This window comes from Synechococcus sp. MU1642 (assembly GCF_020514115.1).
Lineage (GTDB): Bacteria > Cyanobacteriota > Cyanobacteriia > PCC-6307 > Cyanobiaceae > Parasynechococcus.
Genome location: NZ_VTKZ01000001.1, coordinates 165,412 through 219,479, shown reverse-complemented (window position 1 = coordinate 219,479; position 54,068 = coordinate 165,412). Strand labels below are relative to the sequence as shown.

At 59.5% G+C, this 54,068-nt stretch carries 66 protein-coding genes and 2 tRNA genes (2 of these 68 only partly in view); 29 read left to right on the top strand and 39 right to left on the bottom strand.

From position 1 onward, the window contains the following. From FZZ85_RS01285 to FZZ85_RS01270, 4 genes are all read right to left on the bottom strand, one after another. Positions 1-939 carry the 5' portion of a DEAD/DEAH box helicase gene (locus tag FZZ85_RS01285; protein ID WP_226411427.1) on the bottom strand. 849 nt of this gene lie to the left of the window's left edge, so only the first 939 of its 1,788 coding nucleotides appear in the window; the start codon lies at positions 937-939; the stop codon falls past the left edge of the window. Positions 940-1,043: 104 nt separating this feature from the next. Further along, positions 1,044-1,385, bottom strand: a complete 342-nt coding sequence (locus tag FZZ85_RS01280) for a phosphomannose isomerase type II C-terminal cupin domain (RefSeq protein WP_226411425.1) — start codon at positions 1,383-1,385, stop codon at positions 1,044-1,046. A gap of 13 nt (positions 1,386-1,398) precedes the next feature. Beyond that, a complete protein-coding gene (locus FZZ85_RS01275; protein WP_226411423.1) occupies positions 1,399-2,979 on the bottom strand; it encodes an AAA family ATPase in 1,581 nt (526 codons plus the stop codon). After that, positions 2,976-6,584, bottom strand: a complete 3,609-nt coding sequence (locus tag FZZ85_RS01270) for a UvrD-helicase domain-containing protein (protein WP_226411421.1) — start codon at positions 6,582-6,584, stop codon at positions 2,976-2,978. The genes FZZ85_RS01275 and FZZ85_RS01270 overlap by 4 nt, the downstream gene beginning before the upstream one ends. A gap of 80 nt (positions 6,585-6,664) precedes the next feature. Between FZZ85_RS01270 and FZZ85_RS01265 the strand changes: the two genes are divergently transcribed. After that, the gene (locus tag FZZ85_RS01265) at positions 6,665-7,000 is read left to right on the top strand and encodes a hypothetical protein (RefSeq protein WP_226411419.1); all 336 of its coding nucleotides are present in this window, start codon (positions 6,665-6,667) and stop codon (positions 6,998-7,000) included. On the opposite strand, the gene FZZ85_RS01260 is transcribed toward FZZ85_RS01265, so the two are convergent. Genes FZZ85_RS01260 through FZZ85_RS01240 form a run of 5 tightly spaced genes read right to left on the bottom strand, consistent with a single transcriptional unit; the run spans position 6,997 to position 12,325 of the window. Next, entirely contained in the window at positions 6,997-10,242 is a 3,246-nt protein-coding gene (locus FZZ85_RS01260; protein WP_226411417.1) for an exodeoxyribonuclease V subunit gamma, read from the bottom strand. The two genes, FZZ85_RS01265 and FZZ85_RS01260, sit on opposite strands and share 4 nt — an antisense overlap. Beyond that, positions 10,236-10,877 carry a metallophosphoesterase gene (locus FZZ85_RS01255; protein ID WP_226411415.1) on the bottom strand — a complete coding sequence of 214 codons (642 nt, stop codon included), beginning with the start codon at positions 10,875-10,877 and terminating at the stop codon, positions 10,236-10,238. The genes FZZ85_RS01260 and FZZ85_RS01255 overlap by 7 nt, the downstream gene beginning before the upstream one ends. 46 nt (positions 10,878-10,923) lie before the next feature. Further along, entirely contained in the window at positions 10,924-11,259 is a 336-nt protein-coding gene (locus tag FZZ85_RS01250) for a hypothetical protein (protein ID WP_226411413.1), read from the bottom strand. After that, positions 11,259-11,579: an MgPME-cyclase complex family protein gene (locus tag FZZ85_RS01245; protein WP_226411411.1), complete on the bottom strand. Its 321-nt coding sequence runs from the start codon at positions 11,577-11,579 to the stop codon at positions 11,259-11,261. Before FZZ85_RS01245 ends, FZZ85_RS01250 begins: the two co-directional genes overlap by 1 nt. After that, the gene (locus FZZ85_RS01240) at positions 11,576-12,325 is read right to left on the bottom strand and encodes a pyridoxine 5'-phosphate synthase (RefSeq protein WP_226411409.1); all 750 of its coding nucleotides are present in this window, start codon (positions 12,323-12,325) and stop codon (positions 11,576-11,578) included. Before FZZ85_RS01240 ends, FZZ85_RS01245 begins: the two co-directional genes overlap by 4 nt. 80 nt (positions 12,326-12,405) lie before the next feature. Here FZZ85_RS01240 and FZZ85_RS01235 point away from each other — a divergent pair, with 80 nt between their 5' ends. The 4 genes from FZZ85_RS01235 to grxD are packed head-to-tail and all read left to right on the top strand — an operon-like array spanning position 12,406 to position 14,304. Then, positions 12,406-13,107 carry a lysophospholipid acyltransferase family protein gene (locus FZZ85_RS01235; protein ID WP_370631095.1) on the top strand — a complete coding sequence of 234 codons (702 nt, stop codon included), beginning with the start codon at positions 12,406-12,408 and terminating at the stop codon, positions 13,105-13,107. Positions 13,108-13,135: 28 nt separating this feature from the next. Then, positions 13,136-13,663, top strand: coding sequence for a hypothetical protein (locus FZZ85_RS01230; RefSeq protein WP_226411405.1), 528 nt, complete (start codon positions 13,136-13,138; stop codon positions 13,661-13,663). Between the two features lie 48 nt (positions 13,664-13,711). Further along, the gene (locus FZZ85_RS01225) at positions 13,712-13,960 is read left to right on the top strand and encodes a BolA family protein (protein WP_114987834.1); all 249 of its coding nucleotides are present in this window, start codon (positions 13,712-13,714) and stop codon (positions 13,958-13,960) included. Between the two features lie 20 nt (positions 13,961-13,980). Continuing rightward, entirely contained in the window at positions 13,981-14,304 is a 324-nt protein-coding gene (gene grxD / locus FZZ85_RS01220) for a Grx4 family monothiol glutaredoxin (RefSeq protein ID WP_226411403.1), read from the top strand. Between the two features lies 1 nt (position 14,305). Here grxD and FZZ85_RS01215 read toward each other — a convergent pair whose 3' ends face one another. Continuing rightward, entirely contained in the window at positions 14,306-14,578 is a 273-nt protein-coding gene (locus tag FZZ85_RS01215; RefSeq protein ID WP_226411401.1) for a DUF6761 family protein, read from the bottom strand. 74 nt (positions 14,579-14,652) lie between these two features. On the opposite strand from FZZ85_RS01215, the gene FZZ85_RS01210 reads away from it, so the two are divergent. Further along, entirely contained in the window at positions 14,653-15,420 is a 768-nt protein-coding gene (locus FZZ85_RS01210; protein WP_226411399.1) for a response regulator transcription factor, read from the top strand. Between the two features lie 961 nt (positions 15,421-16,381). Here the strand turns inward: FZZ85_RS01210 and FZZ85_RS01205 are convergent. The 7 genes from FZZ85_RS01205 to FZZ85_RS01175 all read right to left on the bottom strand — a co-directional run bounded on the left by FZZ85_RS01205 (position 16,382) and on the right by FZZ85_RS01175 (position 22,035). Next, on the bottom strand, positions 16,382-16,936 hold the full coding sequence (locus FZZ85_RS01205) for a hypothetical protein (protein WP_226411397.1): 555 nt from the start codon (positions 16,934-16,936) through the stop codon (positions 16,382-16,384). Then, positions 16,933-17,217 carry a hypothetical protein gene (locus FZZ85_RS01200; protein ID WP_226411395.1) on the bottom strand — a complete coding sequence of 95 codons (285 nt, stop codon included), beginning with the start codon at positions 17,215-17,217 and terminating at the stop codon, positions 16,933-16,935. Before FZZ85_RS01200 ends, FZZ85_RS01205 begins: the two co-directional genes overlap by 4 nt. A gap of 35 nt (positions 17,218-17,252) precedes the next feature. Continuing rightward, positions 17,253-18,809: a carotenoid isomerase gene (gene crtH / locus FZZ85_RS01195; RefSeq protein WP_226411393.1), complete on the bottom strand. Its 1,557-nt coding sequence runs from the start codon at positions 18,807-18,809 to the stop codon at positions 17,253-17,255. Positions 18,810-19,048: 239 nt separating this feature from the next. Beyond that, positions 19,049-19,798, bottom strand: coding sequence for a cation transporter (locus tag FZZ85_RS01190; RefSeq protein ID WP_370631093.1), 750 nt, complete (start codon positions 19,796-19,798; stop codon positions 19,049-19,051). Then, a complete protein-coding gene (gene trmFO, locus FZZ85_RS01185; protein WP_226411391.1) occupies positions 19,795-21,165 on the bottom strand; it encodes an FADH(2)-oxidizing methylenetetrahydrofolate--tRNA-(uracil(54)-C(5))-methyltransferase TrmFO in 1,371 nt (456 codons plus the stop codon). The genes FZZ85_RS01190 and trmFO overlap by 4 nt, the downstream gene beginning before the upstream one ends. 47 nt (positions 21,166-21,212) lie before the next feature. Next, entirely contained in the window at positions 21,213-21,335 is a 123-nt protein-coding gene (locus FZZ85_RS01180; protein WP_025362202.1) for a photosystem II protein Y, read from the bottom strand. 193 nt (positions 21,336-21,528) lie between these two features. Continuing rightward, entirely contained in the window at positions 21,529-22,035 is a 507-nt protein-coding gene (locus FZZ85_RS01175) for a gamma carbonic anhydrase family protein (RefSeq protein ID WP_370631092.1), read from the bottom strand. Positions 22,036-22,119: 84 nt separating this feature from the next. On the opposite strand from FZZ85_RS01175, the gene FZZ85_RS01170 reads away from it, so the two are divergent. The 3 genes from FZZ85_RS01170 (at position 22,120) to FZZ85_RS01160 (ending at position 23,641) form a co-directional block, all read left to right on the top strand. Then, positions 22,120-22,191, top strand: a tRNA-Lys gene (locus FZZ85_RS01170). Positions 22,192-22,402: 211 nt separating this feature from the next. Beyond that, a complete protein-coding gene (locus FZZ85_RS01165) occupies positions 22,403-23,554 on the top strand; it encodes an NAD(P)-binding protein (RefSeq protein WP_226411387.1) in 1,152 nt (383 codons plus the stop codon). Between the two features lie 13 nt (positions 23,555-23,567). Continuing rightward, positions 23,568-23,641, top strand: a tRNA-Pro gene (locus FZZ85_RS01160). 59 nt (positions 23,642-23,700) lie between these two features. Here the strand turns inward: FZZ85_RS01160 and FZZ85_RS01155 are convergent. The 6 genes from FZZ85_RS01155 to FZZ85_RS01130 all read right to left on the bottom strand — a co-directional run bounded on the left by FZZ85_RS01155 (position 23,701) and on the right by FZZ85_RS01130 (position 28,153). Next, complete coding sequence (locus FZZ85_RS01155; protein WP_226411385.1) at positions 23,701-23,874, bottom strand: hypothetical protein; 174 nt, start codon at positions 23,872-23,874, stop codon at positions 23,701-23,703. Positions 23,875-24,282: 408 nt separating this feature from the next. After that, positions 24,283-24,531 carry a hypothetical protein gene (locus tag FZZ85_RS01150; protein WP_226411383.1) on the bottom strand — a complete coding sequence of 83 codons (249 nt, stop codon included), beginning with the start codon at positions 24,529-24,531 and terminating at the stop codon, positions 24,283-24,285. A gap of 945 nt (positions 24,532-25,476) precedes the next feature. After that, positions 25,477-26,310 (bottom strand): PfkB family carbohydrate kinase, encoded by an 834-nt coding sequence (locus FZZ85_RS01145; RefSeq protein ID WP_370631109.1) that lies wholly within the window; start codon positions 26,308-26,310, stop codon positions 25,477-25,479. Positions 26,311-26,419: 109 nt separating this feature from the next. Beyond that, positions 26,420-26,659: a hypothetical protein gene (locus tag FZZ85_RS01140; protein ID WP_226411379.1), complete on the bottom strand. Its 240-nt coding sequence runs from the start codon at positions 26,657-26,659 to the stop codon at positions 26,420-26,422. Between the two features lie 940 nt (positions 26,660-27,599). Next, positions 27,600-27,824, bottom strand: a complete 225-nt coding sequence (locus FZZ85_RS01135; RefSeq protein WP_226399271.1) for a hypothetical protein — start codon at positions 27,822-27,824, stop codon at positions 27,600-27,602. 77 nt (positions 27,825-27,901) lie between these two features. Next, complete coding sequence (locus FZZ85_RS01130) at positions 27,902-28,153, bottom strand: DUF1651 domain-containing protein (protein WP_226411951.1); 252 nt, start codon at positions 28,151-28,153, stop codon at positions 27,902-27,904. Between the two features lie 79 nt (positions 28,154-28,232). Between FZZ85_RS01130 and FZZ85_RS01125 the strand changes: the two genes are divergently transcribed. Beyond that, positions 28,233-28,388, top strand: coding sequence for a hypothetical protein (locus tag FZZ85_RS01125; RefSeq protein WP_226411358.1), 156 nt, complete (start codon positions 28,233-28,235; stop codon positions 28,386-28,388). Positions 28,389-29,137: 749 nt separating this feature from the next. Here FZZ85_RS01125 and FZZ85_RS01120 read toward each other — a convergent pair. Next, positions 29,138-29,305 carry a hypothetical protein gene (locus FZZ85_RS01120; protein ID WP_226411356.1) on the bottom strand — a complete coding sequence of 56 codons (168 nt, stop codon included), beginning with the start codon at positions 29,303-29,305 and terminating at the stop codon, positions 29,138-29,140. Between the two features lie 173 nt (positions 29,306-29,478). Between FZZ85_RS01120 and FZZ85_RS01115 the strand changes: the two genes are divergently transcribed. Beyond that, the gene (locus FZZ85_RS01115) at positions 29,479-29,640 is read left to right on the top strand and encodes a hypothetical protein (protein ID WP_226411354.1); all 162 of its coding nucleotides are present in this window, start codon (positions 29,479-29,481) and stop codon (positions 29,638-29,640) included. A gap of 124 nt (positions 29,641-29,764) precedes the next feature. Here the strand turns inward: FZZ85_RS01115 and FZZ85_RS01110 are convergent, their stop codons facing one another. Next, a complete protein-coding gene (locus tag FZZ85_RS01110) occupies positions 29,765-29,980 on the bottom strand; it encodes a hypothetical protein (protein WP_226411949.1) in 216 nt (71 codons plus the stop codon). 123 nt (positions 29,981-30,103) lie between these two features. Between FZZ85_RS01110 and FZZ85_RS11995 the strand changes: the two genes are divergently transcribed. Continuing rightward, positions 30,104-30,229 (top strand): hypothetical protein, encoded by a 126-nt coding sequence (locus tag FZZ85_RS11995; RefSeq protein ID WP_255615894.1) that lies wholly within the window; start codon positions 30,104-30,106, stop codon positions 30,227-30,229. Positions 30,230-31,141: 912 nt separating this feature from the next. Here the strand turns inward: FZZ85_RS11995 and FZZ85_RS01105 are convergent. Continuing rightward, positions 31,142-31,288 (bottom strand): hypothetical protein, encoded by a 147-nt coding sequence (locus FZZ85_RS01105; RefSeq protein WP_226411352.1) that lies wholly within the window; start codon positions 31,286-31,288, stop codon positions 31,142-31,144. Between the two features lie 487 nt (positions 31,289-31,775). Here FZZ85_RS01105 and FZZ85_RS01100 point away from each other — a divergent pair, with 487 nt between their 5' ends. Next, positions 31,776-32,135 carry a hypothetical protein gene (locus FZZ85_RS01100; protein WP_226411350.1) on the top strand — a complete coding sequence of 120 codons (360 nt, stop codon included), beginning with the start codon at positions 31,776-31,778 and terminating at the stop codon, positions 32,133-32,135. Between the two features lie 1,228 nt (positions 32,136-33,363). Here the strand turns inward: FZZ85_RS01100 and FZZ85_RS01095 are convergent. After that, complete coding sequence (locus tag FZZ85_RS01095; protein ID WP_226411348.1) at positions 33,364-33,594, bottom strand: hypothetical protein; 231 nt, start codon at positions 33,592-33,594, stop codon at positions 33,364-33,366. Positions 33,595-33,738: 144 nt separating this feature from the next. Between FZZ85_RS01095 and FZZ85_RS01090 the strand changes: the two genes are divergently transcribed. Then, a complete protein-coding gene (locus FZZ85_RS01090; RefSeq protein ID WP_226411346.1) occupies positions 33,739-33,936 on the top strand; it encodes a chlorophyll a/b-binding protein in 198 nt (65 codons plus the stop codon). Positions 33,937-34,468: 532 nt separating this feature from the next. Here FZZ85_RS01090 and FZZ85_RS01085 read toward each other — a convergent pair. Beyond that, positions 34,469-34,588: a DUF427 domain-containing protein gene (locus tag FZZ85_RS01085; protein WP_370631091.1), complete on the bottom strand. Its 120-nt coding sequence runs from the start codon at positions 34,586-34,588 to the stop codon at positions 34,469-34,471. Positions 34,589-35,397: 809 nt separating this feature from the next. Here FZZ85_RS01085 and FZZ85_RS01080 point away from each other — a divergent pair. From FZZ85_RS01080 to FZZ85_RS01065, 4 genes are all read left to right on the top strand, one after another. Next, positions 35,398-35,733 (top strand): hypothetical protein, encoded by a 336-nt coding sequence (locus tag FZZ85_RS01080; RefSeq protein ID WP_226411344.1) that lies wholly within the window; start codon positions 35,398-35,400, stop codon positions 35,731-35,733. 205 nt (positions 35,734-35,938) lie between these two features. Next, positions 35,939-36,190 (top strand): hypothetical protein, encoded by a 252-nt coding sequence (locus tag FZZ85_RS01075; protein WP_226411342.1) that lies wholly within the window; start codon positions 35,939-35,941, stop codon positions 36,188-36,190. Positions 36,191-36,230: 40 nt separating this feature from the next. Continuing rightward, a complete protein-coding gene (locus tag FZZ85_RS01070) occupies positions 36,231-37,148 on the top strand; it encodes a histone deacetylase (RefSeq protein ID WP_226411340.1) in 918 nt (305 codons plus the stop codon). Next, positions 37,145-37,723: a pyridoxamine 5'-phosphate oxidase family protein gene (locus FZZ85_RS01065; protein WP_226411338.1), complete on the top strand. Its 579-nt coding sequence runs from the start codon at positions 37,145-37,147 to the stop codon at positions 37,721-37,723. The genes FZZ85_RS01070 and FZZ85_RS01065 overlap by 4 nt, the downstream gene beginning before the upstream one ends. Here FZZ85_RS01065 and FZZ85_RS01060 read toward each other — a convergent pair whose 3' ends face one another. The 3 genes from FZZ85_RS01060 to FZZ85_RS01050 all read right to left on the bottom strand — a co-directional run bounded on the left by FZZ85_RS01060 (position 37,724) and on the right by FZZ85_RS01050 (position 40,050). Further along, on the bottom strand, positions 37,724-38,059 hold the full coding sequence (locus tag FZZ85_RS01060) for a hypothetical protein (RefSeq protein ID WP_226411336.1): 336 nt from the start codon (positions 38,057-38,059) through the stop codon (positions 37,724-37,726). Between the two features lie 55 nt (positions 38,060-38,114). After that, positions 38,115-39,116, bottom strand: coding sequence for a hypothetical protein (locus FZZ85_RS01055; protein WP_226411334.1), 1,002 nt, complete (start codon positions 39,114-39,116; stop codon positions 38,115-38,117). A gap of 406 nt (positions 39,117-39,522) precedes the next feature. Then, positions 39,523-40,050: a L,D-transpeptidase gene (locus FZZ85_RS01050; RefSeq protein ID WP_370631090.1), complete on the bottom strand. Its 528-nt coding sequence runs from the start codon at positions 40,048-40,050 to the stop codon at positions 39,523-39,525. A 40-nt stretch (positions 40,051-40,090) separates the two neighbouring features. On the opposite strand from FZZ85_RS01050, the gene FZZ85_RS01045 reads away from it, so the two are divergent. Next, on the top strand, positions 40,091-40,804 hold the full coding sequence (locus tag FZZ85_RS01045) for a putative 2OG-Fe(II) oxygenase (protein WP_226411332.1): 714 nt from the start codon (positions 40,091-40,093) through the stop codon (positions 40,802-40,804). A gap of 42 nt (positions 40,805-40,846) precedes the next feature. Next, positions 40,847-41,098, top strand: a complete 252-nt coding sequence (locus tag FZZ85_RS01040) for a hypothetical protein (protein WP_226411330.1) — start codon at positions 40,847-40,849, stop codon at positions 41,096-41,098. A gap of 36 nt (positions 41,099-41,134) precedes the next feature. Here FZZ85_RS01040 and FZZ85_RS01035 read toward each other — a convergent pair whose 3' ends face one another. Together FZZ85_RS01035 and FZZ85_RS01030 are read right to left on the bottom strand one after the other, a co-directional pair. Beyond that, on the bottom strand, positions 41,135-41,368 hold the full coding sequence (locus FZZ85_RS01035; protein ID WP_226411328.1) for a TIGR02450 family Trp-rich protein: 234 nt from the start codon (positions 41,366-41,368) through the stop codon (positions 41,135-41,137). Continuing rightward, entirely contained in the window at positions 41,368-41,634 is a 267-nt protein-coding gene (locus tag FZZ85_RS01030; RefSeq protein ID WP_226411326.1) for a DUF3764 family protein, read from the bottom strand. The genes FZZ85_RS01035 and FZZ85_RS01030 overlap by 1 nt, the downstream gene beginning before the upstream one ends. Before the next feature lie 146 nt (positions 41,635-41,780). Here FZZ85_RS01030 and FZZ85_RS01025 point away from each other — a divergent pair, with 146 nt between their 5' ends. Continuing rightward, a complete protein-coding gene (locus FZZ85_RS01025) occupies positions 41,781-42,236 on the top strand; it encodes a Fur family transcriptional regulator (protein ID WP_006851655.1) in 456 nt (151 codons plus the stop codon). Positions 42,237-42,254: 18 nt separating this feature from the next. On the opposite strand, the gene FZZ85_RS01020 is transcribed toward FZZ85_RS01025, so the two are convergent. From FZZ85_RS01020 to stpA, 5 genes are all read right to left on the bottom strand, one after another. Further along, the gene (locus tag FZZ85_RS01020) at positions 42,255-42,452 is read right to left on the bottom strand and encodes a hypothetical protein (RefSeq protein ID WP_226411324.1); all 198 of its coding nucleotides are present in this window, start codon (positions 42,450-42,452) and stop codon (positions 42,255-42,257) included. Between the two features lie 105 nt (positions 42,453-42,557). After that, the gene (locus FZZ85_RS01015; RefSeq protein ID WP_226399236.1) at positions 42,558-42,953 is read right to left on the bottom strand and encodes a hypothetical protein; all 396 of its coding nucleotides are present in this window, start codon (positions 42,951-42,953) and stop codon (positions 42,558-42,560) included. 3 nt (positions 42,954-42,956) lie between these two features. Further along, positions 42,957-43,118 (bottom strand): DUF3721 domain-containing protein, encoded by a 162-nt coding sequence (locus tag FZZ85_RS01010; protein WP_226411322.1) that lies wholly within the window; start codon positions 43,116-43,118, stop codon positions 42,957-42,959. 102 nt (positions 43,119-43,220) lie between these two features. Continuing rightward, positions 43,221-44,174, bottom strand: a complete 954-nt coding sequence (gene arsS, locus FZZ85_RS01005; RefSeq protein WP_226411943.1) for an arsenosugar biosynthesis radical SAM (seleno)protein ArsS — start codon at positions 44,172-44,174, stop codon at positions 43,221-43,223. Between the two features lie 75 nt (positions 44,175-44,249). Further along, on the bottom strand, positions 44,250-45,458 hold the full coding sequence (stpA, locus tag FZZ85_RS01000) for a glucosylglycerol 3-phosphatase (RefSeq protein ID WP_226411320.1): 1,209 nt from the start codon (positions 45,456-45,458) through the stop codon (positions 44,250-44,252). A 178-nt stretch (positions 45,459-45,636) separates the two neighbouring features. Here stpA and FZZ85_RS00995 point away from each other — a divergent pair, with 178 nt between their 5' ends. After that, positions 45,637-46,941 carry a Rieske 2Fe-2S domain-containing protein gene (locus FZZ85_RS00995; RefSeq protein WP_226411317.1) on the top strand — a complete coding sequence of 435 codons (1,305 nt, stop codon included), beginning with the start codon at positions 45,637-45,639 and terminating at the stop codon, positions 46,939-46,941. Here FZZ85_RS00995 and FZZ85_RS00990 read toward each other — a convergent pair whose 3' ends face one another. Beyond that, positions 46,942-47,358: a hypothetical protein gene (locus FZZ85_RS00990; protein ID WP_226411315.1), complete on the bottom strand. Its 417-nt coding sequence runs from the start codon at positions 47,356-47,358 to the stop codon at positions 46,942-46,944. 281 nt (positions 47,359-47,639) lie between these two features. Here FZZ85_RS00990 and FZZ85_RS00985 point away from each other — a divergent pair, with 281 nt between their 5' ends. The 7 genes from FZZ85_RS00985 to FZZ85_RS00955 form a co-directional block, all read left to right on the top strand. Beyond that, complete coding sequence (locus FZZ85_RS00985; RefSeq protein WP_226411313.1) at positions 47,640-48,203, top strand: glutathione S-transferase family protein; 564 nt, start codon at positions 47,640-47,642, stop codon at positions 48,201-48,203. Positions 48,204-48,420: 217 nt separating this feature from the next. Beyond that, positions 48,421-49,935, top strand: a complete 1,515-nt coding sequence (locus FZZ85_RS00980; RefSeq protein ID WP_226411310.1) for a hypothetical protein — start codon at positions 48,421-48,423, stop codon at positions 49,933-49,935. A gap of 70 nt (positions 49,936-50,005) precedes the next feature. Continuing rightward, positions 50,006-51,136, top strand: a complete 1,131-nt coding sequence (locus tag FZZ85_RS00975; protein WP_226411308.1) for a phosphotransferase enzyme family protein — start codon at positions 50,006-50,008, stop codon at positions 51,134-51,136. A gap of 1 nt (position 51,137) precedes the next feature. After that, positions 51,138-51,713 (top strand): DOMON-like domain-containing protein, encoded by a 576-nt coding sequence (locus FZZ85_RS00970; protein ID WP_226411306.1) that lies wholly within the window; start codon positions 51,138-51,140, stop codon positions 51,711-51,713. A gap of 38 nt (positions 51,714-51,751) precedes the next feature. Then, on the top strand, positions 51,752-52,726 hold the full coding sequence (locus FZZ85_RS00965) for a transglycosylase SLT domain-containing protein (RefSeq protein WP_226411304.1): 975 nt from the start codon (positions 51,752-51,754) through the stop codon (positions 52,724-52,726). 43 nt (positions 52,727-52,769) lie between these two features. Next, on the top strand, positions 52,770-53,441 hold the full coding sequence (locus FZZ85_RS00960; protein ID WP_226411302.1) for a hypothetical protein: 672 nt from the start codon (positions 52,770-52,772) through the stop codon (positions 53,439-53,441). A gap of 29 nt (positions 53,442-53,470) precedes the next feature. Continuing rightward, on the top strand, positions 53,471-54,068 hold the 5' portion of the coding sequence (locus FZZ85_RS00955) for an O-acetylhomoserine aminocarboxypropyltransferase/cysteine synthase family protein (RefSeq protein WP_226411299.1). Its footprint extends 728 nt past the window's final position; the window shows 598 of its 1,326 coding nt (coding positions 1-598); it begins with the start codon at positions 53,471-53,473; the stop codon falls past the right edge of the window.

The window sequence follows — 54,068 nt, the reverse complement described above, 5'->3', positions numbered from 1 at the left end:
ATTGAGCACCGCCACCTGATGGCCGCCGGCCTCAAGGGTTTCAGCCACGGTCAAGGTGATCGCCTTGGTGCGGGCAAAGATGATCACACCCTCACCACCACAGGCGTCGAGAACCCGTTGCAGGGCTTCGAGCTTGTGCGGCATCGGCACCGTGATCGAACGCTGGCGGATCCGCTTGCCTTCCTGATCCTTGGTGCGAATCGTGACCTCAGCAGGGTCCTTGAGATAACGCTTGGACAGGCGACGGATCTCGGGGGGCATCGTCGCGGAGAACAGCACCACCTGGCGCTGCTCAGGCAATTGATCGAGGATCCACTCCACATCGTCGATGAAGCCCATGCGGAGCATTTCATCCGCTTCATCGAGCACCAGGCTGCGCAGACCGCTTGTGTCGAGCGTGCCCTGACGCATGTGGTCCATGACCCGACCCGGGGTGCCCACCACCACATCAACCCCGCGCCTGAGAGCACTGATCTGGGAGCGGAAATCCGTGCCGCCATAGACCGCCAGCACCTTCAAATGGGGATGGCCGGCGGAATAAGCCTTGAACGACTCAGCCACCTGCATCGCCAGCTCCCGTGTGGGGGCGAGCACCAAGGCCTGGGGTGTTTTCTGGCCACTCTCAAGACGCTCGAGCAACGGCAACGCAAATGCTGCTGTTTTGCCGGTACCGGTCTGGGCCTGACCCACCAGATCGCGGCCGAGCATCAGCTCGGGGAATGCGGCCTTCTGGATGGGGGACGGATCGGTATACCCCTTGTCCGCCAAGGTGCGGAGCAAAGCCTCACTGAAACCAAAACCGGCAAAACCGGATTCCGGCTCAGCCGATTTAATCGTGGTAGTGAACACCTCAGCATTGGAATTGGATTCCGGGAGCGCGGATGCAGAAAGATCCACAGCGCAGGCGGAATCGTCGCGCTGCTGTTGCTGTTCAGTCATGGAAGGTGGCTTCGCCTGATTGATCTCTGAAATCAGGCTCACAACCTCCCTGCAACTAAAGAGTTGCGCTCTGGTTGTGTTGCCTACGCTTCAAAGGTTGGATTTCAATTTATCACCCGGCCGTAATCATCCTGCAGACGTTCGATGTCGTCTTCCCGCAGATCAACACCGTGCTGAACTTCGAGAATCAACAGATCTGAGTCGTCTGCACGGGCGCGATGCACAGCGCCGCAGGGGATGGAGAGCATGACGCCCTGGCTTGCGGCATGCCATGTCTCACCGCAGAGCAGAGCCCCCAAACCTGACACCACGGTCCAACTTTCGCTGCGATGACGATGCCGCTGCAGGGACAACTGCTGCCCGGCACAAACCAACAGACGTTTCACCAAATAGTTGTCCCCCTGGGTCAACGTTTCGTACCAGCCCCAGGGACGCTCAACCCGCATCAGTTCACCCGCGTCAGATCAGCGTCACCAGGTCAAGGCTGGCACGTGCTCGCGTGATCGCTGTGTAAAGCAAACGGCGTTGATGTTCAGCAGCCGGGCCATCTTCGAGGGGATCTGACCAGAGCAGGATCACCCGATCCGCCTCACTGCCCTGGGCCCGATGGATGGTGAGCGCAACCGCCGGCTCCAGACGCCGCAAACGAGCTGAATGCAAACGGCGCACCTGCAGCTGGCCTTCCGGATCCACAACCTGGAACAACAGGCGTCGTTCAGAGCCTGCCCCGATCACCACCCCGAGGTCGCCATTGGCCAAGCCGAGTTCCGGTTGATTGCTGCCGCAGATCACCGGCAAGCCGATCGGCCAACGCTCGACCTTGCCGGCTGCGTTGGCCCCCAGCAGCGTGCGGTGCACATCATCAAGACTCCACGGCCCCCGGCGGCGTGGACAGAGCAAAAGGTCCTGCTCGAGCAGCGCGAACAAGGGCCGGGACTCCGCCATCAGCTCCTGCTCTTTACAGCAGTTGAGATCAACCGTCAGCGCCTGCAGCTGCTGAAGGCGCTGGATCCAGCGCTGCCGCACCAAGGCCGGAAAACGACTCAGGGGACTGGGGTGCACCTGAAGGTTGGCCTGCTCGGGCAAAGCAGCCAAATCCGCTGCAAAGGTCTTCAGATCCCCCTGGCGCAGCTGTTGCGCCACCTGCGCCAGGGCTCCGCGGTTGCGGTAGGTGTGTTCGAGATGTACGGCGCCGGCACCGAAACGGCCGCGCACGTCAGGCTGCTGAAGCCGATGCCAGACCGCTCCGCTTCCCACCGGCGGCAGCTGGGCTGGATCACCCACCAACAGCAGCCGACAACCGCTGGGCAACGCCTCCAGTAAAGCCTGGGTCAGGGCCAGATCCAGCATCGACATCTCGTCAATCACCAGCAGATCCAGCTCCAAGGGACGCTGGCGGTGCCTACCGAAGCCACGGCTGCCGGCCTCCAACCAGCGATGAAGGGTGCTGCAGGGCAATGGAGCCCGCTGCGACAGCACCGCATCCCCCAGGCGCCTGGCCGCCTTGCCCGTGGGGGCCGCCAAACCGATGCGCAGGCCGGGATGGCGGGCTTCCGCCCGGGCCAGAATCTCCACCACCGTGCTGGTTTTGCCCGTGCCCGGACCACCGCTGAGCAGAACAACAGAGGCCTGATCCAGGGCACGCACGGCGGCGCACTGTTCAGGGTTGAGACGATCCGACAGCTCGAGATCGGCAGCCTTGTCGGGCTTTGGAACAGGGGCGTGGGCCCGCTTCACCAGCTCGGCCACCACCTGCTCCATGGCCTGCAACCAGCGGCGCCAGCCCAGCCGATCACCCTGAAGCAGCAGGGGGGAAGCCTCCCCCTCCAGCCAGCCACTGGCTTGGGCAACGGCAAGCCGTTCCGGCGTCAGCTTCACCGTCAACTCCCCCTGCTCCAAGGCCAGCACCATGTCCCGGCTGAGCTTCTCCAATGCGGGGCCATCCGCCTGGGGCGGAATCCGTCGCTGCAGGGCGGCATGGAGGCCGGCCGCGAAGCTGGAGGGCCAAGTGCTGGTTCCCGGGGGCAGCAGCTCCGTCACGCCGGCACCTCCCCCAGGGCTCGATCCAGCGCTGCGATGCGATTGAGCGGCACGGGTTCGACGATGCGCCCAGGTCCGACAGCATCCTCTGAAGAAGAAGCCACCGATCCGGGCATCCCCCGCAGGAAGCAGTAGACGTAGCCCCCCAGATGCTGCTCCGGGTTGTAATCCGGCATCCGCCAACGCAGATGGCGATGCAAAGCCACCAGGTAGAGGTGGGCCTGCAGGGGGTAATGGTGGTGCAGCATCTGCTCCTCCATCGCCTCCTGGGAGTAGTGATGAGGACCGCACAGTCCCGGCTCAGCACCGGTGCGTCGTTCACCGATCCAATTGCTCTTCCAGTCGAGAACCCACCAGCGCTTCTGCTGGGGGTCCTGGAACACCAGATCGATTGAACCGGTGAGAAAACCGCGGCTGTTGATCGAGAGCGACGCCAGCGCCGGGATGTAGGAGCGGCCAAAACGAGCCTGGGCATCACAGCCGAAGGCAGCCACCAGATCAGCCGTGCGTACGTGCTGAACCGCCAGATCAAAACTGAGTTCAGACAGGCGCTGGTGCGGCCCCAGCCGATCCAGCGACAAAGCACCCAGCGGTCCCCCCAGGGGCGTCTGCAACACCTGCTCCAAACCGATCAACACATCTTTCTGAAGATCGGGATCAAGCCCAGCCCGCCGCAACTCTGCGGTGATCAGATCGAGCCGTTGGAGGGGCTCAGAGGCCTCAGCCGCAGAGAAGGGGAACTGTTCAAGAATCCGGTGCAGACAGTCCCCGGGCCCGGCCCCGCGTGGGAAGGCCGCCAGCGGCCCCGTCTCAGACCATGCCGGTTCTGCCCCGGCCAAGATCGATTCCTCGGCGCCGGGATCGCGATCGCGACCTTGCTCATGGAGATGAACGTGGTCGGATGAGGCAATCCAGGCCGAGTAGCTGGCCCGGCCCCAACTCCGGTCGATGCGCTTGGGAACCGAACCAAGGGCCAATGGCTCCACCACCAGCGGAGGCCGCCAACGCTTGCCGCTGGGCAGGCTCTCCACCAGGCCATCGATGCTTATCGGAACCTTTCGCGATGCCAGGGCATCGCTCAGCCGCTCATCGGTGAGGCTGTCGATCGCAGCCCCAGCGGCCTCAGCACCAAACAACCAGGCAGGCAAGGGTGAATCCTCCTGGCCGTTGGCCCTGGCCCAAATCAGGATCAACTGGGATTGGGCTCGGGTCACCGCGACATAGGCCAGCCGCTCGGCCTCGGCCGCAGCCTCCTGCTGCGCCTGTTGCGCCGCCTGCCAGCCCTCCCCCCAGTGAACATCCACCAGCACCAGGCACTCCCCGGAGCGGGGGTCACGCCAGAGCGGACCGGACACCGCTGGGGGGGACTGCCAGAGATAGGGACAGATCACCACCGGATATTCCAGACCCTTGCTGCGGTGAACGGTGACCACGGCGATGGCACTATCGGCCTGATCGCTGTGGGGCTGGCGGGCCTCTGGCACCGGCTGGCTGGGGTGCAACCGCTCCCGCCGCAACCAATCAGCCGCAGTGGCCACATCAAATCCCTGGCGGTGCATCACCTCCTGCACTAGCCGCGCCGCCTGCTGCAGATCCCCCAGCATCCGACCCCGTTCCGACAGCCCCGCCATCTGTTCACCCTTCAGCAGATCGGCCAGGGCCCCGAGCAGTCCCAGCCGCGGCATCACATCAGCCAAACCGCGCAGCTGCAGAGCCAACTTATCCAGCATGGCCGGCTCCAGGGCATCAGGCGCGATGTTCATCAGTCCCGAGCAGGCCAGCAAACGCAGGCGAGCGTCATCACCCGGTTCCGCCAGGGCATCCAGGAACCACTGCAACAGCAACGCGGCTTCACTGTCGAGCACATCCCCCTGGGTTACTAGGCGGGTGGGGAGCCCGCAGACCCCCAGGGCTCGGCGCAGGTCTTCCGCCTGTTGATGGCGACTCACCAGCACACAGAGATCTGCTGGGGTGAGATCCTCCCGTTGCTGCAGTTGCTCCAGCACCATCTCGGCGAGCCGCTGGGGCAACTCTTCCTCAAGGGCACTTCGGCTGGAGGTCGCCTCGGTGGACAGCATCAGCAGTTGCAATGCCGGGGCGTCCTGGGGTGGGGTGGCGGAGCTGCGGGGCTGCACCGCGGGCACCGTCAGTTCGGATCGGGGGAGACCGGGAGCCATCAAGCGGTTCAACCCTTCCATCAACGGTGCCGTTGTGCGGAAGTTTTCAAGCAGGTGATCGATCCGCTCCACCTGATCCCGCGCTGCCATGTAAGTGGCCAGATCACCACCACGGAAGCGGTAGATCGCCTGCTTGGGATCCCCGACCATCAGCAGCAGGTGGCGTTCACCACCACCAAAGGCGCGCTGCAACAGGCGCCACTGCACGGGGTCTGTGTCCTGAAACTCATCCACCATCACAGCCCTGTAGCGCTGTTGCAGGGGGGCAAGCCACTCAACAGCGCCATCGCCGGGGTCCATGGCGGCCAACAAGCCGCCAAAGGTGATCACACCGCGGCGGCGACGGCGGCGGTCCAGCTCCCGCAAGCCCCGTTCCAGCAGGTACTGCCAAGTGCGCTCGATCGGTGCATCCCAGAGCGCCGCAACAGCGGCCTGCAAAGCCGGCATCACCAGGCTGGGGTCGGTCTCACCGCACTTGCGGGCGACCTTGCACCAACTGCCGGGGTGGAAGTACTCCTTCAGCGGCTTCTCATGGGTGGCAATCTCCAGCAGCGAAGGCACTGCGGTCTGCCCATTCAGCCACTGGTTGATCTGCGCGCAACGATCGCTTTTGGGCTTGGCTGAGTAAGGGGTGGTGGGTGCACAGCCCTGGGCTTTCCACTGCTCGGCTGCCTGACGGAACCCGGCATCCAGGGCGACATGATCCCGCTGCCAAAGCGGCATGAAGTCGTCCCAGAGCTGCGCCAGCCAGTGCTCCAGCTGTGGGGCGAGGGACTGGTCCAGATCGATCGCTCTATCACCGGCCCGGAACCGCGGCTGCTGTTCGCCATCGAGTTGCGCCAGCCCTCTGCGCAGGGTCTGGGGCGAGAGGCCGCGTTGACGCAACGCCTTGAACTGATCCGGTGGCAGGGTATGCAGCTCCTGTTGCCAGAGGTCCTGCACCACCTCGGATTGGAGCGCGGTGGCGTCGGTATCCAGCTGAGGCTCCATCGCCGCAGCGTTGCTGAGCGCCAGACGGCGAAGACTGCGGCGGCAAAAGCCGTGGATGGTGGTGATGTCGGCCCGGTCCAACTGCTCAAGGGCCACCAGCAAGCGCCGAATCCACCGCTGACGCGCCTCCCCTGGCTCGGAACCCGCCAGCCACTCCGCCAGGACGGGGTCCGGGGCAACAGCCTTAATACCCTGCTCCAGCTGTTCGAGTCCCTGCAACGCCTGTTGCAGCCGCTGGCCAATGCGGGAGCGCAGCTCTTCGGCCGCTGCATCCGTGAAGGTCACCACCAACAAGGCCTCAAGGGCGTGGTCGTCCTCCGTGATCAGCCGCAGGCAGAGATGCGCCAGGGCAAAGGTTTTGCCGGTGCCAGCGCTGGCCTCAAGCAGGCGGACCCCAGGAGAGAGGGGATAAGTGTTGGCATCGAAGCGCTGGGCCATAGATGGAGTCTGGTTAACTAAGCCCTTGAAACAGTGTTAACTTCTATGAAGCAGCTAGTAATAGTTGCGGAATGGTCTGGGTGCAGTCACACCCCAGAACAGAAGACGACCTGAGCGAGGACCTGAAGAACCCTCGCTTTTTTTATGGGCTTGTGAACGGATGCAACCCAACCCTTGAGAGAACAGGGGCTAGCGGTGTTGCCGTGCCATCAGGCCAGCACGTTGTTGGAAGCCACCTGCCTGTTGTGTCCCACGAACGTCGTCAAAAATTGGCCCAGCTGCTGGTGCGCAAGGCTGCCGCAGTTGAAAGCATCAACCAAGAACATCGGGCCTACTTCTTTCGCCGTCAGGTAGGCGAACCCGCGGTGATTTCCAACGAACGCATGCGCGAAATGCTCGACGAGCTGTTCGATTAACGCAGCTGCGCCAGAAGTGGGCCGTACAGCAGCTGACACGCCTCCTGGAATCCGGCCTGATCCATCAGTTGCTCTGCAGCGATCTCCGTACCGAAGCAGAGCTGCATCACTGGGGTTGCCCCTTCGTCCTGCCAGGTCTTGCGGAAGTCCTGCTTCCCCGTCCCCGGTTTGCGCCGGTCTTTGACCACCATCTGCCAGCCGCTCTTCGGGGGGACCGGCCAGCAGCGCTCCAGCCCCTGTTGCGCCAGCCGCACCAGCTGCTGCAGCTGGTCTTCGGCTTCAACCGTCGGCAAGGCCGTCCAGCGCAAGTGCACCTCGGCGCCGGCCACCCGGGTGCTGCGCGCCACCACCGCTGAACCGGCGCCAGGAGCCAATCCCTCGGCACACAGCAACAGGTGCTGTAACCAGCCGCGCATCACCGCCGCGGCCGTGAGCATGCCGGGCTGCACTACCACTTGGGTGTCACCGGCGTAGAGCAGGGGCATCGGCAGACCGGCGAGCACAGGCACCTCCCGCCTGCAGGGACCGAGCGATGCCAGCTGCCGTTGCAGGGCCTGCCAACGCTGCTGCAGTTCCTCCTGCTCAAGGTCCGCACCAGCCCCCGCCGGCAGCACACCCTGGCCCGCCAGCGACGCCTTCCAATCAGGTGCCGCTCCAAGAATGAATTGCTCCTCAAGCTCGTGGTTGAGCAGCAGATAGCGCTGCAGCCCCACCAACTCGAGCGTCTCGAGATCCTCCACCGCCTCAATGCCTTCCCCAGGCCGCAACCCCCGCGCCTGCAACCAGGCCTTCTGAGGCTGCTGCATCCAGGCCAGCAACGCTTCAGGACTCAGCGCTAGATCGTCTCCATCACGTCCCTCGACCTCGTCATCGATCATGTCCTGCTGCCAGAGCGATGCCAAGGCCAGCCCCTGGGCGTCCTGAGCCGATACCGGAGCACGATCCAGGCAGCGCCGGGCCTCCAGCTGGCGCCGATCACAGCTAAGCGGCGCCTTAGGCCGGAAATTCTCACGGGAGAGAGGGTTGGCCGCCGGCGTGATCAACAACCCCTCCGTGGAAGCGCCGGCCCATTGCAACTGCTCCTGCAGCACGGCAAGCCACTGTTCCACCGGCACAGCAGATGGTTGGGGCTCTCCGGTGCGCTCAAGCCGCCCGCACCAGCTGATCAGCAGATGACGGCGTGCCGACATCAAGGCCTCCAGCAGCACATAGCGGTCCTGATCGCTGCTGCAGGGATCCCCCAGGCGCCGTTGCTGCTCGAGCAGATGAAAGCCAGGACGGCGGCTTGGGCGCGGGAAGTCGGCGCTGTCGAGGCCCATCAAGACCACCACCTTGTGGGGAATCGCCCGCATTGGCTCAAGGGCACTGATGGTGAGTGCTCCACTGCGGTGCCCGAAGCGGCCGCTGTCCACCGACAAGGCCTCCTGCAGCACCTCCAAGGCCACGGCAGCGTCGAGATCCAGAGGGCAGTCATGGGCCCGCAGCCGCCACTCCTCCAGCGCCGCCGCCCAGCTCTGCGATTCATCGGCCCAGGCCCCGCCCCCAGCAAACAGCTCGTGCAACAGAGACTGCAGCACCTTCACCCAGCCATGGCACGGCCGTGGCTGTCGCAGGCGATCAAGCGTGCGGGCCAGACGATCCAGCAGCGTCCACCAACGCACCAGACGTTCAGGGTCCAGCTCCTGCTGGAACGGTGCCGCCCCTGCCGGAGCCAGGCCCGGCTCCACCGGCAGCACCAGCCCCAGCAGCCAACGGTCGAGACACCAACGAAGGCTGTGCACCTCGTCCCCGCCCCGCTCAATGGCATCCAACCCCCAGCGAAAGCCACTGCTTTGCAGCGTTTGGGTGATCAGCACTGCCTCCTCAGCCGTCAGTCCCTGCTGGCCCTGCAGAGCCGGGTTGGCCAGCAGACGTTCCAGCCCCGTGGCGGTGAAGCGTGTAGCAGCCAGCTCCAGCAGCGTGAACATCGCCATCGACAATCCGGGACTGCTCTGCTGACTGCGGTCGGTTAGACGCCAGGGCAAATCAACACCGATGGCCGCCGTGTCGTTGAACACGGAGCTGAGCAACGGTGCATAGCGCTCAATCTGCGGCGTCATCACCAGCACATCGCGTGGCGCGAGATCGGGATCAGCCGCCAGCCACTGAAGGATGCGATCACGAACCAGTTGCACCTCCCTCCAAGGCCCCGGTGCCGCCTGAAACAGCAGCGACTGATCGTCTGAGGAACGATTCAGCTCAGAGATGCTCTCTGCATCCACCAGCTGCTGCTGAAGCTGATCGAGCAGGGTGGGCTGGCGCTCTTCCGCCGCGGCGATCTGCAGTGAGCCTGCAAATAGATCACCCTCACGTCGCTCCCCCAGCTGCGCTTCACCGGAGCCCTCCAGCAACTGCTGAAATTCGGCGCCCATCCGCCCAAGAACAGCCTCCAAACGCGGCGCCTCCGCCAACCAGCCCCCATCGGGCGGGACCAGCCAGTCATCTCCGAGCGAAGCACGCCGACTGCCACAGCGCTGCCACAGATCCGGACACGGGGTGAGCAGGTAGATCTCCACCTCCAGCAGGCCGGACAAAGCCTGAATCAGATCCACCTGCACCGGCGCAAGAGCACTGATGCCGAACAGCCGCAGTCGATCTGGCAGCAGGGCCGGATCAACGTCTCCCCCCCGGAGACGATCGACGGCCTCACGCACCTGCAGACCAAAGGGAGCCCGCGGCAGCCGTTGGGCCAGCAGTCGCCAGAGCACGGGCTGCCAATCGTCATCAGGCCGCGGCCGTTTCCACTGGTCCAGTTGATCGGGGCGGTATAGGGCGTAATCGTCCATGGCATCGGCGATGGCGCGGGCCAGCTGCCAGCGGTCCCGCGTCAACCCCGAGGCGGTTCCTTCACGCTGGGTAAGCCAGACCTGCAGCGGCTGGGCGACGGGCTGCTCCAACAGCTCCGGCAGCAGCTCGAGCACAGCCCAAACCAGCTGGCCCGCCCGCCATGGATCGTCCTCCTGCGCGGGGAGATGCAGCACCTGGCGCACCAGCTGCCGCAGGCGACTGCCCGGGAAGGGGAACCGCACCAGGGAACTGATGCCATTGACCGTGGCCAGCTGTTCCCCCAACCATCGGCTGGTGGGCCAGGTGTTGACCATCACCTCCACCATCTCCAGGGGCCCCGGCTGCTGCTCGATCAACTGACGGGAGAGCAAGCGAGCCAGAAATTCAGCCCTGTTGCTTCGGTAAACCGTCAGCAAGGGCCAACTCCAGCCAGCACGGCGTCAGTTGCAGCTCCTTCAACCTGAACGACCGCATCCGTTTCCGGGCAGTAGGCCGACAAACAACCGCCATAGACCGCACCGGTGTCGATCAGAACGATCGCTCCGAGGCGCTCAACCTGAGGACGGGGCGTGTGGCCCACAACAACCAGGCCAAAACGACCGTCATAGGCCTCCCAGAAGTGATCACGAATGGAGAGATCCGGTTGGCCCGCCGCGTCGAACCCGGCATGGGTCGCGCACCAACCCTCACCGCGATAAACGAGCGGAAGCTGTTGCAGTCGCGGCAACCATTGGCGAGCGTTGCTATTGCCCAACTGGGCATAGGTGGCGTGCTGACTCAAGCCGTCCTGGGATTCAAGAGCCTCAATGAGTTCTTGCTCATGGTTCCCGCGCAGCCAGGTAGCACGGCCTGCCTGGATCAGATCCCAGACCAGATTCATCGTTGCGGGAATAGCCACACCACGGTTGATCACATCCCCGCAGAAGACCAGATGGTCGTTAGGCGGCAGGCTGGCGAGCAGATGGCATAAAGGCTGATAGCAGCCATGCACATCTCCAATCACCCAGTGACGGTGTCTGCGCAGGTTCAAACCAACAACCTGGAGATGCATCAATTCTGATGCTCAGCCAGGCACCGCTAAGAATCCGGAATGCAGATCAGAACAAACCGAGAAAGCGTTTGCGTTCCTTGGGTTGGCTCGGGTCTGGCTTGGGCTTTTCGGGGGTTTCGCGGCGATAGCGGGCCTTGGCATCACCGACAGTGACCAAGGGGTCGTTGTTCTTGAACCAGATCCAGTCGCGAATCGGTGGCGTCTCTATGAGATCCCGACGGGTCAGCCCAAGCCCAAGTTTGCCCGAAGCGCCCAGAAGGATGTCCACCATCGCGTCCCCGTCGGCACAGGTGGCCAAAGCCTTGTTGGTTTTCTGCGCACCATCCAGGGCTTGCACCAGAAGTGCGATGCGCTGCTGAACGGGGAGGGAACTGGGATTCATCAGACGGCACCGGCAAGAGCATCGGGGATCCCCGCGGACGGTGCTTGAAAGGACCCCACAACCACGTACTCCAAACGCAGTTTGAGGAAGGTGATGAAGGTGGGATCGGTTGACACCACAGCTGCAGCTGGCTGGGGAATGCTCGCCTTGAGAGCAGCCAGCTCAGGAGAAGACAGGAAAGCTGGTTGCTTCACCAACCAGAAATCAATGGTCTTGCCGTTTTCGGCATAGTTGCGTTGGCGCTCCCGCAGCACTTCCTCCAGCGGCTCCTCCACGGTGAGGAAGCGCTCGCTGGCTGCAACGAAGTGGTAAGTGGTCATCCGGGCGCCTGTCCGAAAAGGGGATCAAGGCGGGGATTCTGAACCAAGACCTTCATATCTCGCACGGCCTGTTGCAGTCCGACTGCGACAGAACGGGCCACGATCGTATGACCGATGTTGAGTTCCTCCATCCCAGGAATGGCCGCTATGGGCTCGACATTTTGATACGTGAGGCCATGGCCGGCATTAACCCGCAGACCGAGCTGACGGGCTATGGCTGTGCCCTCCTGCAACCGCGCCAGCTCCTGCGGCTGGGTGCTCCAGTCGGCATCGGCGTAGCGACCCGTGTGCAACTCCACCCAGCAGGCCCCGGTGTTTTTGCAGGCCTGGAGCTGGGTGGCCTCCGGGTCCACAAACAGGCTTACCGGAATCTTGGCGGCCTGAAGGGTTTGCACCGTGGCCTCCAGGGAGGCTTCTTGTGCGGCCACATCCAGTCCCCCCTCCGTGGTGACCTCCTCGCGCCGTTCCGGAACCAGGGTGACCATGTCGGGCTTGATCCGCAGCGCAATCGTCACCATCTCCTCGGTGGCCGCCATTTCGAAGTTGAGGCGAGAGCGCACGGTTTGGCGCAGCAACTCAACATCTCGATCCTGGATATGACGCCGGTCTTCCCTCAGGTGCACTGTGATCCCATCTGCCCCACCGAGTTCAGCCAGGAGTGCCATCGAGACCGGGTCCGGCTCGACGGTTAACCGCGCTTCACGAATGTTGGCGATGTGGTCGATATTGACGCCGAGGCTGGCCATGAAGGGGCAGTCGTTGGCTGGATCCTATGCAGCTTTGCCTAGGGGAATTAGGTTCTCATGCACCGAATTCGATCAGCCCGTTGCGAGCGGCCCTGGCGACACGAGAAAACAGCCTGCGTGTCGGAATCGACAGCTTCTGGGCCCCCCTGGCGATGTTCACCACCCAGGATCTGGCGCTGCGGTTTCAATTTCGTGAGCGGCTGGTGCTGCATCCAGATCATCTCCCCCATCAGGGACCGGTGCTGCTGGCACCGACGCACCGCGCCCGCTGGGATGCCCTGATGCTGCCGATGGCCGCCGGCCGTCGGGTCAGTGGTCGCGACTGCCGCTTCATGGTGACGACCACCGAAATGCGGGGGCTGCAGGGCTGGTTTCTGCAACGGCTGGGCTGCTTCCCTGTGGACCAGGGACGCCCCTCGATGACCACCCTGCGTCTTGCCATCGACCTGTTAGCCGACGGACAACAAGTGGTGATGTTCCCCGAGGGCAGGATCCACCGGCAGGACGAAGCAATTGCGCTGCGGCCCGGCCTGGTGCGTCTGGCCCAACTGGCCCAGAGCCGCGGCGTTTCCGTTCCAGTGGTTCCAGTTGGTTTGGGCTACAGCCAGGCCCCACCACGGCCTTTCAGCCGGGCAGCCCTCTGTTTCGGAGAACCGCTCACCGTGCCAGCCAAGGGAGATCGCGAGGCGACGCGGCAGTTCAACAGCCACCTCGCTGCTGCAATGCATACGGCTGAACAAGCGGCCCGTGCTGCCGTTGGCCGACCCCTACAAAGCTTCTAAAGTCCGTCCACCTTTTTTTGCTGGTCTCATGGGTTGTCGCACATTGCTGACGACTGCTGCACTGGTGGCAACCCTGGGCGTAACCGCCGCTCCTTGCATCGCCCAAACATCAGGCGGGAACCGCGTTCTGGCTCAGACCCAAGGTGGTTTCAACCCAGCGGCCGTCCGTTCGATCCTTGCCGCAGGGGATGCCGCCGCCAGCAGGGGAGATTTGGCCGAGGCACGGGCCGATTACGACAAAGCCCGCAAAGCCTCCAAGCAACTGCTGGCCTTCTACCGCGACCTGAGTGGTGCCTTCCGCGGGCTGGATGCTCGGATTCCTCGTGAGATGGACACCAAGGGGCGTGAAGCCCTTGAACTGTTGGCTGAAACCAACCTCCGTCTGGCCGCCCTGTTCCGCCGTCAGAACCAGCCCGAAGTGGCTGTTCCAGTGCTTATCGAGGTGGTCAAGCTGATGACACCCGCCAAACCCCAGGGACAGAAGGCCTATCAGAGCCTGCTGGAACTGGGCTTCGTTGAAACTGAATTCCGGGGCGCATCAGCAGCCGGCCAATGAGCCCGTCTGTCAACATCTGAGCCAGTTCCCCCTTACGCAACCACCGCCATGGTGCAGCCGGATGCCGTTGAAGCAGCAATCCAACAGGTCATTCCCGACGCCAACGTCACTGTTGAAGACCTCACCGGTGGCGGTGATCACCTCCAGGTGACAGTTGTGTCATCCGCTTTTGCCGGCCTTTCACGAATCCGTCAACATCAAATGGTGTACGGCGCGCTGCAGCAGGAATTGGCCAGCGAAGCGATTCATGCCCTCGCCCTCAACACCTCAACCCCCTCGGACGCTGCGTCCGCTTAACGCTTTACCCACGCTCAACGATGGACCCCTCCACCAAATCTCGCATCGAGACACTGGTCGCTTCCAGCCCGATCTTCGTGTTTATGAAGGGCTCCAAGCTGATGCCCCAGTGCGGATTCTCAAACAATGTGGTGCAAATTCTGCATTCCCTCGGTGTGGCATTCGAAACATTCGACGTGCTTTCCGATCCTGAAATCCGTCAGGGAATCAAAGAGTTTTCCAGTTGGCCCACCATTCCCCAGGTGTATGTAAAAGGAGAGTTCATGGGCGGATCCGACATTCTGATCGAGATGTATAACTCCGGAGAACTTCGCGAAAAGCTGGAAATCGCACTCGCCAGCTAACTCAATAACCCTGGGGATGATGCATGTACAAGCTGCTCACATCCCCGTCAGGGCCAATAAAGCTGGAGGGATCCATGATCCAGCGATCGATCAATTGCTCAAGGCGATGCTGAGAGCGAGGATCAAGAGTTCCTGACTTTCGCAACGCATGGAGGTAACCGTCTGAATACAAACGTAACTCCGAAGGGGTGTGATATCTCGTGGTCAGCTCCTGGCAGGCATCGCAGAGCGACTGGAAATGACGGATGGATTCAGGGTCGTCGAGTGATGTCATGAGATACAACAGCAGCCCCTGCTACCAGCCTGCCAGGAATTTCGGCTTAGCGTAGGCGCGCCTCGGCCGATCCAGTGACCTCCACTCCCCACGACCTCAAGGCGGAAGCATCCTCAGCCAGCAGCAATCCGGTGGTTATGCCAAGCGCAAACACCGGTCAGGAACCATCGCGGGTGCTGGTGGTCGAGCCACACCCCACCCTGCGCACGGTGCTGGTGCAGCGGCTACGGCAGGACGGTCATCTCACCGCAGCAGTAGCCAGTGCTGTTGAAGCATTAGAGGTCTGTCAAGAACAGTCACCCGATCTGCTGGTGAGTGCAGAACTGCTGGAGCGCAGCTCCGCTCTTCGGTTGGCTGAGCAGCTGCGTTGCCCCGTGATTGTGCTGACCGCACGCGCCGGTGCAGAGCCGGTGGTGGGCCTCCTGGATGACGGTGCCGATGATGTGCTGCGAAAGCCCTTTGGCCTCGAGGAATTGGCCGCTAGATGCCGCACCCTGCTGAAGCGGGGCCACAGCGGCTTGCAGGAACGGGTAACAGTTGGTCCGCTGGAAGTTCATCTGCTGCTGCGCCAGGTAACGCTACGGGAGCAGCCGGTGGAGCTCAGTCCTCGCGAATTTGCCCTGCTTTGCGCCCTCTTGATGCCGCCCGGGCTGGTGCGCAGCCGTCAGGAACTGCTGCGGATGGCCTGGCCTCCCTTCAGCGGTGGTCCCCGTTCCGTGGACACCCAGGTTTTGACTCTGCGGCGCAAGTTGGAGCAGGCCGGTCTTGGCGAGGGCGGTGGAGTTACCACCGTGCGTCAGCGTGGCTACCGATTCAGCCTCGACAACCTGCCAGCCAGCTAAGTCAAATGAATTAATTCCAGTCAGAGACTGGAATTTTGGGGTTAGTGCCAATAAAACTACCCCGACCCAGCCATTGCCTCGAGCCCTTTGAAGAGGCCTTAATTGGTCTTGTGGTGACGAAGTGCCTTCTTAAGTTGCTCTTCTTTTGGCGGGACCAGATGGTGTGACGTCACCCAACCCAATTCACAAAGGTGATTCGAGCAGACTTTGAGCTGAACCGTTCCGCAGGGGAGGTTGGTGAGTTCGGTTGTCATCCGATCGGATCAACTCAATCAATTTCAACGCCTGAACGACAGATGGCAACGCCAGACATCTGGACAAAATCAAGAGTTGTCCACAGGGCCGTCCTCATTGCTTGATCGGTGCAAGAGGGTCAACATGGCACTGTCGACACCCGGGAGCCCCCGCCGTGATCGGATTAACCAGACTGTATTGCAACCAAGGAGAGAGATTCCTCCTCATCGATGTTGCGTCTGAAGACGCTTCCCAAAGGAGCGAAGAGCTGGCCAACGAAGGCTGGGAGATTGAAGCAGCAATACCGGTCTGAATCGTGAAACCGTTTCACTTCCAGATTCGGAGGGAATCATGGGACTGCACCCCTGAGATAGGTGAGCTGCGCTGGCGTATAAATCCCTCAAATGGGTGAATTTTTCTCAGACAGGAACGGAGATGGTGTGTTCAGAGAAAAGAACTCCATGCTGCCAATGCTCACCATCGCAGTAGCCGTTGCTATCTGGACTCCCATCACTGTTGCCGCATCCAAGTGGGTCGCTGATGTCTGAAAGATTGCGTCGGGAAGCCTGATACTTGCCAAGGACCTCTCTGAGAAAGGCTGAAAGCCATACAAGACCCTTAAGGGGAGGGAATGTGTGCTGATTGCAGCCACCTATCTCCCTACCAAACCTCACACACACCACCCCGTCAGCACTGGTGGAATTTTCTTTCTAGAAAACAGCTGTCATCAGCCTGGATAACCCGCCGGCAAGCTGATCCATCCCTGGGCCAGCGCCAGAGACGTGACCAGTTCGCCGGCAATCATCACCACTGCCAATCCAGCCAAGAGCTGATACGTCCAGGGCGGGGTCAAACGCCCGATGCCCTTGGTCGAAACATTGGTGTTAGTCGCCAGAAGCTCCAGGAATCGATCGAAGCGCTCGATGCGTTGCGGCAAGAGCTGGTGGCGTAGATCGGCTGCCTTCACGTAATAGACCGTTCCCCCCTGACTGGTGCCGACGGGAACCAAGGCCCGGATGTCCTGCCAACGCATGGTCCAACCGCGCCGAAGCAACCAACGGATCCAGGCGGGATAACGCACCTGAATGCCCTCGGCATCGGTCTCAACCCGTTCACTCAGCAAACCGATCACCAACACCAAGCCAAGCAGCAGACCAGCCACCATCAGCCAGCGCGACTCCGCAGGAGCAAGCAACGGCAAGGGCAACACCAAGGCCCCATACAGGCTGAGCAGAGTGAAACGGATCAGGGGAGATAACCCGAAACGTTCGATGCCAGTCATCGGTCGTCAGGAGAACCCGGCAGCGGTTCAATCAGTTCAGGCGGTTGATAGTTACCACCAAATACTTCCTGTTCACGACCCTTCCAGAACTGGCCGAGACGCATCAGATCGGCATGGGCCTCTTGCACCTTCTCGAGATACAGCTGAGGGTCCATCGAGTCCCTTGCTTCCTTGAGCTTTTTAAGCCGCAGCATCTGCAGATTCCAAGGCTTGTTTAGCTCACCCCTCTGCTCGAGGTAGCGGGCCAGATCTTCCGACGACGGCTGAAACTCAGGCAGCATCCCAACTCCTACGCCAGATCACGCTAAGCAAAAGATCAGGCCGGCAGCGCCCAGGGGTTCAAGCCGAGATCGGCCCCAACCCGATGAGCACAGGCAAACCCGCTGAAGGCCACAGCGTTGAGGCCCTGGCCGGGGAAACAGGAGTCACCCACGCAGTACAGATTCTTCAGGCCGGTGCGGTTGAACGGCATCGGCAGCAGACCCGGGAGCTGCATCGCCGGGATCGGGCCGTAGCTGCCCTGAAAGCGACCCAGAAAACGCCGATGGCTGCGGGGCGTGCCGATCTCCTTGTGGGTGATGGCATCGGCGAGGCCCGGCAGGATCGCCTCCAGGCGCTGGATCAACCGCGCCGCATCCGCCTGCTTTTTGTCGCGGTACTGGCTGGGGGTCAGCCCTTGCCACGCCTCCATCGAGGACGGCGTGAAGCTGTGGACGATGTGATGCCCAGCCGGAGCCAGATCCGGATCCAGCAATGAGGGCATCGACACGAAGATCACCCCCTGTTCGTCCTCCATCCGGTTCCAGTCCTCCAGCAGGAGGTGATGGCAGTGGGTGCCGGCCGGGATCAAATCAGCCCGAACCCCCAGATGCAGCGACAGGAAGGAGGGGGACGGCACATAACGCTTGCGCCAGAACTGCTCCTTGTCAGGGGTGTGGGCGGCATCCACCAGAGATTGGCCAGAGCGGTGCTGCTCGTCAGCCGCTCCCGAGAAGGTATCCCAGCGGGTGGCATTCGAGATCACACGTTCGGCACGGATGACCTCGCCATCGGCCAGCTTCACGCCAACTGCCTGATCGTTCTCGATCAACACCTCGGTGACCCGGGCCTTGTAGCGAATGGCTCCGCCATGGCGTTCCAATCCCTTCACCAGCTTTTCGGCAATCACGCCGACGCCTCCCTTGGGATAGTTGATCCCTCCCGCATGCCGATCGGAAAACACCATGCCGGCATTGATCATCGGGGTTCGATCCGCCGGCATCACCGACCAGCAGAAGCACTCGATGTCAATGAACTTGAGCAGCTGCTCGTCCTTAATGTGCTGACGGGCGACCGCACCGACATTGAAGGGCAGCCAGCGGGCCAGCCCCAGGCAGGCCAGAGGTGCTTTGAAGAACACCTTGGTGAGGTATGCCGGATCCTCCAGCGAGAGAAGCGGCATGGCATCGAGGCAATTGAACACCTGCCAGCAGGTGTCGTAGAAGCGGCGAATCCCCTCAGCCTCATGGGGAAACCGCGCCGTGAGGTCGGCGATGAACTGCTCATAGTCGCGATCCACGGCGATGCGCAGCCCACCGGGCATGTGGTACTCAAGCTGGGCTGGGTCGGGGATGGTGTCGCAGTGCTCCCCCACATCGGCCAGGGCCCGGGTGAGCAGGTTGGTGAAACCCTTCTTGCCGAAGCCAAAGATCATCGAGGCACCCACATCGAAGGTGTAGCCCTCGCGCTTGAAGGCACCTCCACTGCCGCCGGGGATCAAATACCGCTCCAAGACGAGGGTCTTTGCTCCTTTGGCCGCCAACTGGCTGGCAGTAACCAAACCACCGATGCCGGAACCGATCACAACGGCATCCCACTGATGGTTCTCGCTCATGGCATCGCTTCTTTGGAAGTGACGCTAAGGGGCCGTCTGCGGCCTTTGATCCTGGCGGTGAATCGGCGGCATCACCGTAAGTATCACCTCAGAGCGCACGGGACGTCCAAGTTCGGCACTGCAGCGGGCATTGATGTGATGGCGCAACCCATCAATCACACGACTTTCCTGGGGCTGCAGCTGATTGATTTAAACCACGACGAAGGCCGTGCGGCCCAGCTGTTGCACCGTGAAATCCATCATCTGCAGCTGAAGCCCCCCAGTTCCTGCATCAACACCAGCCGTGTGCGCTGCAGCACATTCGGATCGGCGGCACAGCCCGCAGACTGGGCCATGGCATCCCGCAGCGCCGCCAGCGGTTCGCGCAGCAGAGCCAGGCTCACCGCCAGCACCAGCAGGGCATCGGTGATCGACGCCAGGGCAGACAACGGCGTTACCCGCAACAAGGGAGACGCCAACAGGGCCAGACCAGTGGCCAGGGTGATCACGGCATCAATCCGGGCATTGCGGGCCTCTGTGAGCAGCAGCGACGACACCCGCCCCGTGCGCCGCCAATCGCGGCGGTGCCGCCAGGCCAGCAGGCCGCACAACGCTGTCATCAGAGCGGTGTAAAGCGCCACCGGCTCCAGGTGCAGCGCCGCGATTCTGTTCCCCCGCCACCAGTCGATCAAGGTGGAGCTGGCGCTGCCGACGCCAAAGCCGATCACCCCGAGCAGCACCAATGAGCGAAACAGCACATACAAAGCTTCCTGGCCTTCGTAGCCATAGGGCCAGGCTCGATCCGGCGGCCGCACCACATTGCAGCTGATGCGACTGGCAATCAAGGACGACCCCACCAACACGGTGGAATAAAGGCCATCCAAGAGCAGGGCCGAGGATCCGGTGATCAGATGGGCGGACAAACCAGCCAATGCCATCACTGCGTTGGCTCCGACCCCGAAGCGCAAGGAGCGCTGTTCGATCCGGCGAGCCTCCGCAGGGGAGTTCATGCCGTCACGGTCTCGGGTTGGAGGGCCCGCATCGGCTCCAGATCTTGGAGGGCACGATCGCGGTAGGCGCCATAGCGAGCCCGTTTATCTCGAATTCGTTCCGGAAGATCTGGCAACAGGCCGAAATTGGGCGGCATCGGCTGAAACTTGGCCGTTGGTGCCTCGCTGACGAAATGGGTGAGGGCTCCACTCATGCAAGTGGCCGGCAGATCAATGGGCTCCAGGCCCCGGGCCAAACGGGCCGCATTGGTGCCGGCCAACCAGCCACCGGCCACGGCAGCGGCATAGCCCTCGGTGCCGGTGATCTGGCCTGCAGCCAAAAGGTTCGGCCGCTGGCGGAACTGCAGGGTGGGCTGCAGCAGCTGCGGCGATTCAAGAAAAGTGTTGCGGTGCATCACCCCGAAACGCACGAATTCCGCCTGACCCAGCCCGGGAATCATCTGCAGAACTCGCTTCTGCTCACCCCATTTAAGGTTCGTCTGGAAACCCACCAGATTCCAGAGGCGACCGTCCTTGTCTTCCTGCCGCAGCTGCACCACTGCATATGCGCGCTTGGCCCGGCGAACATCGCGATCGTTCACATCACCCCAACGGGGATCCCAGAGCCCGATCGGCTTCAGGGGGCCATAACGCATGGTGTCTTCACCACGACGCGCCAACTCCTCGATCGGCAGGCAGCCTTCAAAGAAGGTGGCGTCGTTTTTGTCGAAGTCTTTGAGTTCCGCCTGTTCAGCCTCCAGCAGGGCCTGACGGAAAGCCAGGTACTGCTCCTTATCCATCGGACAATTGATGTAGTCGGCATCGCCCTTGTCGTAGCGGCTGGCGCGAAAGGCCACCGACAGATCGATGCTGTCTCCATGCACGATCGGGCTGGCCGCATCAAAGAAGTGGCAGTCGGCACGTCCAGTGAACTGGCGCAGGTCCTCCGCCAACGGTTCACTCGTGAGCGGGCCCGTCGCCAGAACGGTAATCGCATCTTCCGACGGCAGGGCCTGCTGCTCGCGCCGTTCGATAGTGACCAGGGGATGCTGATCGAGGGCTTCGGTAAGGGCAGCGCTGTAGCGACCGCGATCAACCGCCAATGCACCACCTGCCGGAACAGCATGGGTGTCGGCTGTGCCGATCACCAAGGAGCCGAGTCGGCGCAACTCTTCCTGCAGCAAGCCTGCAGCACGGTCACTGCTCAGGGCACCGAAGCTATTGCTGCACACCAATTCAGCAAAATCACTGCTGTGGTGGGCTGGGGAGCGTCGAATCGGACGCATTTCCACCAGGGTTACCGAAACTCCTGCACGGGCGATCTGCCAAGCAGCCTCAGTACCGGCCAGACCGGCACCAAGAACGGTGACATGAGGAGATTGAGACAACCGGCTGCATCAAGCAGCCTTCAGCCTACGAAGCTCGGTTGCCTGGATCAGGCGCGGCTGCGCTTAAGCATCAACTGCAGCTGACCAACAGCCGCACGGCCGATGTTGAAAGCAGCCCAGCTGACAGCGGCAAGGATCGGGGCAACCACAAGGAACAGGCGGGCGTCGATGCCCAGCACTTGACCTGTGGTGATCACGCTGAAGGCCGAGTAACCGACGATCACCAGGATGAGGACCAGACCGATGGCAACTCGGACCATTCTTGAAAACGGAAATCAGTGTGGCCGATCTTACGGACTTCTCCGTTGATCCCACGACCTTCCCTGAAAGCTGATCGAATTCGCAGCAATCAGGGGGTTGAATTCAAGGCCTGATCTGGGCGTGGGATGCCGCCAATCGCGCGTAGCGCTGGGCGTGGCAGCGCTGCTCGTCGATCGCCTCAGGCGATAACTCCCGCTTCACCACCGCAGGCGCGCCCACCACCAGGGTTCCGGGAGGCACATCCTTGGTGACAACAGAACCAGCAGCCACCAAGGCCCCGGCACCGACGGTTACGCCATTGAGAACGATGGCACCAATTCCCACCAAGCATCCATCCTCGAGCGTGGCGCTATGGATCACGGCCCGATGGCCAACAGTGACGTCGGCACCGAGTCGCACCGGCTGCCCCGGATCGCCATGGAGCACGGCACCGTCTTGAACATTGCTGCCCGCTCCGATGCTGATCTGCTCGAGATCGCCGCGCGCAACAGCTGTGGGCCAGAGGCTGCTGCCTGCTGCCATCAGCACATTGCCAATCACGACGGCGGATTCAGCTACCCAGGCGTCAGCATCAATTTGAGGATCGGGCCAGGGCTTGGAGCCAGTCATGGCCATGGTTCAGAAGCCACCAGTCTCACCGGCGACCTGAGTGATAACCTCATTAGTGCCGAAATGGCATGCCCAAGCGGGCACGGGTCGCTAGCTCAGCGGTAGAGCATCCGGCTTTTAACCGGCTGGTCCTGAGTTCGAATCTCAGGCGACCCATACCAGCGGTTTGATTTCGTCTCGTGACTCAATTGAGCCGACAACCCAACGGCTGTTAGAAAACCGTGAATCCCTGACCAGGCCAACAGTTTAGATGGCGTATTTCACGTTCTTTGGCGTCACGATTCTTCTGGCATTGCTGGGTGGTTTGTTTTCTCGAGTTGCCGCAGAGCGCTACTGGATGTGATCGACGGCGGAGACGTCAGCGGTCGTGACTGAGGTTGATCTCGCCGTTATCGGTGCAGGGCTCTCTGGTTGCAGCCTGATTAGCCGGCTCCAGCAGCTGGGATCGGATCTCACCATTGCTTTGATTGAGGCTGGACGGGGGCCGGGAGGCCGTGCAGCCACCCGCAGAAGACGAGAACAAAGCAGCTGGCTGCTCAACCATGGAGCACCGGGCTTTTCACTCAGTGGTTCCTTGCCGGAGAGCATGGAGGAACTGCTTGCGCCGTTGCGCTCAGCGGGTGTTCTTCACCGTGACAATCGAGCTGTGCTTTCGCTCGACGCCCAAGCAAGTTTATCGCCAGCCAACTGGCCTGCAGCCTGTCCAGACGGGGGCTGGTGGCATGGGATTCCCTGCATGGCCAGCATCTGCGAGGCGCTGCTCGATGCTGCTGGCTCAATACACTTGAGTCGTCAATTCGAGACCCGCGTGCGCTGGCTGGAGCGACGCCAGGATCATTGGCTGGTGCAGAACGAGGATCGAAGCTGGTGCCTCAGGGCCAAGCGCCTTGTGCTCAGTGGAACCTTGCTGGCCCATCCCCGCTCGCTGAAGATGCTGGCCTGGAACGACGTCCCCCTGCGATCAGCCGTTAAAGAGGGGGTAGACGTCGGCCTCGATACGGCACTGAGCCTGCTGCAACACAGCCAAACCGAGGTGCGCTGGAACCTGATGGTGGATCTGGGCGAGCTCGCGCTCAACGGTGAAAAGCTTCCGGCTCAGATCTGGTTGAACGACGCCGCCAAAGCACGCTGGAAGGTGGAACGGCTCGTGTTGCAGCCACAAAGTGATGGGCGTTGGGGGCTAGTGGTGCATGGTTTGGATTCCGGAGAAGCAATCACGCCCCAAAACCAGAGCCGCCTGCTCGCCCAGCAGCAACAACGCCTGCTGAACCTGTTGCCCGAATTGGTGCAGGCCTTGCCGGTTGTTTCAGCAGCACTGGAACAGGCGACGCCATTGGGGGTGATGCGCTGGGGCGCGTCTCGGCCCCTCAACAACCCTCTGCCACCTGAGCTGCAGTGGTGCCCCACCAGCGGCGTTGGGTTCTGTGGCGACTGGATCGAAGGGCCTGGTTTCGGCAGAGCAGAGGGAGCGATCCTCAGCGGCGTCAACCTCGCTGAGCAGCTGCACGCTGACCGCTAATCTCTAAGTGCGCCGGGGAGTGGCGCAGTTTGGTAGCGCGCTTGCTTTGGGAGCAAGATGCCGCAGGTTCGAATCCTGTCTCCCCGATGCGATCAACAGTCAGTCCCCAGCTGATACATGAGACCTCAGTCACTGACTGGGGTTTTTTATTGCCTTGACATAGGCACAGCGTCCTCACGCTCTTCCACCATCAGAAACAGATCAAGCCATTCCAGCCGCAGCTCCACCACCACTGGCTCTCCAAGGTCGTGCACCCCATCAGACAGCCAACACTTGAAGGGGTCAAGCGCCCTGTCACCTGCCCCAGTGGCCTGTGTCATGGGAGGAGCTGAAGGATCTGACCGTCGCACCTGAGATCCCTGAAGGTGCTGAGTGGAAGCACTGGCCGATTGAGTGAAGGCTCATAGAGGCAAGACTTATTTATGAAGAGCCACCTTCATTGCCTTTCTTGGCCAACTTGCTATCAATCCATCTCGAAAAGAAATAAACACTAATAAACATTGGCGCATAGATAATCCACATATTCTCCAGCTGATAGCCAATATTATTCACAAGCACTAAGCCTGAATAACTAAGCGCCATATAGATAGACACTCTTCGGATAACTGGAAACTTGCTGAGCATCCATCGACAACGTGAATGCTCACCCTAGCAAGCTCAATTAATTTCCCTCTCTCCTGCTGCCTTGATTCTTTTACGGATACCCCTTACTGAAGAGGGTACTAGCTCTATGACTTGAAGCCTTTGACTGAGGGTTCAGCTCTTTTTTTAGCAGGCTTAGCAGCAGGAACTGCTAGCGATTCATCTCTGAACACTTTGCCTTCTATCCAAACAGTCAACGCATAGACAAGAATCAATGCTGGAACAAGGACAAGCCATTCATTGTCAAATTCATAAGGAATTTGCCTTACACCAAACACCGTCAGGTATCCAGTCGCAAGCGTGAGAATAAGCCGCCGTATTGTTCCGGAATTCAATTTACCAATGCAACATGACTCATTCTATTGAAAAAGGGGAGTCCTGCCAGATGCCTATTCGGTAGCTATCAATTAATAGTGACTTGTAGATCGAGCTTTCGTTTTGACTCGAAAGTCACGCAAGGGGTAAAGGGCAAACCACCAACCTGCCCTTACTCCTTGACCATTCCCAAAGACTGGGTGCGCTGAGGTGAACTCCCCAGCCCCAATGGGGCTGGGGCTGTGCCGCAGGGAAGCAGAGCTGCATTCCTATTGGTCAGTGCTGGGCGGACCTTGAATTCGCGAATGATCCAGATCAGTCTCTGAGGCAGTGATGATGCCGACTGTGTGACCTAACACCTGTGGCGTTGAATCAGGTGAAGTACGGGAAGCCGATCGGTGACTGGGAACTTGACATTCGTAGAACGTCGGAAGTTCACGTTAGTTATGACAATCCATCTTTCAGGCGGATGCCCAATCGGCTCATTTGTCGCTGAAGGTAATCACACTCCTTTTCGTGCTCTCGCTTGCCCATTACACCTAATAACCACGGTCTCAGGGGAGTCTCCTTTGGATTCAGCTCAAAGTCGCCGCGCACGTCGCATTTGAAGATTCTCTAGTGGATCATCATCAGGCAGCTTCCTTATGTCCAGCTCCATCGTCGGGGAACGCCACAGGGTTTTCGGCTTCTTTTAATCTGCGCATCTGCCAAGCCCCAACGCTGTTCTCGTCTTGCTGCTCAAGCAGCGGTTGATCAGCTGGATGGATTCCCAATGCGGCACCCTATGAGATTTCTTCGGTCGTAGAAAAAAAGCTTAAGCCCACCTCAGGAGCCCAGACCATTTCCTTCTGCTAGGTCGGCGCCATAGACAAAGATGGTTCTAAGCATCTCCGCAAGCTGGCACTCCTGCCGTGCGCCAAAGCCTCTTCGAATTTGACGTTCAAACCCGTCAGGTTTCTGATGATCTAGCCGTAAGGTCCAAAGCGCGTCGCACAGGCGGCACCACACTGGGCACCCAAGGCAATGGCGTTCGCCAAGGTCCAACGCGCAGCTAAGCCGGTGACCACCCCCGCCGCAAAGCTGTCACCGCAGCCATAGCTTTCAACGATGGGCCCAGGGAGGGGTGCGGGTTCATAACGCCCTCCCGGAAGACTGAGCCCTCCTGCGGCACCCTCCGTGCGAATCATGGTGTGGGGAGCTGGGTTCAACTGATCCAGATCCACCATCTCACCAGGATCAAGTCCGCTGCCAATCAGGGCATCGATGGACACACCGGCCTTCTGAAGCACAGGCAAACGCACCCGCGGAGTCGCGGCCATGACTGCTGCAGCGCGACAGGCTTTCAATAAAGGCACATCAGCTGCCGTGACGAAGAGACCGTCGCATTCGCCGAGGGCCTCCCAAGGCAAGTCATCGTCCAGTGATGGGGTCAGCCGTTCGCCGATCACGGTGATTGCTCGGTCCCCCTCCCCATCAACCAAGCTGATGCCACGCCGGGTTGGTGCCTCTCTCCAGGCGACATGAACCACAAGGCCCAGGTCTTCAAGCCGCTTGACGCAGGCTTCGCCGACCGAATCGCGGCCTATAGCCGTAAAGAAATGGACAGGTTGCTGCTGCAGCCGTGCCATCTGCACAGCAACGACGGACCCGCCACCAGCAGGTTCCTGCAAGGTTCGCAGGGCGTGACCAATGGTCCCGGGATGGGGCAGCTGATCCACCGCCAGAAATTCCATCCACTCGACATGGCCAACCACAGCCAAACGCAGGGGCGGCAGAGATGAGACGGAAGACAACGGCAGCCCCAGACGACTGGAGTTCCATCCTCACTGGTCATCCGGCCCAACAGAGGTCCTCCAAGAGGGCTGGAGCTCGATTTAAGCAGTGAAATTTGGTGTTACCGCTGCATCCCTAGGTTTCCTGATCAGCGTGCCTTGTCCACAGAGTCCACGGCCGTTGGGCTTGAGGAGCGATCGCCGTTTGACGTGCGAGCTGCTGTGCTGTCTCGGCTTTCTGCAGAGCTTGCTGTTCGAGTTCCGCAGAGAGGAACAGTCCTGCGATAAGCATCATCAGGATGGTGATTAGGGCTGCGACCAGATACATCGTTGACCGAGCGATGGCTTGTTCCTGCTCCTTGCTCAGGTCGCCCATGGCTTGGCCCAAATCTGGTCAAGGTGTACCAGTCAGAACTCTTTGCTGCGATTACAGAGCATGTGGTTTTGTGTCCGCACTTCAAGCTAGGTCCCTACCTACTGCGGTTGGTCCCACGGACCTTGTTCGGCATGGATTGGAGTCTGGAGATTTCCTCGCTTCGTCAGCCCTGATCTACTTCGGGCTTTGCACGCCATTCCCATAATCGGCCGATTGGCTCCAGAAGGCAATGAGCACGACAACTGATTGCCGGGCGCTCCACGGCTGCCGAGAGTGTGTGTATCGAGATCGGAGGAGCCCATGACGGCCGACACTCCACCTGAGCAAATCGCAGAAGCAGCCTGACTTTTCTGGCCCCTGCTCCAACTTTTCAACCCAACCGTGAGCACTTCGTCTGTGACGACACTGATGTGCGTCTGATCAGTCGACACTCCTCTGCACCGTCCGTCTAGGTGCCCCGTAGGAGTCCCGCTTCACACCTGGACAAAATGGCCCCAGGGTTGCCACTAGCCAGACGCTTCGGCCTCTCTCTTTCAGTCCCATTGCCAAGGAGATCCCCAAAGGCAACACGTACTGACTAGGTCGACTGCAATGCATAAACGAGCGAGCTAGGCCGTCTTTCCATCGGGGAGGGCGGCCTTCCTCTTTGAGAGAAATCGGCAGTTCCTTAAAACGCCTTGCTGTTCTTGCAGGGGCGTTCACCTCGCTGGAGATGTCTCATGCAATGCAGCTTCGGCCCGTCTCCTCGAGGCAATGATGAAGCGGCCTGTCTTCTCTACGCCGTCAAATCCCTTGTCCCTCGAAAGGACTACGGTCGCAACCTAGATACACGAAACGGGCGTGGATCGAATGCCAGTGAGCCCTCCCTTCAAACGAGGACAAGCGCCAACCCGGGAATCCACTCACCCAACCAAATCTTGGCCGTCGCCAACGATTTCTTTCATGCCGTTGCCTGTTCAGCCGTGTCATCGAGGACATCTTGCTGAAGCTGCTGAACGGCGCAGAGGGCTTCATGCGCAGGCCATCCATGAACATCCATCAACTCCTTAACCAGAGCATCAGGGGCCCGAGTGATCGAGGTGCGAATGGCATTGACAACCTTGTTGTCCCTCGCGAGTGCAGACAGCCGCAGAGCCCGGAGTCGCTGAGTGTTCGGCTGTTTCATGACAGCACTCTGGACTAACGCTGGTTTTGCCCCAATTGCCAACTGCTTATACGGACTGGGCCAACTCGTTCACTGCCCTACTGAAGTGGACCGGCGCATCTCCTCCAACCCATTGACTTGAGTGCATTCCATTTCTCCAGCGCCTCTTGCCGTGTCATCAGTTGACTCCCCTGAGGGATCGGGTCGTCAGGTGGTCGCCAATGGAAGCTGCGCATGACGATCGACTCGCCTTGAGAGCCATCCTGATGAGCGGTGAATTGGTAGTAAAGCTGCTGTGACTCATTGGCAAGCCAAGCACCAACAGATTTGTAGGAGAGTTCTTCAGTGATGAGTTCACTCCATGGAAGATGAACCTGATCGATCGGTCAGACGGCTTTTTTCGTAGGTGAGCTGACGGAGCTTTTCGATGTGCTGCTCATGCTCTCCGCTGCTCCAGTGGTGGGGGAAGGCGACTCGGGCTTGAAGTTCCGAGATCTCGTTGTTGAGTTCTCTCGCTGGGTCCTCGGACCAAAGTTCCTCTCCACAGTGGAGCATCGCCCCGCCCTACTGGCAGTGGAGAAGTGAATCTCCTCAATTACTACTGATGCGACCTCTCGGGGCAGGTCGTCTAGTCATCAGGGAAGGTGACCCTTCTCTTTGGCGGAGATTTAGGCATTAAGCCTTAGCCATTGGCCAGAGAAAAACCTGCAGACTGATTTCACCGACAGAACCTGCATGAAAGGACTCCACACGAACGTTGCCTACTTCAGCGGCACCGTCGCGATTGCAGTCCTTGTCATGACTTTCGTTGTCAAAGCAACGGCCTAAGAGAGCGTTACTTCAGCAAGTCGCGATCGTTAAGGCAACCAAGGATTTGTAACGAGAGGAACGCTCGGTCTCGAGTTACTCAGTCAGGCCACGGCATGCTGCTTATTGATTGAGATAGCAGGGCTCAATAACATGAGAGCTACCAAACTCACCACAGCTCCAAAGGACCTCCCACAAGGGGTGGTTTTTTTTGCTCTGGCAGCAGTGGGTCCTGCGCAGCTGGGTCAGTGCAAGGTGATCAACAACGAGTCACCTGGAGCAACGCGTGACTCAGATGATCTCTTTACGGCCAGCCTTGATCTTGGCTTTGGCTGAAACGAGACCAAAAATCAGCAGAATCAGCAGGCCCGCGTTCACGCCAACGAAAAACATTGTGTCCATGACTTCAAGATGGCTGGCCTCTCAATAAGGAAAGAGAGCAAAACAGCCCATCGGTCAAAAGGCTCAATTCAGGAGCGAAGGACGATGAAGCCTTTCGCTGATCTTGGGAGATCTGTCGAGACGACCTACGACTGCAAATCGCCATCGTCATCGTCATCACGATCAGCCCAGTCCTTCGCTTGCAGCTGACGCAGACGGCCCAGGAGCTCAAGATCACCAACGATCTGACGACGGCACCCGTCCTCCCCCATGTAGGTCAAACGCCCATCTGCATCGATGATCAGGGCGGTCATGGGGGTGACTGGAGACAAATCGTCGATGGAGAAGTACTACTTATTCAGATCAACCCATTCTGCGTCCTCTCTGTGCTCCAGCCCAAAATCATGACCAAACCAGACAGGGGAGCCAGCCGCATGGGCAGCTTTCCTCTATGAAGGGTGCGATGGACTGGATCCTTTCTCGACGCGTGACAGATCAACAAGACAAAGACAAGACCTATTGGATTGATGAGATCGCATTCCTGGAGGCACGGTTGAACGGCAGTCAGGGTGACATCGACAACGAAGACCGAGCGGCTTGCGAAGAAGCCCTGAAGGCAGCGAAAGCGAACTTGGCAGCCTCTCACTGAAGACGGAGCTGACCGAAACTCGAGCCAGATCTATGGTTGGGAGGTGAGAGGGAGACCTCTTCGGGCGTGGTTGCTTGATTTGGTGGGTGGTGTCACGACCTACTGCCTCTCTCACACCTCTTCGTCAAGGCTGATCGAGGCCTCTCTCCTTGGCATATCTCTTGTAATGGTTGGGAAATTCATCGGCCAGCCCGGCAAGCACATCGCTAGTCAAGCCCATTTGCTCGTTAACTTCATCAAAAACCGAGGCAAAACAGCTCTCACACCTGATTTCAAGACAAAGCTCTTCCCAGGTCGTTTCTTGTTGATTGAAACTGGCCACAAGCTCTTTAAAGGTCATCAGCAACAAACTGTTTTTCTTAGAACGAGCCTAAGGCCAATGGCATCAAATAATTCTGAAAAGAATGAAATCAGGATTGACATGACCTGATGGCACAAGGCTGTGATGGCGCAAAATTGAAGGATGAAACGACTGCTGCAACTGTTTTTGAAATGGGCTAGCAAACGGGAGAAACCCCCGTTGCACACCCCTGAAGAGTTGGAGTGCTTTAAAACAGATGCGATCGACAACCGCGGCAAGCACTACTAATGCAGGGGGCAACTGAACTGGCACTACTCGCCCTCGCATTTGTCGCGCTCCAGATCTGGTGGCTCAGTAAAGTTTTTTTGAATCGACCTCGGAAGCCAAGACCGCTTGGCAAGCCCATGAGGGCCAATTCACTCCAGAACGAGAGAACCACCCTGCAAAAGATCTTTGATCAATCCTGATCATCGCTAGTACGAGGGGATCACTAGGGACAAACACCGATGCCTGATGCGATCTGAACAATCAGCGTGGTGCATCAGCAACGACAGCCATGGCACTGATTTGTTGTGCGAACTGCGGTCACATGCACTCAAGTCTGAGAAACGACTGCCCCCAGTGCATCAAGCAGGGGAGACTAGGGTCCCCTCAGGCGTTATCAGATCGGATCAAGCAAACGCCGAGTAACACCAAGGAGTGACCACCATGGCTTTTGAAGCCCCCCTGCACAAGGACGTCAATGCAGCGGCTGCGGTGAGATCAAACCTTTGAATTTCTTTGGATTGGATCAACAGGAGTGCCGGAACTGTGAAGCACAACGGCGACGCCAACAGGCCATGAAACAAAACACCAATGATGCAGTCGAGGGGTCTTGAATCAAAGCAAGCCTCAATGAGCATATGAACCAATGTTCAATTGACATCCATGGGCTATCACTTTAGAAGAGTTGAACAAAGGCATCATGGGCAAGGTTCTTTCAGCAGCAAAATGGTCGTTCGATCTACTTGGCCAACGCATCACTGCTCTTCGTCTTAATAGGAGCTTCCCAAAATCAAGAATCTACAGCGACTGGGCTTACGACGAATCACAGATGAAAGAGGCCAATTTTGGCAAGCGTGAGCAGAAGTCTCACCTAGAATACGATTGCTAAAGCCACGAACTAATCAATCACAGGCAAAGATAATGGCTTAGTAGGCGTCAAACCAACACATCAAACTGCGAACAAACCGCTTTGGGATGGAGGTTGGCAATCTCAGCCAAGTCCCCTAGAACGCTGTTCAGCATCGTTGTTGTTATGACCTTGATTCCACGCTGGCAGTACATGACTGACAGCAGCAAAGCCATGGTGAAACGATCTGCGATCACAATTGTGGTCGTCCTGATTGGATTAACACTGCTGCGCGCAATTTTTCCGTGGATCTTGCTCGGCCTGGCCTTCTATGGTGCCTGGTGTCTATTGAACCGGAAATAACCGATGCGCGAAGACTCAACCCAAGCCAGACGAACGATCTATCTCTGGGCCCTAGGCCTCAATGTTGTCGCTTGGGGCGGATACCTTTATCTAACCAAGGTTATGGGAATCGATTTTGAATCGATTCGGCAGGCCAGGTTGGCCGGTTAAAGTCCCAACCCCAAGATGGATCTGCCTGATCCGACCAAGTCGTTCCTCAGACGTATCTGCTTGACCGGATAAGAATCCTCATGCCCACTGCGCAAATTAAAGAAATCGAGTCATAACCTCCTCTGAATGAGAAGGCTGCTTCGTCATTAGCCCCTACCGCATGGCTTTGAGGGTCACCCGTCCTCAGAAAAGAGCCGATCAGAGAGCTTGATGAGGCAGGAGACGGTGCAGAGCATCTGCGGCCAGGTCTTTGTGTGGTTTGGAGTCGTTGTTCTCTGGGTCTCTCTTTATAAATTCATCAGCGCTTTTTGGCTGGATGCTTCCCCTTGGCCTGAGTTGCAACTGGGTGCCGCTGGCTTGATCTTGGTTGCAGCAGGATGGATTTTTCGAAACTCAGCATTCATAACGACACTGCTGGCAGAAAACAGCCCTTCAGCACGAGCTCGACGATCCTTCCTGATGATTGCCCTCGCATCATTCATCATGGGCTGCGTTGTTTTATTGAAAGTTTCTGTTCAGGACATTTGTCGCTACAAGCGTCTGCTTGGCGAAGGAGGAAGTCTGGAGTAATTGCAAGCCCTAGTTCTTTTCACATCCGCCTGGATGTCGTAGCTCATCTCCAAAGATCTACGCAAGCGCTTGTCCATGCATCTGCCTTAAGTGGTTTACGCGATCATTTCTTTAATCATGCTGATTATTGGCCTCGAGGAGGTTGCCTATGGGCAAATCCTATTCGGCTGGAAAAGGCCAGAGAACATCGCTGCGGTAAACGACCAAAATCAGACAACACTCCATAACCTTGAGTTCTTCCAGAACCACCTCGACGTCGATCTTTGCTAGGTCTCGATCATACTTCTGGTGCTCGTCCTGTGGCGACCTTCAATCCGATGGATACGCACAAACTCTCTTGATGGAAATCTGATTGCCAGCAGCAACTTTTTCATACCAAGATACTTCTGGCCTCTTTTCTTCTGCGCCGCATTTCTGTCTTATTTTGTGGCGACAGAATCGGGGACAGAAGTGGTGATTAATATCGATCAGGAGTGAGCAGAGTTTCTTCTATATCTGGCCGCTAATCTGAATTTATCGAGAACCTACATCCTTCTGGGTTACTCACTATCGCACCCAAGCCACTGAACAAATGCTCATAGCGCTTCCTGATTAGCCCTGATCACCGCGGTGTTCTGGCAAGCAATTTGCTCTGCCTTCGTCTTGGTCCTCGCCAGGGCAAGGATTACAGGTGCAGATCCACAGCTGACCTAATCCAGCCGCAGCGGGCTTGATCCACAAGGCACCAAGGGTATAAATCGTACGGTGCAGACAAAAAACCACCCCATCCTTGGGGCGGTTTCCATAGCCAAGGCAATCCCCATCACCCGGCGATCTGCACCACTCTTTGATGCAATGAATTAATAATACCCACCAGACACCATATGTAGTGGATGTCAACACTCACTTAAGACTTTGGTGAACATCTCAAAGGAGCCAGATCAGGCAACAGAAGCACTGCACCTAGCGCAGGGAATCCTGCTGCCAAGGAGACACTAAATCTGGAGCAGTCGGTCAAAAAACTTCGGGATTGCGATGCTTCATGCTGAAGACATCCGTAAGGGAGAAGCCATGATTTCTGGCCCATCCTGCCCATTGCGCTTGGGAGTTCTCGACAGTCCCGACTATTGGACTGATGACGCACTGATGTCTGCAGTGCGTCCATTGAATCCAGAGGAACTTCACCACTTGGCCATCGGATCCCAACAACGAAGGACTCGAGAACGCGGAGTTCGCAACACCCCTTGACTCACCCTCGGTGGCCGAACCCATCCAGGAGTTGATTGAACTGCGCAAACAGCTTGTCGAACCAGGTGCCTGAACGTCGCCCAGCAGGCCGCTGCAAGACCGAGGCATGCAGCATCGGTCCGTTGGTTCCATATCCATCAAAGGCAATCAAGGCGTCTTGGGCTCCCTGAAGCTCCTGGTCGATTCGACGGGAGGAGAAGCGCCCGTGGGCTCGGTTTCGTGACGTTGACATGACTGGGCGAATTCATCTACCTCAGTTCTGGCCTCGGACCAAGCTGCTTGGCCGCAGTTGGTGATGCTTCTTAGAGAGCCGAACCTCGATCCTATTTACATATCGTTACGCAAGGCTTAACATTTCGTAAGACTTTACCGAATGATGGCTTCTTCGACCCCCAACGACGACTGGTTCCAAACCGCTGCAGCAGCGCAAATCCGTAGCGAACGTTTCGAGCGAGCAGAGCTCCTCAATGGCCGCGCCGCAATGATCGGCTTTGTGGTGGGCGTGCTGACGGAAGCCCTGACGGGGCATGGGATCGTCAGTCAGATCACCTTTGGCGTGTTCGGCTGCAACTGAACCGATCCGCTGCCGCTGGGATTGCCGGGAGTGCAGTTGCAACCCTGCACTCAACTATCTCCTTGACAGAGGCAAGGTTTTTACAAACATTTTTTTCAGCCAAAATGCTTGCTGTTCCAGGCATTTTGCGATAAAAGGTTATGAATTGGTTATGAAGCGATGAAGACAAGCACCGCCCATTCACGTCTCGAGTCTCTTCAGCTCGCAGCTGAGGAGTGCCAGACCCGCGAAGAAGCGCAAAAGATTCTGAGGAAGGCCGACAAAGCCCACGCCAAGCTCGAGTCCTCAGCAGCCCCGTTACACCGTCCCAAGAACTGATGGGTTACTCAACCCTGCAGACGACGAAGACATAAATCTCTATTACGTGAGTTGGATTGTTTCCGCTCACTCAAACCACCTCAAAATCAACTCGGGATGGTTCCTACCCCCTTGGTTGGGCCTATGGATCTATGGGCTGATCCAGCCGCCATAAAACGCCTTGCTGAGCAGTAACTATCTCCCTTGCCAACCTGCTGGAATCAACGCGTCGAGGCTAAACACTGATCCACCCGGCCAAGAGAGAAAAGGCCTGCGTTGGATTGGAGTAACTCCACCCCGCGCGAAAACGGCGCTCGCTGCCATCCTCAGCACTTACATCCCAATAGGACGCCACTCCTTTCCATTCACAGAATGAAGGCCGTCCCGTTGAGGGGTGCAGCGTGCCGGGGCGAAAGGCTTAAGGGTGTAGATAAATCGAGGGCGGGTGAAAGGTTTCACACGCCCGCACGTCGCGCTGACCCTGAGCGATTACCTGTCCTACAATCCAGATCTCGACAGAACCGGACACCAGCTCAATCAGGGGTGGCCGAGGATAGTTCGAAACATTTTCAACAGGTGCATGGCCTAGCCCATGCAGAGCAGATAGTGCGTGATGGCAACCTGATCAGACACAGCAATTCCTTGAGGAGAGTCGGGACCGATCAACGCCTCAGGAACACGATGAATGCGAGTGACCGGTTTGATCTCATAGGCTGGTCCCTCTGGAACGCCAGAGCCACGACTGCGGTATCAGATCCCACTGTCATTACCCTTTTAAAGCCCCGCCACCTGCGACAGGTGCGCATAAAAATGGGTCCCATGCGACAGACCACGATGGCCAAACAGGCATCGAAATCGTCTGAAGACAGAACATTGATCCCATAACGGACAGCACGTTCATCGACACCGAGGACCGTGTCCTCAGTGCTGTTTCACCCGTCAATTGCCAGCAACGGATGGTGACGCCGTCGTGTTGGCTCACTTTCTGCGGGTGAGGTCACCAAAATCATCGTCGTTGGGTTGCAAAAATTGCCAAACGACAGGGACTGTAAGGATGACAGTCAGACCGATGGTTACCCAGATCGCTGTTGTGTAATCGCCCATGCCTATCCACTAGTCCTGCGGACCATACCCAGTTGGTGCTGAGGAAGCAGACCTTCATTGATGGCAGGAAGGTCGCTTCTTAATTCCTCCGGACCAACCCACGAGCCGAATGCGCCGATTCCTGACGGCTGGATTGCTCTTGGGCAAGCTGGTCCCAGCGGGACAAGCAGCTGTGTTCACCGTGAAGCCAGGCACGGCATTTTTTTCAAGCCCCAAGCCAAGCCGGAGTTTCTTCTACCGCTGCCGGAGGTTCGTGTTCACGTTCCAGCACTAAAAGACGCCGCTGGCTTCTGCCAGTTCAAGCTGATCTACAAGATTGTCGACCGTAAGAACCCCGAGCTGCCAGCAGCCGGCTGGGCCCGTTGCTTGTCAATCGACCAGCTTGTTCCGAACTGACGCCAAGTTGTTCCGCCTCAGCGATTCCTTGAACACGCGAGTCACACCTGTACATGCCCTCGCCACAACCTGGTCATGCTTCGCGAGGCCGCTGCCACCACAATTCATTTGAGGAACGAGACACCCCTCACACAAGAACTAAAGGCTTAAGCGAGACCAGTAAGCCTCATCGTGAGATACTTAAGCAATTCTTAAGGGCTGGAGGATGGGTTACTTCGCAAGGCAGCTCAACGCGCAGGAAATCAAGCAGGGCTATGCCCTGCTCAACCTGATGGAGCATCTGGATCGCGAAATGGACCTGCTCAATCAGCAGCGAATCCGCGTCGGGCCAACAACCCAGGAAGGGCAGAGGCTCACCCAGATCAAGCAGAGCCATCTACGCAAACTGCAGAGCTGCATCAGCGAACTGAACACCAGTGGCTTCAACGACTGGTTGCTGCACCAACAGCCTGCCTGACCCTTGAATGGGGCGGAGCCATCCCGGGTGAGACAGCCCCTTGCCGCTTCCAGTCGTTTACCACCCGCACTACTCCGCGCCGCTGCCGAGCACCCATCGCTTTCCAATGGCGAAGTTCCGGCTGCTGCATCAACTACTGCTGGAGCAGGGAGTGGTGCAGGCCGACCAGGTGCATCGGCCCTTAAGCATCGCGCGCAAGGATCTGGAAAGCGTTCATCCCCGCTCGTATCACGAAGCCTTCAGCCGTGATCGCCTGACCCGTCCAGAGCAACGTCGCATCGGGCTTCCGGCCACGCGCCCTTTGGTGCAGCGCACCTGGCTCGCCGTGGGCGGCACCCTATTGACGGCACGGCTAGCTCTCGAGTGGGGCTTGGCCTGTCATCTAGCGGGTGGCACCCACCATGCCCACCCCGGCTTCGGGAGCGGCTTCTGCATCTTCAATGACTGTGCTGTCGCCGCACGGGTGTTGCTGGGAACAGGAGAGGTGCGGCGAATTCTGATCGTGGATCTCGATGTGCACCAAGGGGATGGCTCAGCAGCCTGCTTTCAACACGACCCCAGGGTGACCACTCTTTCTGTGCACGCCGCCAGCAATTTCCCCTTGCGCAAAGTGCAAGGGGATCTCGACGTCCCCCTCGCCGATGGCACCAGCGATGACGACTATCTCGCCGCCATTGCCGACCGGTTGCCCGATGCCTTGGATACCGTCGCGCCGGATTTGGTGCTCTTCAACGCAGGCGTCGATCCCCATCGCGATGATCGGCTCGGCCGACTCTGCCTCAGCGATGCAGGATTGAACATGCGAGATCGGCTCGTGCTCGATGCCTGTCTGCGCCGCAAGATTCCAACCGCGACGGTGATCGGTGGCGGCTATGACACCCTCACACCCCTTGTGCAGCGCCACGCCATCGTGGTGCGTGCTGCTGCCGAACAGGCTCGCTTATTTGACCTTCCATGACTGAGGGAATCTCTGAGGCCATACCCCCCTGGAGACCTCTTCTACACGCGGCCATGCAGCGGGAGGAACGCTCCGTTGCCGCCCGCTGGGTGCAACTGGCCACTACGGGACTGGATGGCTCACCCCGGGTGCGGACCCTGGTGTTCCGCGGCTGGGCCGGGGCCAAACAGCTCGAACTGTTCAGCGATCAGCGCAGCGAGAAGGTGAAGGAACTCTCCAACGATGGAGCTTCTGAACTGTGCTGGTTGTTCCCAAAAGCCCGCCAGCAGTACCGACTACGGGGGAAGGTGAAGCTGATCACTGCCTCCAAGCAACCTAAGTTTTGCCAGCAGCGCTGGCAAAAGCTCTCCGATACGGGACGGGCTGTCTGGGGGTGGCCCACCCCGGGTAATCCGCTGGACCCCACGGGGGCGTTCCCCGAACAACTCGCTGAGACTGCGCAGCTGCCGGAGCATTTCGTGGTGCTGAGGCTCCAAGTGGACACTGTCGAGCGGCTCAACCTCGGCCCACATCCCCATCAACGCACGCTTTGGCGCGCGGACACGCTCTGGCGGGAGCAGCCGCTGAACCCCTGATCACCACCATCGCTCCACACGACCAACGGAGGGCCGGCCCGGTTCGCTCGGAACCGTCACCACCGACAGCCGCTGCAGATCTCGGCGGTAATCAAAGCGGCAGAACCCAACGCCTGTGCCAGAGCAGGCCGAGAGGCTTTCGAGCGCAACAGATGCCCAGTGCCGCTCCTCGGGCGTAGGCGTTTTTTCCGGGGCAGGACGCCAGCCATCGGCAATTAGGTGGCTGTTCGCCTCGAGGATGGTCTGCCTGGCACTGAGCTGCGGCTCAGGTCTGGCGAAGGCAAACCCGCCCATCAACCAGGGCAGCAACAACGACAAGACAACACAATGTGCCATGGAAGGGCTAATCCATCTCTGCCCTAGCCATGGATCACGGCGCTGACCACAGGGTTCAGCCTGCGGTGAACTGAGCGAGGGGCTGAATGCTGAGGGCGATCACCACACTCACCACAACGCCAACGGCGGCTTTCCAGAGATCCGAACCGATGACCTTGGTAAGACTGCCCGCCTCCCGGTTGGTGAACGGGACTTCTGATGCTTGTTGCTTGATCCGCAAGGCCAACTCGCGGCCGCCAATCAAGCCCAAAAAAACCCAAGTGGTGCTGAGGGGGAAGCTGGAGAGGAATGCCTTGTAGAGCAGGCAAAGACCGAACAACAAATCGATAAGCGTGGCCGAGCGCAGATCGGAACTGTTGGTCTTGGTGCGGAGCACGGCCTGAATGGGCCCACCCCCAGTGGCCACCAGAACACAAAGGCCCACGCAGAGCACCATCGTGCAGATGAGCATCGGGACGAGGTGCAACTGGCGCGGCAGGAACACAAAAATGTTGGCCAGGTCCTGCACCAGCCACATGCACCAGAGAAACCCGGTGGAGAACCACTGCAGGCCATACCAAACCTTGCTGGGGTCTTTGCCGTCCTGAGAACGGCAGAACACCCATCGCTCCAGCGACCACAATCCCAGGGCGTAAGCCGCCAGGCCGATGCCGAAGGCGAGGCCGTACCCCGTCAGAGAGCTGCTGAGCAGCGTGCCGATGTTGGCGGGCATAAACGATGACAACACCAGAAACGAGGTGCTCACCGGTGCTCCCCACTGGGTCAAGGCCACAACAGCGAGGGGTGGAAGCACATAGACCCAGGTGAACGGCTCGGGCCATGGAAACTCCTTGCCAGGCACACTGAGCAGACCCCACGTGGGATCACCGTTGTTGAGGAACCAGCCCAACATCAGAACTCCACAGGTCACCGTGCAGATGAACAGCATCTGAACCGGCTTCGGCGTGCGTTTCCGGTTGGAGGAGAGATAGGTGCCGAGGGTCTGGAGCGAGTCGTTCGCCACCACGGAGTAGGCCGCCAGCAGGAAGCCGACAATCATCCAGATGCTGACGTCCATGAATCCGATCAAGACAATGGATCGACTCCGTTGTAGTGAGCCTCAGGAGGAAGGACGATGCTCCAGGCCGCCCAGGCGTCTGATGATCAAGGGATGTTGTGTGGTCGACAGTGATGCACCACTGGAGCGATTCGACCACGAATTCACGTTGATTGACAAATAGGTATTCAGCGATACACAACCAATTTTCTTAAGGACGAGCGGATTTGACCCCAGCCAAAGCAGAAGCCAAATCGCAGTTCCCGTCGGACATCGCTCGGCCCGGCTTTCAAGCCCGATGATGACCTGACTCGCTCATCATGAGCTGAAAAGAACGAAATTGCAGGGAAGACGGCGACGATTTTTCGACATTCACAAATTCCGTTCGAGACCGAACCTGGTACAGCTGCAGCTCAACGCCTTGACATCAGTTCAACACCTTCAGGCTGCGAATCCCAGAGGCCTTGACCCAACTGGCCAGGGCGTCGATGTCTGCCCGCTTGGGAATGCAAATGCAGCCTGTGCCGGGATAACAACGGTGGATACCAAGGGCACTGCGGCTGGTATCGAAGCGAGGGGTCAGGTCGAACCAGAGGTCATTCCCCCACGGCTCCGGACGCCCCAGGCTGTAGCTGCCGGCGGGCAAAGGGGCTGCGTTGCCGGGGCTCCAGCGGCGATCAGCGCTCTGGCGCCCGGCCACACCACTGGCTGCTGGCCAGCTGGCCAGCAAGCGCGCACCGCGATGCAATTCAACCTTCCAGATGCGGTTGCCGTCTGGGAACTGCTCGGCCGTTCGGCGGGTGCTTAGCTGCAGCTCATCTCCATGCAGCAGCGCTGTCGTTGGCCCCCGTTGCCCAGGAAGATCAGAGGCCGCCGCAGCAACACAGCTTCCAAGCAGCACAGGCAGCAGGAGTGCGTAGCGCAGCATCACGATCAGCATGAACGGTGCTCCCACTTTGGGGCTGCCACGATGGCCTGCAGCAGACCAATCAGTGGTGGACGTTCTCGATCTGTTTCCCCGCTCCATCCTTCGGGGCACCCTGCCGGATCCCCTGCTCCAGCAGCTGACTGCGCTGAGCGCAAGCGTTCTCGCCCACCCTGATTCCAGCCCCGATGCATCGGCGAAGCTGGCGGGTCAGCTGCGTCAGCAGCGCGAACTGAGGCCTGATCAACCCGGCGTGCTGGAGCTCAGCAACAATCACCTGCTGCCGGCCTGTGATCGCTGGATCCGCCATGTGATGGAACGTCAGCCACCCCAGGGTCGCGGCCCCTGGGTTCCAGGTCGCTACCGCTTGCAGATGATTGACCTCTGGCTGAATTGCCAGACCGCAGGTGACTACAACCCCACCCACACCCATGGCGGCAGCTTTTCAGGAGTGATCTTTCTGAAGGTGCCACCGCAGATCAATGCCAACAGTTTCGATGGCCAACTCTGCTTCCACGGTCCGGAAGACTGGCACATTCAGTCGTTCCGCACCGGCATGGCGCACTATGTGCTGCCAGTACCTGGTGAGTTCTATGTGTTCCCTGCCTGGCAACCCCATTCCGTGATGCCCTTCCGCGGGGATGGGGAACGCTGGTCGCTGGCCTTCAATGTTGTGGCAGCGCCGGGTGTTGCACCAACAGCGATGCAGCAGACCGCCCCTCAACAGCAACCTCTGGGCAACGTCTCCCTCTCAAGCCATCGGCGCACGGCCAAAGGCTTCTGAGGAGAACTGTCAGAGTCTTCCGGTTGCATCTATTCAGGATTCATGGGTGACTCCGAGCCGCTCCAGCAGGCCAAAGCGATTGCATCGGCACTGGAGCAGTTGGCCGACCAACTGCGCCCTGAGGTGATTCGTACAGCACGACTGGATGACGATGGACGCCGCGATCTCGAACGGATCGAGTACGCCCTGGGCACCATCGGCAAGGCCTTGATCCTGACGGACTATTCAATCGACGAAGAGAAGGACATCGACAAACTCAAGGCCTTCCGCGAATCACAGAATGGAATGGGCTGAATTCAAACGTTGGACCAGCGCAGCACCTGGTGTGAATCACTGCGTTGAAGATTCCTCATCACTCTCGGGGATGGACTGCCAGCCGCTGCTCCAGCGGGTTGGATCCTTGAGCTCACTCCAGAGAACCCGCTCGCGATGCGACGGAGCCAGCACAGCCGCCAACTCGACCCATCGCTGCTGACCACGCCCCCCTTGCGTGATCAGCTCGAAATGGCGGTAACCGGAAACCGGGCTTTGGCTGGTCCAGGCCCGAGCAGGACGCCAGGCCATCAGCTAGCGACGAAAACCTGACTCACGGTGCTTTCAATCACATGCCCTGAAGCGGCAATCGTGTCGGTGTTGTCGGCGATGAATTGCTCCATCACCCCGGGGGCGGCTTGCATCACCGCGCAGACCTTGGTGGGGTCGTCCTTGCTGACTCCCCGATAGACGGAGGTGATGCCAGCGATTTTCTGAAGCGGGAGGGATGCGTCATAGGTGGAGACCCATTCAGCAAATGACTTGGTGATGGTGAAGGTGAGGACGTGGGTTTCCATCCACCTGAACGACAGCGTCGTCGGACGCTATCACCAACATTCTTCTCCCTCATCGGCAACCGATGGGATCCGACCAGGGTCCCGATCCTGAGGGCGAGACAGGACTCTCATTAAGGCCTACTCTTGAGAATAAGCGAGGAGAAGCTGTGACATCGTCCTCCGCGCCTGCCGCCACGGACATCACCCTGCAGCAGGGGCTGCATCAGGACGGGCGCCGCCTGACTCCGCAACGCAAACGGGTTCTTGAGCTGTTCGAACGCTGTGGGTCGGGCTGCCACCTCAGCGCCGAAGAGGTACACCAGCAACTGGCAGCACTTGAAATGAAGGTGTCTCTGGCAACCGTTTACCGCACCCTGCGCTTGCTAGCCGACATGGGTCTGCTCCAGGAGCTGGAGCTCAGTGAAGGGGGTCGACGCTTCGAGCTTGCCGTTGACGATCACCGCCAACATCACCATGTGGTGTGCATCCGCTGCGGCCGCACCGAGGAATTCGAAAGTGAACCCGTACTGGCAGCAGGAGCTGCTGCCGCAGCCCATGTTGGTTTTCAGTTGATTGAGTCGAGCCTGAACGTGCGTGCGATCTGCCCCAAATGCCAGGGATAGAACACAACACCTGAATCATTAAGTGCGAAATTCCTTGTCGTAAAGATCAGCCACCAGAAGGTCAATCAGCTGCACAGACACCAGTTCTTTTTCGCGTCTCAAGGTGTTCAGCAAGATCTGAACCTGGCGGTGATGCATTAACGACACTTCACCCATCTCCAACCATCGGGCACTGAGCAGGGATTGAAGACGTTGGCGTGGCGACGATGGTGGCATCAGATGCGCCCTGTTTCGCACACTGAAGCCGGCACCAGGGTCACTGAAAAGGGATGAGCAGCAACAAGTCTTCCGAAGCTTTTCTGAAGCAATCGCGCGGGCTGGTTACTGAGGATGCTCGTTGCAGGGCATCCAGTAGCGATCGCCCATGCGATGCACACCCTCACAACCCAATTGGCGAGCCTGTTCCTCTGCCTCTGCGCGACTGGGATAAGCCAAATAGCGGGGATTGGTGGTGGAGCGGATCTGAATCAAGCCCATGCTCATCGGGCCGGCCGTGATCACCCCCATGGTGTTCACACCAACCGCCACCAGTCCCATGCCGACGATGGCGGCATTGATCACGCCCATCGCCACCACACCAATCGAAACCACACCCATCGGCACCACACCGATGCAGATCACCCCCATCGGCACAATGCCGATTGAGATGGTGCCGAGGGGAGCCACGCCGATCGCGATCCGCTTCGGCTTGCTGCCGCAATGCCCGCCTTCAGTCATGGATCAGTGGGCTCCCTGGTGATCCGCATCACTGTGCTTGTCGCAGACCATCCACATCTCGCCCATCTGGTGAGCCCCATTGCAGCCAAAACCTTCAGCCGCCGCCTCAGCTTCAGCCTGCGTTTTGAACATCGCCTGCTTAGGCATGCCTTGGGATCCGGCCATGGCCGTTGTCGCCGTGAGCATCAACGTGGAGATAACAAAACAGATGCTTTGCAACAAGATGGCCTCTACAAACATCCACCCACTATGCCCATAACGAGCTGATCAGCCCTGAAGCGCGCCGCCACAACTTGACCCGGCGCCAGCGGTGCAGCCAAAACAATGCGGAGCCGTGTGGATGGGCTGATCCACCGGAACGGTCTCAAAGCAGATCAGATCGCGAAGGTGACGGACCTCCCCGGGGCAGGGCAGGCCGAGCTGCTGATTGAAATCGCAGTCGTAGATATAGCCCTGCCAATCCACACTGATCAGCTGACGGCACATCACAGCCCCCAGGTTGTCCGGATTGTGTGCTTCCTCCAGAAGGGTCTGATAGCGCTGCAAGTCGCCACTGCGTTCCAGTTGCTTGGCGAAACGTTGGATGGGCATGTTCGCCAACGTCAGTAGACGATCGAAGCGAATCCCCAACCCGCCCAGGACGTTCTTGTAGTCGGCCTCCAAGGCCTGCTGGGGCGGAGGCAAGACCGGACCCAGCGGGTTGTAGACGAGATCCAACTGCCGGCTTGAATCGCCCGTTCCATAGCCAAGGGCATTGAGCTGGCGCAGCCCGCTGATGCTGCGTTCAAACACGCCATCACCCCTCTGTTGGTCAACGTTCTCCGCGCTGTAGCAGGGCAAGGAGGCCGTGATGCAAACCCTCTGCTCCGCAAGGAATTCAGCCAGGTCTTCCTGGCCGGGTTCACTGAGGATCGTGAGATTGCAGCGATCAATAACGGTGGTACCGAGTGAGCGCGCCTGGCGCACCAACGCGCGAAAGCCGGGGTGCAACTCCGGTGCTCCCCCCGTGAGATCGAGGCAGGAGATGGAATGCCGTTCAAGGATCTGCGGAATCAACGCCAAAAGATCCGCAGACATCATCTCGGTGCGGGTGGGCCCTGCATTGACATGGCAATGGGCACAGCTTTGGTTGCAGCGGTAGCCGAGATTCACCTGCAACGTTGTGAGCTGTCCGCGCTTCAGGGGCGGAAAAACGCTCGCAACGAAAGTCACCGGATTCAGGCGAATAAAGCTGATTCTTCCAGACAGAATGCATCCAGGCAGGAGAAACGGGTGCCCCTGAGGCAGAGCAGCTGATCAACCAACTCGGCGACACTCAGAGAGCTGACGGAACCAGCCGATGTACTGCTCCGGGCCGTCAGGCATGAGTGCATCAATCCGCAGGGGGTCCTCCGGATCGGTGATGCCTTGCAAGGTCCCATCGGCATGGCTGGGGCGATCCACTTCGCCATGACTGCTGTCGACGAGAACAACTCGATTGGGTTGACCGCACCAGGCACCGAGGTCCTGCAAGAGGTTGAGGAAACCGCGATCACTCCCCCCCCGCAACCAGCCCGTTCCATCAGCCGATGCCGTGGATGTGACCGTATCGCCCACCCCCACCAACAACGGCATCCGCTCTGCGGGAATGCGCTGCTTCACTAACGCCAGCAGCTCCTGGGGGTCATGGGGAGCCGTTCTCACATTGAACGTCTCACCCAAGGGAAATTCACCCCAACGGCGCTGAATGTGCTGATTGAGCAGAACCAGAAGTCCGGCCTCCTTGATGGACCCGGTGAGCATGAATTGGATGTCGGTGGTTCCCACATCTCCCGCAGCAGCGGGCTTGATCCGTTCCTGGCCTTGCGCATCACGTCCCAGGTTGGGAGCCACATGCAGGAAGAACGATTCCTCCAATCCCTGGTCGGCAGCCTCGGCGAGCAACTGATGCATCAGCTCCGACAGCATCGTCTGCAGGGCATGCTGAGCGGTGACATCAGCAGGGACGAGCGCAAAAATTCCGTTGAGATTGATGGTCGGTGAGACCTGGGTGTCCAACACCGCGGCTTTGGCCACTACGGCCAGATCGTCAACACACACCTGCGCCAGAAGAGCAGGCAACCGCTCCATCAGCAGAGCTTCCATCCGGGTGGGGGCTGCAGCGAGGAAAGCCATTTCCGCCAGCGAGACGCCGGGATGACTCAAGTCGCCAAAGCGATCCTGCAACTGCACCCCTCCAGCCGCCAGGCCTGGCAGATAACGGCCCTCGCGTTTGGGGAGATTGGGATCCCCAAGGGCCTGCTCCACGAGGCGGTTCACCCCGCGCCGCCCTTCGTGCTCACCATTGGTCAAAACAGCGAATTGGCCATCCAGAGCGGCGACCGAGTCCACATAGGACGGATCCATACGCCGCGTCAGTGGATCCTTCACCAGCTGCATACAGACTCCGTCAAGGTCCTGCACGATCAGCAGGTCTTCAGGACCGGAGAGCTCCTGCAGCAACTGATCGGGCGTCAAACGGGACATGGAGGTTCAGGGAGGTCGCTGCAGCCGAAGGCTCAGCACTGCAATTTCGTCGCGCAACTCCTTAGTTCCAAACCTCTAAGAAGTCCAGTGGGGGAGGCAGACAGAACCGCTGATTGCAAGCGAAACACCGCGGCCAGGCCATCCGGCCAGCGAACATGGCGGCCTTGATGCTCCTGCCATGCACCCCACCTGGACCGAACAGTGGTGGCCGATCAGCTATGTGCAGGACCTCGACCCCAAAACGCCGAGTCGCTTCACGTTGCTGGAGCGGGATCTGGTGATCTGGTGGGATCGCGCCGAATCGATCTGGCGGGTCTTCCCTGACGTCTGCCCCCACCGTCTGGTCCCCCTCAGCGAAGGGCGGATCAACGAGGAAGGACTGCTCGAATGCCCTTACCACGGCTGGAGTTTCGACGGCATTGGCCAGTGCCAGCGCGTGCCACAGGCCCTCGACAACACCCAGCCCAACAACCGTCGGTCCCGCTGCGCCAGCCTGCCGACAGCAACGGGGCAGGGGCTGCTGTTCGTCTGGATGGGTGCCCCCGATGCAGCAAACCCCAGTCAGCTCCCCCTGGTGCCAGCACTGGAGGAAAACCCCGACAGCTGGACGGTGCAAGACACCTTTCGGGACCTCCCGATGGACGCCGTGACCCTGCTGGAGAACGTGCTGGATGTGAGCCACGTTCCCTTCACCCACCACAAGACCGTTGGCAAACGGGAGAACGCTGCGCCCGTGGAGGCCGCGATCACAGGGGAAGACGCCAAGGGTTTCACGGCCTACTGGGACGAAGGGCCGCGACGGGGCAAGCTCGGCGCCCAATCCACCAGCTTTCATGCCCCGCAACTGATGTGGCATGACCTCACCGCCAAGGGCTTCGGGCGGATCCTCACGGTGGTGTACGCCGTGCCGATTCGCCGTGGCGAATGCCGCCTCTTCGCCCGCTTCCCTTTCCAGTTCCAATCCGCCGTCCCCCGGCTGCTGATCGGATTAAGGCCCCGCTGGTTGCAACACATCGGCAATCACAAGGTGTTGGAGGACGATCAGGTATTCCTGCACTGGCAGGAACGTGTGGTGGAGCGAGCCGGTGGGAGCCCCGCCGTAGAACGCAGTTTTTTCATGCCCACGACGGCAGACGTCTACGTAGCGGCGCTGCATCGCTGGTTGAACGCCAACGGCGGCGAGCCCTTTGCAGGACAACAGCTACCTGCGAGGCAAACCACCACGGCGCTGATGGATCGGTACGCCAGCCACACCATCCATTGCCGCAGCTGCTCAACGGCGCTGGCGCGGATTCGCGCTGGCCGACCCTGGGCCTGGGCCCTGCTCTGGGGATCCGCCGTTCTTGTGGGCATCGAGCAAGGCAACCCTTTGAGCGGCATTGGCTTGGTGGCCGCCGCACTGTCGGCCTTGGCACTTCGGCAGTTCAACCGTTGGGAGCAGGGGCTGACTGTCGGCAACGGCCAGGCTCCCCGCAACCGCTGATCAGAGCCCTGGCACCGGAAGCAAGGTCGGCTTCACCTTGCCCTCAATGTCGACCTTGCCGCCGATCGTGATTGTCTTGTCAACAGACACATCGGCTCGCACAGCCAGTGGATCTTCAGCCGTGACGGACACCTGACCTTCCACTCCGCTGACCCGTACATCGGCATTCACCTTCACAGCTCCCGCAATCGATTTCACCGACACAGGGCCTTCAATCGCCAGGGGCGCTTCGCCGCCCTGCACCACGACCGGCAAAGGTGTGACGGAGCGGATGGTGACACTGGGCGGAAGCACCAATTTTTCGACCTGCAATCCACCCTGAATCGCAATAGGGATGGGCCGACTCAACAGCTTGACGGCCGTGACCGCCAGAACCAGGCTGGCCAAAACAACCGCCGCCGGCCATCTGTACGCCATCAGCAGATCACGGCTGGGCCCAAGCCTGTAGGCAATGGCTTGAGCGCATTACAGCGTATTTGAACCGGCCTGCCCGTGATGACACCCGCACAGCCGCCTCCGGCTGTTATCAAACAGTTGTTTCTTCCACTCCGACAAAACAGATTTGCTCGCAAAGTCTCGAGCACCAGGGGATCGCCATCAAGGCGCCCAACATTGACATCAATACTCAGCAGAGCATCTACAACGGAACCGGACGGTTTGACCCTGGGGGATAGCATGAAGACCATCAAAAATCAGTGATGACGCTTTATCTCTACGGCGGTCCCATGACCCGTGTTTCGATGCCGAAATGGTACATGGCAGAAAAGGGGATTTCCTACGAATACGTCAACATTGACCTAGCAGCTCGTCAAAACCTTGGGACGAGCTATTTAGAGGTAAATCCTTTCGGCAAGTTGCCCGCCCTCAAAGACGACAGCAATGATTTAGTGCTGTTTGAGTCGGGAGCGATTCTTCAGTATCTTTCCGAGAACTACGCCAACGAGATCAAAGACCCCGCAACACGCGCCTCCATCAGCCAATGGATTCTATTCGCCAACTCCACACTGGCGATCGCTTTATTCGTTCCATCAAATAAAGAGCGGGAGTTTCCAAGACTAATGGCAACCCTGAATGACATCTACACCAAGAAACAGTTTTTGGTGGGTGATTGCTGGACAGCCGCCGATTGTGCAGTCAACGCATACCTCGGCTACCTCCCTATTTTTTATCCCAACGAAGATCTCTCAGCTTATCCAGAAATCCAGGCCCTGAATGAGCGAACACGAGCCAACATGAATTACAGAACGATCATGGGCCTTTGAGTCATTCAATTGCCATTGAATTTTCGCTTGGCTCTTTCATTCAATCTTCCAACTTGGCAGATGCTTCACAGACATCCAAAACGATCTGCAGCCATCAAGAATGATTGAGTTGGGTCAGTTCGTGGCACGCGTTAGGGCGAAACTCCGTTTCACCCAAGGGAATGGCGTCTGTCTGCGGTGAGCAGTCTCATCGGGAGCGCTGCTTAGTCTTGCCGGCATGCGCAATTCCTTCTTCGATCAGAGCCTTGACGCGGGCGCTATCAGCCGGCGAGTGCAGGAGCTCTCGACCGGCAAGGTGGGGTTCTATAGCGTCGGGCTCTATCCCGCGTCGCTTGCCTACAACTGCGCCATGCAGAACGCCAACGGGCGTCTGCTGCTGGCCCCTCGCCCTGGACGGGACCTCCTTGGAGCGTTCCCCAAAGAGACGATTGCAACAATGGACGATGAGCACGTTGAGACCGTGCTCAACATGGGCGGTCACCGAAGCAGCGGTGACCTGCTCGCCAACACCTTGAGTGATCTGATCGAGAGTTGTGAGCTCGTGGTGCTCAGCGCCAACAGCAACCACATCGAAGAAGACCTCCAAGAAGCCTGTCGCCTGCGAAAGGAGCTCAATCGGGAACAGGTGGTGCTGGCCTGCCTGGCGGGATCCTTCAGCCATGACCCGATCAGCAACAGCGCCTATGTGCTGTGTGAACAAGAACCGGAGCTCGCTTTCTTCTCCGGCTTCCACCGCCATGGAGCTCTGCGCAACCCCTTCGACAGCTTCACGGCCAACTTCTGCCATCCCAATGCCCTGACGGCCATGTTGGGGGCCCAACTGATGGATCAGCTATCCCCGAACATTCAGGTCTCAGCCGGTGTTCACAACGTGGAGGGGCAGTTCATCAAAGCTGCCAAAAACATGGCCTCGGTGTTCGCCGGCTTCGGCTACGGCTTCCATCAGGACAACCCCGGGGTATTGCCAACGCTGCTGACCCTGCTGCTGAACCAGTGCCTGGACCAGGCAGCCACCGTGTCGATGGCACGCCCCGACCGCCAAAGGCTCTACCACCGCCAGCCCTTTCCCCTAACGGAACTGGGCTATGCCGTGCCGAGGATCGAATCAACCCTGGTACGCGACGGCGACTTTGAACGGGTGAGGGACCACACCTTCAGCCAGCTCACCGCAATGGTGGCCGATGTGCGCGGCAGCATGATGCTGCCGGTCTCCGGGAGCCCCACCCGCAACTTCCAGGCCGGGCAAGTGATGGCCGAAGCGATGCGGGATCAGGGCCGCTGCCCCCATTCCATGGATGAGTTGGAACAATGGTGCGAAGCCGCAGGGCTGCGCAAAGGCGGCCTGGAGGGCCTGAAATCCTTGCGGTACTGGCCTCAGATCGCCCGCAAGTACGCCATCCCGGCGAACGACGCCTCCATGGTGAACCTGCTTTACATGGCGATTTACGGGCGGGCAGGCGTGAAGGAAACCGCCTACCGGGTCATGACAGAAAGCCGGGAACTCTCCAACTACTGCCAGGAATCCGTGCGACCCAGCCACAGCCGTCGCTACGCAGAGGCGCTTCATAACCTCGATATGCCCAAAGCCCTCGAGCTTGTAGTGAACGCCGTGATTGCCGACAACGCCAATCAGGCCATGGGCAGCAAGATGGCTCTGGACGAGAACGGTGAGACCGGGGTGCCGGCCTACCTGGAGTTAATGGATGTGATCGAAAGCCAGCTCGAGGCCTGAGTCGGCTGTGGTTCTGCACACCTGAACGGGGCAGAGCACCAGAACAGCGGCAAGGTGCTGCATGAGACCGATGCGACTGTTCATGACCGAGGCCCTGGAAGCCATCGCCGATCGCTTCCATCCTCGCGAAGGGATTAAAGCCATCCGCTCTCTAGGTTCAGGCAACGTCAACGAAACCTTCCTCGTGACCCACGAGGGACAGGGCGGGGCCTTCGTCATGCAACGCCTGAACACAAACGTGTTCGATCGGCCTGACCTGGTGATGCAGAACCTGCAGGTCCTGGGCGACCACATGGAACGCCGTCTCGCCTCTCCACCCCCACAACTGAAGGGGCGGCGCTGGGAAGTGCCCAGGGTGGTTCCCTGTCGGCGAGAGGCCTCCCCCTGGATCGAACAGAACGGAGAGTTCTGGCGTTCCATCACCTACATCGGGGCGGCGACCACTAGCGACGTCATCCGAAACAGTAACCACGCCCAGGAAGTGGGCTACGGACTGGGAATGTTCCACCACCTGATCAGCGATCTGCCCACCGATCAACTGGCGGACACCCTCGAAAATTTCCACGTCACCCCGGCCTACCTCCAACACTTCGATGCCGTCGCCACGGCCACAGACCGCCTGGGGCCTGCTGAACGTGACGCCTGCGCATTCATCAAAGCGCGTCGCCAGAGCGTCGATGTTCTGGAAGCAGCCCTCGCCCGCAACGAACTCCATCACCGGCCCATCCACGGAGACCCGAAGATCAACAACGTGATGATCGACGAGGCCAGCGGCCAGGCGATTGGCTTGATCGATCTGGACACCGTCAAACCGGGGCTCATTCACTACGACATCGGCGACTGTGTGCGCTCCTGCTGCAATCCAGCCGGTGAGGAAACCCTCTGCCTCAACGATGTGCGCTTCGACATGGAGCTCTGTGAGGCGATCCTCACGGGCTATCTATCCGTGGCTGGTGAGTTCCTGAGTGACTGGGACCTGCACTATCTGCCCCACTGCATCCGCCTGATCCCCCTGGAGCTTGGCCTGCGCTTTCTGACGGACCATTTGGAGGGCGATGTGTATTTCCGCTGCGATCGACCTGGGCACAACCTGCAAAGGGCTCTGGTGCAGTTCCGACTCACCGAAGCGGTTGAGCAGCAATTCAACGCCCTGGAGCTACTTGTTGCGCGGTTGAAGCAGCAGAAAAGCCCAAGCCTTTGAAATGGCGCGTTCAGCCGTGATGCTGCGTCAGGCCTGCCGCCTGATTCCCTTTGAACGGTCCATTTCACCGAAGGTCCAGCTCAGCGCTGAGCTGGTGTGGAGGCGCGAGGGTTGGCTGGAACTCAGCTATGGGGTTCTGGTCCGCGCGGCCAAGGGCATCGACGTCCTGAAGCTGCCAGCGGGGCTGAACGATGGGCCCAAACAGGGGCAGCGGACCGATGAGCTCTGGACCACCACCTGCTTCGAGGCATTCATCTCTGCCCCTGGAGAGCAGCGCTATTGGGAAGTGAATCTGGCTGCCAATGGCGATTGGGCGGTCTATCGCTTCGATGGCTACCGCAGTGGCCAAACCCAGCAGGAGCTTAGGGTGCCCCCAATGGTGCGACTGCAACGCGGGGTGCACCAACTGCGGCTCGACGCCCGGATTGCGTTGGAGCCCTGGTGGACACCAGGCGTCTGCCCAGACCTGGCACTGACGGCTGTAATGGATCTTGGGCAGGAGGGTCTGAGCCATTGGGCCCTCAGCCACGGCCGTAAGCCGGACTTTCACGACCGCAGCACCTTTCTTTCAGCCTGAACCGCACCGGTAGGGTCAGCACAGCAACCTGCCTCACCATGCGCAACCGCAGTGTGCTGGTTGTCTCGGCTATCACGGCAAGCCTTCTGGCAGGGCTGTTGCTGAAACCAAAACAGCCGCGGGCTGTAGCCGAAGCGGTGATTTCCAACCCGATGGTGATGGCACCAGTGCTGCTTCCAGCCCAAGCCAGCCAACCGACAACGAAAGACGGCCGGCAGTACCCCCTTGTTCCAGCTGAGCCAGCCGAGCTGACAGAACTGCTGGTTGCTGTTGAACGGGCACTGAGGGATCCCGCCACACCGGCCGATGCACTGCCCGATCTCGGCCATCAACAACAGGTGATCTACCGGGTCCTGTCTACGGACCAGCCCAGAGCCAATCAGGTCGTCAATGCCTTACCTCCGCGCTGGCGAAGCGTGGCCGAACGCCACCTGGCGGCACGGCGCGAATTCGTTCGCATGAGCCGCGGCCGTGGACCGACGATGCTCCCCGCCTGGCGGATCATTCAGCCCGAACCGGCGAAGAATCTGCTCAGCTACTACCGCAAGGCCGAGGCGGCGACAGGGATCGAATGGGAGGTTCTGGCGGCCGTGAATCTGGTTGAAACGGGCATGGGACGGATCGATGGCGTCTCCGTGGCCAATGCCCAGGGCCCGATGCAGTTCCTTCCCACCACCTGGGCCGAACAGGGGATTGGCGCCGGGGACATCCGCGATCCCCACGACGCCATCCAGGCAGCAGCGCGTTATCTGGTCAGGCGGGGCGGACTGCAGGACATTCGCCGCGGCCTCTGGGGCTACAACAACAGCGATTACTACGGCCGCGCCGTACTGCTCTACGCCTCGCTGATGAAAGAGGACCCCGCGGCCTACACCGGTTTGTTTCACTGGGAAATCCACTTCAACGCTGCAGACGGCGATCTTTGGCTGCCGGTGGGTTACGACCAACCGCAGCGCATTGCGGTTGAGAAGCATCTGCAGGCCAACCCCGCCAGCAGATCACCAAACCGGTGAGCATCGACACCTACGCTGAGACCTGGCGTGATCCAGGAAGCGGGTGTCCAAGGAAACCTCCCATCGCGGTGATGAACTGAAGGGTCTCGGCTGGTCCGAGGCTGATGTAGCTCGCTACGTCGAGCTCTGGGAATACCGGCAGCGCTGGGGAGCCATGAATTTGGAACGGGAGGATCGCCTGTTCCTGCGCAAAGCCGAAAAAGCTCTGCCGGCGATTGTGACTGGACGGGCCGCCGCCAAGAAGCCAATCAAAGACAAGACTTACTACCGCTGGCTGCGCTTCCATCTTGATGCGATGACCGAGGCCGAGGCGGGGATGGGCCTAGGCGACGGTGAACGCGGAGCATGGCCCGTGCTGCTGGAGGCCGAACTCCGTCTGCTCGACCATTACGAGCCCGTGCTCGGCCTGCCCGACACTTTGAAGGCCAAAGCCCTCAGCCCCTTGCGTGAACAGCTCACCGCTCAAGTGGCCTCCCTCGGTTACACCAAGGCCTACGACTTCCAGGCGCCCCTCATTGCGCTGAAAGCGGAAGACAGCAGCAACCGCTGGAAGCACCTGCGAGAGGTGGATGCCAGTGATCGCACCTATCCCCTGCTCAGCGCCGATGGCGTGGATGGATTCCGCAGCGAAGCTCACCGCGACATCCAGGCTGTGATCCGCAGCACGTTCCCCTCTTTGGCGGAAACCGACAAACCCGAGCTCTCTGACGACTAGAACTGGGGCAGTGGCCCCCGCCGAAGACCATGTCTCACCGTTTCGAGACCCTGCAATTGCACGCCGGACAGTCCCCGGACAGTGCAACAAACGCGCGGGCGGTTCCGATCTATCAGACCAGCTCCTACGTCTTCAATGACGCCGAACACGGAGCCAACCTTTTCGGTCTGAAGGAGTTCGGGAACATCTACACCCGCCTGATGAATCCCACCACCGACGTGTTTGAAAAACGCGTCGCCGCCCTTGAAGGCGGGGTGGCCGCACTGGCGACAGCCTCCGGGCAGTCGGCTCAGTTCCTGGCGATCACCAACTGCATGCAGGCGGGAGACAACTTCGTTTCAACGTCTTACCTGTACGGCGGCACGTACAACCAGTTCAAGGTGCAGTTCCCGCGATTGGGAATCGACGTGCGTTTTGCCGAAGGCGACAACGTCGCGAGCTTTGCAGCACAAATCGACGACAACACCAAAGCGCTCTATGTGGAGGCGATGGGAAATCCCCGCTTCAACATTCCCGATTTTGAGGGTCTTTCAGCGCTCGCCAAAGAGAAAGGCATCCCATTGATCGTCGACAACACCCTTGGGGCCTGTGGGGCTCTGCTGCGACCGATTGAGCATGGCGCCGATG

Bases quoted from the DNA above. Each gene is read 5' to 3' on its own strand.
- FZZ85_RS01280 (WP_226411425.1), bottom strand. From the start codon at position 1,385: ATGCGGGTTGAGCGTCCCTGGGGCTGGTACGAAACGTTGACCCAGGGG.
- FZZ85_RS01270 (WP_226411421.1), bottom strand. From the start codon at position 6,584: ATGGCCCAGCGCTTCGATGCCAACACTTATCCCCTCTCTCCTGGGGTC.
- FZZ85_RS01255 (WP_226411415.1), bottom strand. From the start codon at position 10,877: ATGCATCTCCAGGTTGTTGGTTTGAACCTGCGCAGACACCGTCACTGG.
- FZZ85_RS01250 (WP_226411413.1), bottom strand. From the start codon at position 11,259: ATGAATCCCAGTTCCCTCCCCGTTCAGCAGCGCATCGCACTTCTGGTG.
- FZZ85_RS01245 (WP_226411411.1), bottom strand. From the start codon at position 11,579: ATGACCACTTACCACTTCGTTGCAGCCAGCGAGCGCTTCCTCACCGTG.
- FZZ85_RS01240 (WP_226411409.1), bottom strand. From the start codon at position 12,325: ATGGCCAGCCTCGGCGTCAATATCGACCACATCGCCAACATTCGTGAA.
- FZZ85_RS01230 (WP_226411405.1), top strand. From the start codon at position 13,136: ATGGGTTGTCGCACATTGCTGACGACTGCTGCACTGGTGGCAACCCTG.
- FZZ85_RS01225 (WP_114987834.1), top strand. From the start codon at position 13,712: ATGGTGCAGCCGGATGCCGTTGAAGCAGCAATCCAACAGGTCATTCCC.
- grxD (WP_226411403.1), top strand. From the start codon at position 13,981: ATGGACCCCTCCACCAAATCTCGCATCGAGACACTGGTCGCTTCCAGC.
- FZZ85_RS01215 (WP_226411401.1), bottom strand. From the start codon at position 14,578: ATGACATCACTCGACGACCCTGAATCCATCCGTCATTTCCAGTCGCTC.
- FZZ85_RS01205 (WP_226411397.1), bottom strand. From the start codon at position 16,936: ATGACTGGCATCGAACGTTTCGGGTTATCTCCCCTGATCCGTTTCACT.
- FZZ85_RS01200 (WP_226411395.1), bottom strand. From the start codon at position 17,217: ATGCTGCCTGAGTTTCAGCCGTCGTCGGAAGATCTGGCCCGCTACCTC.
- crtH (WP_226411393.1), bottom strand. From the start codon at position 18,809: ATGAGCGAGAACCATCAGTGGGATGCCGTTGTGATCGGTTCCGGCATC.
- FZZ85_RS01190 (WP_370631093.1), bottom strand. From the start codon at position 19,798: ATGAACTCCCCTGCGGAGGCTCGCCGGATCGAACAGCGCTCCTTGCGC.
- FZZ85_RS01175 (WP_370631092.1), bottom strand. From the start codon at position 22,035: ATGACTGGCTCCAAGCCCTGGCCCGATCCTCAAATTGATGCTGACGCC.
- FZZ85_RS01155 (WP_226411385.1), bottom strand. From the start codon at position 23,874: ATGACACAGGCCACTGGGGCAGGTGACAGGGCGCTTGACCCCTTCAAG.
- FZZ85_RS01140 (WP_226411379.1), bottom strand. From the start codon at position 26,659: ATGGGCGACCTGAGCAAGGAGCAGGAACAAGCCATCGCTCGGTCAACG.
- FZZ85_RS01135 (WP_226399271.1), bottom strand. From the start codon at position 27,824: ATGAAACAGCCGAACACTCAGCGACTCCGGGCTCTGCGGCTGTCTGCA.
- FZZ85_RS01120 (WP_226411356.1), bottom strand. From the start codon at position 29,305: ATGACCGCCCTGATCATCGATGCAGATGGGCGTTTGACCTACATGGGG.
- FZZ85_RS01110 (WP_226411949.1), bottom strand. From the start codon at position 29,980: ATGACCTTTAAAGAGCTTGTGGCCAGTTTCAATCAACAAGAAACGACC.
- FZZ85_RS11995 (WP_255615894.1), top strand. From the start codon at position 30,104: ATGAAACGACTGCTGCAACTGTTTTTGAAATGGGCTAGCAAACGGGAG.
- FZZ85_RS01105 (WP_226411352.1), bottom strand. From the start codon at position 31,288: ATGGCTTTGCTGCTGTCAGTCATGTACTGCCAGCGTGGAATCAAGGTC.
- FZZ85_RS01100 (WP_226411350.1), top strand. From the start codon at position 31,776: ATGAGGCAGGAGACGGTGCAGAGCATCTGCGGCCAGGTCTTTGTGTGG.
- FZZ85_RS01095 (WP_226411348.1), bottom strand. From the start codon at position 33,594: ATGTCAACGTCACGAAACCGAGCCCACGGGCGCTTCTCCTCCCGTCGA.
- FZZ85_RS01090 (WP_226411346.1), top strand. From the start codon at position 33,739: ATGGCTTCTTCGACCCCCAACGACGACTGGTTCCAAACCGCTGCAGCA.
- FZZ85_RS01080 (WP_226411344.1), top strand. From the start codon at position 35,398: ATGGCAGGAAGGTCGCTTCTTAATTCCTCCGGACCAACCCACGAGCCG.
- FZZ85_RS01075 (WP_226411342.1), top strand. From the start codon at position 35,939: ATGGGTTACTTCGCAAGGCAGCTCAACGCGCAGGAAATCAAGCAGGGC.
- FZZ85_RS01065 (WP_226411338.1), top strand. From the start codon at position 37,145: ATGACTGAGGGAATCTCTGAGGCCATACCCCCCTGGAGACCTCTTCTA.
- FZZ85_RS01060 (WP_226411336.1), bottom strand. From the start codon at position 38,059: ATGGCACATTGTGTTGTCTTGTCGTTGTTGCTGCCCTGGTTGATGGGC.
- FZZ85_RS01055 (WP_226411334.1), bottom strand. From the start codon at position 39,116: ATGGACGTCAGCATCTGGATGATTGTCGGCTTCCTGCTGGCGGCCTAC.
- FZZ85_RS01040 (WP_226411330.1), top strand. From the start codon at position 40,847: ATGGGTGACTCCGAGCCGCTCCAGCAGGCCAAAGCGATTGCATCGGCA.
- FZZ85_RS01035 (WP_226411328.1), bottom strand. From the start codon at position 41,368: ATGGCCTGGCGTCCTGCTCGGGCCTGGACCAGCCAAAGCCCGGTTTCC.
- FZZ85_RS01030 (WP_226411326.1), bottom strand. From the start codon at position 41,634: ATGGAAACCCACGTCCTCACCTTCACCATCACCAAGTCATTTGCTGAA.
- FZZ85_RS01020 (WP_226411324.1), bottom strand. From the start codon at position 42,452: ATGCCACCATCGTCGCCACGCCAACGTCTTCAATCCCTGCTCAGTGCC.
- FZZ85_RS01015 (WP_226399236.1), bottom strand. From the start codon at position 42,953: ATGACTGAAGGCGGGCATTGCGGCAGCAAGCCGAAGCGGATCGCGATC.
- FZZ85_RS01010 (WP_226411322.1), bottom strand. From the start codon at position 43,118: ATGGCCGGATCCCAAGGCATGCCTAAGCAGGCGATGTTCAAAACGCAG.
- stpA (WP_226411320.1), bottom strand. From the start codon at position 45,458: ATGTCCCGTTTGACGCCCGATCAGTTGCTGCAGGAGCTCTCCGGTCCT.
- FZZ85_RS00995 (WP_226411317.1), top strand. From the start codon at position 45,637: ATGCACCCCACCTGGACCGAACAGTGGTGGCCGATCAGCTATGTGCAG.
- FZZ85_RS00990 (WP_226411315.1), bottom strand. From the start codon at position 47,358: ATGGCGTACAGATGGCCGGCGGCGGTTGTTTTGGCCAGCCTGGTTCTG.
- FZZ85_RS00985 (WP_226411313.1), top strand. From the start codon at position 47,640: ATGACGCTTTATCTCTACGGCGGTCCCATGACCCGTGTTTCGATGCCG.
- FZZ85_RS00980 (WP_226411310.1), top strand. From the start codon at position 48,421: ATGCGCAATTCCTTCTTCGATCAGAGCCTTGACGCGGGCGCTATCAGC.
- FZZ85_RS00975 (WP_226411308.1), top strand. From the start codon at position 50,006: ATGCGACTGTTCATGACCGAGGCCCTGGAAGCCATCGCCGATCGCTTC.
- FZZ85_RS00970 (WP_226411306.1), top strand. From the start codon at position 51,138: ATGGCGCGTTCAGCCGTGATGCTGCGTCAGGCCTGCCGCCTGATTCCC.
- FZZ85_RS00965 (WP_226411304.1), top strand. From the start codon at position 51,752: ATGCGCAACCGCAGTGTGCTGGTTGTCTCGGCTATCACGGCAAGCCTT.